The sequence below is a fragment of the Thermus sp. NEB1569 genome (assembly GCF_022385295.1).
GTDB classification, from domain to species: Bacteria; Deinococcota; Deinococci; order Deinococcales; family Thermaceae; genus Thermus; species Thermus scotoductus.
Genome location: NZ_CP092445.1, coordinates 490175 through 544085 on the forward strand (window position 1 = coordinate 490175; position 53911 = coordinate 544085).

A 53911-nucleotide genomic window follows, 5' to 3' on the forward strand; every position below is an offset into this window, starting at 1 on the left:
GCCCTGGGAGGGTTCGGGATGATCTCTGTGCTCATCAACGCCAACACCCTGGTGCAGCTATCCGTGCCCGACCGGATTCGGGGCCGGGTGATGGCGGTGTACAGCCTGGTGATGCTGGGCACCGGGCCCCTTGGGGCCTACCTCACCGGGCTTCTCTTTGAACTTCTCGGGGGCCGCTTGGCCGCCTTGGTCCTCGGAGGGGCGGTGCTGGTGGTGGGGCTTTATCAGCTACGCTCCTGGCCTACGGAACCCAGTCCTCCGGCCTAGGCCCCAGGCCGAGCCGCCAGGCCACTCCCTGGGCCACCCGAATCCCCGCCTTCCCATCCCCGTAGGGGTTCTTGGCCTGGCGCATGCGCTCAAGTTCCTCGGGGTTTTCCAGTAGCGCCTTCACCGTGCGGTAAACCCTTTCGGGCTCGGTGCCCGCCAGCCTCAGGATGCCCGCCTCGAGGCCTTCTGGCCTTTCCGTAACGTTCCTGAGCACCACCACGGGAACCCCCAGGGCCGCTCCTTCCTCCTGGAGCCCCCCGGAATCGGTGACGAGGAGGAGGCTTTCCCGCATCAAGGCGGCCATGGGCCCGTAGTCCAAGGGGTCCAGGAGGAGAAAGTTCTTCATCCCTTTGAGCACGGGGAAGACCGCCTCCCGCACCACGGGGTTCAGGTGCACGGGGTAGACGAAGGTGAGGTGGGGGAAGGCCTCGGCCACCCGTTTGAGGGCCCGGGCCAGCTCCGGCAGGATGGGCCAGTTTTCCCGCCGGTGCATGGTAACGGTCACGTAGGGGCCAGGGGGAAGCCCCTCAGGAAGCCGGCCTAGCCGGGCGGCCAGGAGCACGGCATCCACCCCCGTCTGGCCGGTGACCAGGATGGTTTCCTCCTTCTTGCCCTCCCTTAGCAGGTTCTCCTTGGCCAGGGGGGTGGGGGCAAAGTCCAGGTCGGTGAGCGCATCGGTGAGACGGCGGTTGGCCTCCTCGGGGAAGGGTTCTTTGAGGTTACCGCTTCTTAGGCCTGCCTCCACGTGCCCCACAGGAAGCCCCACCAGAAAGGCGGCCCAGGCCACGGCGAAGGTGGTGAGGGTGTCCCCGTGGACCAGCACGTAGTCCGCCCGCATCTCCTCGAGGGCCCTGGCCGCCTGGGGCAGGATGCGGGCCGCCAGGTCCGGCAGGGCCTGGCGCTCTTGCATCACGTCCAGGTTCCGGTCCTCTTGGATGCCGAAAAGCCCCAGGGCCTGCCTTAGTTGTTCCCGATGCTGGCCAGTGAGGAGGATGAGGGGCTTGATATGGGGATGCTCCTTCAAAGCCAGGTAGACCGGGGCCATCTTGGTGGCCTCGGGCCGGGTTCCGAAGGCTAAGACTACCCGCTTCATGCTATTCCACCCCCCTCCAAAGGGCCCTGAGCCGGCGGTAGGTCACCCACCCCAGGCCGGAAACCGTGGCGAAAAGGCTTGCCAGGATGGCTTCCTTCGGCATGCCCAGGTAGGCCATGGCCAGAAGGTTGAAGAGGAGGGCGAGCCCCCACAGGAGGAAGGCCACCCGCCTTTGGGAAAGTCCCCGGGCGAGAAGGCGGTGGTGGATGTGGTCCTTGCCGGGGGTGGAAAGGGGGTTTTGCCCCCGCAATAGCCTTCGCACCACCACCTGGGTGGTGTCCAGGATGGGGAGAAGAAGAAAAAGGGCCGGGGGCAGGAGGCCCAAAAAGGTGGTGAGCTTCAGATTGCCAAGAAGGGAGGTGGCCGCCAGGGTGAAGCCCAGGAAGTAAGCCCCCGCATCCCCCAGGATGATGCGGCTTGGGTGAAGGTTGTGCCGCAGGAAGCCCAGGGCTGCCCCGGCCAGGGCCGCCAGGACCAGGGTGCCTGCCGCCCAGTAGGGAAACTGGGCGCTCACGAAGAGGAGGCTCATGGCGCTGATGTACGCCACCCCGCCCGCCAGCCCATCCAGGCCGTCCATGAGGTTCAGGGCGTTGGTGATTCCCACCACCCAGAGCCAGGTGAGGAAAAACCCCAAGACGGGATCCAGGGGGGTGCCGAAGGCGGCTTCGAACCGCACCCCCACCGCCATGAGGAGGAGGGCGGCCAGGGTTTGCACGAAGAGGCGGAAGAGGGGGGGGAGGCCGAACTGATCGTCGATGAAGCCCACCAGCACCAGCCAAGCTCCTCCCAAGAGGATGGCGAGGATTTGGATAAGCACGTGTTCCACCAGGATGGGCCTTAGGAAGGCGGCCACCACCAGGGCCAGCACCACCCCGGCGTACACCGCCAGGCCCCCGGCGTTGGGCAGGGGCTCCCGGTTGAGGCGCCTTTCGTTGGGCATGTCCGCCCAGCCCACCTTGAGGGCGAAGCGGCGCACATGGGGCAGGAAGCGCCAGGTGAAGAAAAGGGCCACCAGGAAGGCGAAGGCCACGGTAAGCCAGCCTGTGCCCGTGGGTTCAGCGATGCCTATCTTCTTCAGAAGTTCAGTCATTTGGTCCCGTAGATCCGGTCCCCGGCGTCCCCCAGGCCGGGAACGATGTAACCGTGGTCGTTCAGGCGCTCGTCGATGGCCGCCACCACCACCTCGGTGTCGGGATGGTCCTGGGCGATGCGCTCCAGGCCCTCGGGGGCGGCGATGAGGCACATGAGCTTGATCCCCGTGGCCCCCTTCTCCCTAAGAAGGGTAAGGGCGTGGCTGGCGCTCCCGCCCGTGGCCAGCATGGGGTCCAGGAGGAAGACCCGGCGCTCGTGGATATCCGGGGGTAGCTTGGCGTAGTACTGAACGGGCTTTAGGGACTCGGGGTCCCGGTAGAGGCCGATGTGCCCCACGCGAGCATGGGGCACCAGCTTGAGGATGCCCTCCACCATGACCAATCCAGCCCGCAAGATAGCCACCAGGGCCAGCTTCTTGCCGGAAAGCACCTTGACCCGGGCGGGGGCCACGGGGGTTTCCACGGTGGTTTCCGTAAGTTCCAGGTCCCTCATGGCTTCGTAAGCCATGAGGAGGGATACCTCCTCCGCCAGCTCGCGAAAGTCCTTGGCGCCCGTGCGTTTATCCCGGAGGTGGGCCAGCTTGTGCTGGACCAAGGGATGGTCCACCAGGGTGATCCTCATCCCCCAAAGCCTAACACGCCCGGTTTCTCAGGGGAAAGCAGTCTTGGAAGAAGCTCAGAGCTCGGGGGAGCTTGTCCGCCAGGGCCTCGAGGAAGCCCTCGGGCTTCTTCGTGCGGAACCAGTGGAGGTCGTGGAGATAGGTGAGGGGCACGTAAAAGGCCAGGCGCTCCCGCACCTCTTTGGGGTAGAACTGCACCAGGCGGAAAAGGGCCTCCCGGGCCCTTTTTTCCCCCAAGAGGTCCAGGCTTCCCGTCTTGAGGAGGGCAAGGTCCCGGGCGGGATCGTCGCCTCCGGAACGGACCCAGTCCACCAGGAGCACCTCGGGGTCGTCGTGGGAGGGGTTTTCCTGGGTTTTAAGCAGGAGGTTCCCCGCCCAGGCGTCCCGATGGCAGAAGCGCTTCTCCACCCCCGCCACCCAGGCGACCTCCCGCATAAGGGCCTTGATGAGGCTTAAGGCCTCGGGCACGGAGCCCAGGCTTTCAGCGAAGCGCTCTAGCCTCTCCGAAAGCTCTTCCCGCTCCACATACCCCGGCTCGGGGAGGCGGTGGAAGGAGAGGAAGAGGTGGGAGAGGGCGGCGAGGGCCTTGGAGGTGAAGGCTTCGGGGCTGAAGGGTTTTCCGGGAAAATGGCGGATGACCAGGACCCCTTGTCCCTCCACCTGGGCCACCCCCAGGACGAAGCTTCCCAAGCCGGCGCGGGCCATCCTCTCGGCCTCGAGGGCCGCCAGGTGGGCCTCGCCAGGCCGGTATACCTTGTAGACCCTTTCCCCATCCGTGTACACTCGGGCTTCAAAGCCGCCCAGGGGGGTAAGGCGAGAGAGGGTATCGGGGGAGAGGAGGCCCTTCAGGGCCGAGAGCACCACGGGGCTTATTCTAAGGGCCTCGAGGGGGGATGAAATGCCCCGTTGAGTATGGCTTTGTATAGGTCGTCCTCAACCCCATCCCCGGCAGCGCGTAACCTAAGGGCGTGGAGCTTTTGCGGCCGGAGGCCACGGTTCTCTCCCTGGGGGACAGGGTCCTCTCCTTCGACCGGGAGGGACGGCCTTACCACTACTTCCGCCAGGGGCTCACCTACAAGAGGGCCTTGGACGGAAGCCTGCACCTGCGCTACCGGGAGGGGGAGAGGAGGAGGCGACGCCTAGAGAAGGCGGAGGCCCTGGAGGTCTACCGCGAGATCCTGGGCATAGCGGAGGCCCATCTCAAGGATCCTGGACGCCGGGAAGAGGTGCTTCGCTGGACCCCGGAGGCCCTTTCCGACCCCACTCCTTATCGCCGGGCCTACGCCTGGCCCGTGAGCATTCTCCCTCCGGATGCCTACCTTTCCGTGGTCCTTCAGGCCACCACGGGATGCACCTGGAACCGGTGCGCCTTCTGCTCCTTCTACCAGGACCGCCCCTTTCAGAAGCGCAGTCCCGATGCCTTCCGGGAGCATGTGGAACGGGTTTTGGAGCTTTTGGGAAGGGGAAGGCTTTTAAGGAGGGGGGTTTTTCTGGGAGATGGCAACGCCTTGGCCCTGGGCGAGCCCCTTCTTCCCCTACTGGAAGAGGTTCGGCGGGCCTTTCCCGAGGAGCCCATCCTGGGCTTTTTGGACCTCTTTACCGGGTTGAAGAAGGAGGCTACTTGGTGGGAAAGGCTTAGGGCCTTGGGGCTTAGACGGGTTTACATTGGCCTCGAGACCGGGCATCCCCCGTTGCTTGCCCTCCTAAACAAGCCCGGGCACCCCCGGGAGGCCTTACCCCTGGTGAACGCTTTGAAGGAAGCGGGGCTTTCCTTGGGGGTAATCCTCATGGTGGGGGCTGGGGGCCTAGCCTACGCTGAGGCCCACCGCCGGGAGAGCCTGGCCCTTTTGGCCGAGCTCCCCTTGGGGAAAGAGGATGTGGTTTACCTATCCCCTTTCCAGGAGGAGCCGGGTACCCCCTACGCCCTCCTGGGCCTAAAGCCTCTTCCCGATGTGGAGGCGGAGCTTGCTGCTTGGGCCAGGGAACTCCGCCGCTTGGGCCTGCGGGTGGCCCGGTACGACATCCGGGAGTTCCTCTATTAGGGCCAGCGCACCCTGGCCTCTTGGTATACTCGGGCCATGAGCGCCTCGCATGAACGGGAACTCTATGAGGCCTGGGTGGAGCTCCTTTCCTGGATGCGGGAATATGCCAGAGAGAAGGGGGTCCGGTTCGAGAAGGAGGCGGACTTCCCCGATTTCATCTACCGCATGGAGCGCCCTTATGACCTTCCTACCACCATCATGACCGCTTCCCTTTCCGATGCCTTGGGGGAGCCCTTCCTTCTTGCGGACGTCTCTCCCCGGCACGCCAAGTTGAAACGCATCGGCATCCGCCTTCCCCGGGCCCACATCCATCTGCACGCCCACTACGAGCCAGGGAAGGGCTTGGTGACGGGGAAAATCCCCCTTACCAAGGAGCGCTTCTTCGCTCTGGCCGACCGGGCGCGGGAGGCCTTGGCCTTCGCCTAGCCCTCGAGGGCCTCCCATAACTTCAGGACCACCGGATGGAGGAGGGGAAAAGCCCGGCGGGTGGGCTTGAGGCGGAGGCCTTCCACTTCCAAAAAGCCCGCTTCCGCCAGGGATATAGCGGCAGGCTTTAGGCTAGGCCAAAGGCTTAGGCCCGTTCTCCTCTCCACGGCCTCCACATCCACCCCCTCCTTCAGGCGCAGGCCCAGCATCAGGCTTTCCTTGGCGTGTTCTAAGGGGGAGATGGCCTCCTCCTGAGGGGGTTCCCCCAGGAGCCAGCGGGGAAGGGGAGGGTTGGTACGGCGGAAGGCGTAAACCGGCCCCGTGCCCGGGTACTGGCCTGCGGCACTGGGACCCAGGGCCAGCCAAAAACCATTCCGCCAGTAGGCCAGGTTGTGGCGGGCCTCCTCGCCGGGCCTTGCGAAGTTGGATATCTCGTAGCGCACAAGACCGGCACCCTCCAGGATTTCCTCCGCCTTCCCCATGGCCCAGGCTTCCCGTTCCGGATCCTCCTTCAGGCCCGAAAGGGCGAAGGGGGTACCCTTTTCCACCTGCAGGGTGTAGGCGGATACGTGCCCCACTCCTAGGGAGGCGGCCTCCTTTAGATCCTTCTCCACCTCCTGCATGGGCAGGCCCAGGATGAGATCCAGGGAAACCCGGAAGCCCCCTTCCAAGGCCATCTCCACGGCTTTCAAGGCGCCCCTTCGTCCATGGGCCCGGCCCAGGAACCGCAGCACCGCTTCCTGGAAGCTCTGGACCCCTAAGGAGAGGCGGTTCACCCCGAGGTCCTTGAGAAGGGCCATCCGTTCCCGGTTCAAGGTGCCGGGGTTGGCCTCGAGGGTCACCTCCGCATCCGCTTCCAGCCTCCAGGGAAGGGCCTGGAAGAGGGCGATGAGTTCCCGGTCCCGGAGAAAGCTCGGGGTACCCCCGCCCAGGTAGAGGGTCTTTAGGGGCTCAGGGTGGATCTCGTAAAGCCTCTGGGCTTCCTCCTTAAGGCGTTTCAGGTAGGCTTCCACCCACCCTGGGCCCCGGCGTACCACGTGGAAGTCGCAGTAGGGGCAGAGGGTGGGGCAGAAGGGGACGTGGAGGTAGAGGCTGGCCATTCAATCCTGCGTTAAGACCCTTTCTGCCCAGGCCACGGCTTGCTCGGCCAGCAGAAGAGCCTCTTTCCAGTCCTCTTCTGTGGCCTCGGGGAGGTCCCCCGGGTAGCGGCCCGCCACGGCGAAGGGGTTAAGCCGAACCAGGTCTTCTAGCCCTGGAGGCACGGGGAGGTGGGGGCGGATCAGCTCCAGAAGGCGTGCCAGGTCGTGGGTTTTGGGAAAAGGGATGCCAAGGGCGATGAGGAGGGCCTTGAGGGCCTTTTCCGCAGCCTGCTGGGCGTCAAAGCAAGGGTCATCCCAGACCACCTCGGGGCTGGTCCTTCCTACGCGGGCCCGGGCCAGGTTGCTCTTGGCGCGGGCCAGCCAGACTCCTGGGTCTGAGGCGTCATGCGGCATAGAGCACCCGCCCTTCCCGGAGGACATGGGGATAAACCGTTGTCCAGGTTTCCCGGTACCGGGTCAAGTCCTCTTCGGTGGCCAGGAGGAGGTCCAGACTGAAGCCTTGCTGGACCTTGCTGGCAGCCTGATAGAGGTCTTTCCAAACCCGCATGGTCTTGTACTCCGGTGGCACCACCACGAGGAGGTCGTAATCGCTTTCTGGGCGGGCCTCCCCCCGGGCCCGGCTGCCAAAGAGGATGATCTTTTTCGCCGGGACGGTTTTGAGGATGGCCGAAAGGACCGGAGCCAGCTCCGGGTACTCCACCTTTTCAGTCTACAAAGAGGAGGCGGAAGTCGTTGAGGTTGGTGCCGGTAGGCCCGGTTTTTAGGAGGGTTCCCGCCTGTTCAAAGAAGCCGTAGCTGTCGTTGGCTTCCAGGAAGGGCCTTGGGTCCAGCCCCAGGTTCCAGACCTCCGGAGTGAGGAGGGCTCCCGCCGCTTCTGAGGGTCCATCCAGCCCGTCGGAATCCGCGGCCAAGGCGTAAAGGGGGGCTTGGAGGTGGGCGTAGAGGGCGAGAAGGAACTCCAGGTTCCGGCCCCCCCTACCCTTCCCCCTCACCTGTACCTGGGCTTCCCCCCCGGAGAGGAGGAAAAGGGGCTTTTTGAAGGGAAGGCCATGGGCGCGGAGGGTTTCCACCAGCTCCGCATGGAAGCGGGCCAGGGCCCGGGCCTCGCCGCCGAAGCGGTCCGAGAGGATCACCGCCCGGTAGCCTTGCCGCCTTAAGAACCCTTGGGCGGCCTTTAGGAGGTCCAGGTTGCGCCCGACGATCCGGTAGGACAGCCGTTTTAGGGCGGGGTCTTGGGGCTTCAGGGTTTCGGGGAACCGGCCCCTTAGTCCTTCTTCCAACACCCGCCTGGCTTCGGGAAAGGCCAGGCCATACCGGTCCAGGACGGCCAGGGCCTCGAGGTAGGTGCTGGAATCCGGATGGAAGGGTCCCGAGGCGATAACCCCGGGGTCATCCCCTGGCACGTCGGAGAGAAGAAGCACGTGAAGCCGGGCTTGGGTGGCCTTTAGAAGCCTTCCCCCCTTCACCTGAGAGAGATGCTTGCGCACGGCGTTGATTTCCCTAATGCTGGCCCCGCTTTTCAGGAGGGCCTCCGTGAGGGCCCGCTTCGCCTCCAGGGAGATCCCCAGGGGCAGGCACCAAAGGGCGCTTCCCCCGCCCGAAACCAGGGTTAAAACCCGCGCCTTGGGGGAAAGCCCCTTGAGGAGTTCCAGGACCTCCTGGGCCGCCCTTAGGCTTTCCCAATCGGGCAAGGGATGGCCGGCGAAGACCGCTCGTAGCCCCAGGGCATCCTGCCCCTTGGGCAGGGTGAGGTGGTAGGGTACCTCCCCGTAGCGATCCAAGGCTGCCTTTAGCATCCAGGAGGCTCCCTTGCCCACCGCCAGGATCAGGTGGGGCCTGGCCTTGGGAAGGGCCCTAAGGGTGAGGCGGTAGGGGTGGGCTTCCTCGAGGGCCTGGCGGATGGTGGTTAAAAGGAGGTCTTTCATTCTAGTCGAGGGGGGACCTTCCTTCGTAGAGTAAGTCTAAGAGTTCCGCCGTGTGCAGGATGGGGATGCCCTTGTCCAAATAGGCCTGGATCTGGGTGAGGCAGCCGATGTTGCCCGTGACCACCAGTTCGGGCTGGATGGCCTGAAGGTTTTCCGCCTTTCTCCTGCCCAAAACCTCGGCGATCTCGGGCTGGAAGAGGTTGTAGGTGCCGGCGCTGCCGCAGCAGATTTCCCACTCCTTGGGCTCCAGCACCTCCACCCCAGAGGCCTTAAGGATCCTCCTTGGGGCTTCCCTCACCCCCTGGGCGTGGGCCAGGTGGCAGGCGTCGTGGTAGGCCACCCTGAGGGGCCTTGGGGGCGGGGGAGGGGGGATGAAGCCCAGCTCGTCCAGGATGACGGTGAGGTCCTTCACCTTGGCGGCCAGGGCCCTCGCCTCCTCCTCCTCGGGTTCCCCCAGGAAGAGAAGAGGGTATTCCCTCATCCCCGAGCCGCAACCGGCGGCGTTGGTGACCACGTAGTCCACCTCCCGGAAAGCCCTCAGGTTGGTGCGGGCCAAGGCCCTGGCTCCCTCCTTGTCCCCGGCGTGGAGGTTTAGGGCCCCGCAGCAGACCTGTTCCTTGGCGGCTATCACCTCCACCCCGTTTTCCTGGAGGACCCGGATGGTGGCCCGGTTGATGGAAGGCCTCAGGACCTGCTGGGCGCAGCCCAGGAGGATGCCCACCCTGGCCCGCCTTTGGCCCTTGGCGGGGTAGACCTCCTGGTAGGATTCCCTGTCCGGCAGGCGGTCCGGGAGCAGGGCGATGGGAGCCTTAAGAGCCTTGGGCAGGGGAAGGGGCTTGAGGAGGGGTTTTAGCCGGCTTCCCAGCTCGGCCAGGGGCCGAAAGCGCTCGGGGTAGGGGAGGATGCGGAGGAGGGACTGGCGAAAGACCTGTTCCAGGGGGTAGCGGTGACGCTTGCTCTCGGTGTGCAGGCGGAAGGTGGCGATGAGCTCGCCGTAGGGGACGCCGCTTGGGCAGGCGGTAACGCAGGCTTGGCAGGCCAGGCAACGATCCAGATAGGGAAGGGCTTCCTCCAGGGAGAGGTTCCCTTCGAGGACCTCCTTCATCAAGAAGATCCGACCCCGGGGGGAGTCCATCTCCTCCTGCAGGACCAGGTAGGTGGGGCAGGTGGGAAGGCAGAAGCCGCAATGGACGCAGGCTTCTATGGCGTGGGCCATCACCTCCCCTTCCTTGCCCAGGGTTTCCACGGGTATGCGGTGCTGCATGTTCTCACCTTAAGGGAAAACGGCTCCTGGGGTCCAGGGCCAGCTTAAGCTTGCGGAAAAAGGCCTCGGGCGGGTGGGGGAAGAGGGCATCCTCGGCGCCCTTTAGGACCAGGTGGGGAATCCCTGCCTGCCTAAGGGATGCCAGTCCCTTGGCCTCCATCCCGGCGTAGAGGAGTTCCCCTCCCGCCAGGTACCGCCTGGGCCCTAGGGGCAGGTTTTCCAGCTTGGGCACCCAGGCGGGGGTGGAGGGAACCTTGACCCAGATGGGGGCCTCCTCCAGGAAGCGGAGGTTCCGCACCCCTTCCCAGTGGGTTTCGTCCTCCGCCAGCACCTCGCCTTCCTTTTGCAGGATTTCCTGTAGTCGTTTTAGTCTTTTCCCCAGGCTTTCGAGGAACCCCCCTAGCCGAATCTCCAGGGTGGCCGGGGGAATGAGGTCCAGGGCCAGAAGATCCAGGGGAAGCACCCGGAGGCGTTCCATGGCGGCAAGGGCCTCCGCTAGGCTCCCATAGGTGAGCCGCAGGGTTTGGGTGGCCCTGGGGGAGGGGAAGACCTTGAAGGAAAGCTCCACCATGACCCCGAAGGCTCCCAGGGAACCCACCATGAGCCGGTGAAAGGGAAAGCCGGCGGCGTTTTTCACCACCTTGCCTCCGCCCCGCACCACCCTTCCTTCCCCGTCCACGAAGCGCACGCCCAGGATGAAGTCCCTCAGGCCCCCAAACCGTTCCCGCATGGGGCCGGAAAGCCCGGCTGCCACCGTGCCCCCAAGGGTGGCCCCCTGCTCCACCAGGGGTGGGTGGAAGGGCAGGTACTGGCCGTGGGCCCGTAGGGTTTCCTCTATCTCCTTAAGGGGTGTGCCGGCATAGGCGGTGAAGACGAACTCCTCAGGGGCATACTCCAGGATGCCCCTGAGGCCCGAAAGATCCAGGAGGGTCTCCCCGTCCTTGGGGGTGGAGAGGGCTGGCTTGCTCCCACCCCCCTTGGGGCGCAGGCGGGGATAGGTGCGGACCGCTTCCTGGATTTCCTCCAAGGTGCTTGCCCGAACCTCAACCATAAAGGCCCTCCGGCAACACCTTGCCCCGGTTGGCGAGGCCCTTAGGGTCCAGGGCCTCCTTGACCCGTTCCATGGCCAGGAGGTCTTCCGGGGCGAACATCGTTGGCATGTACTCCTTCTTCTCCACCCCGATGCCGTGTTCCCCGGTCAAGGACCCTCCTAGGCGCACGCAAAGCTTGAGGATTTCTCCCGCCAGCTCCTCGGCCCGCTTAAGCTCCCCGGGTTTTTTGCCGTCGTAGAGGACCAGGGGGTGAAGGTTTCCGTCCCCGGCGTGGAAGACGTTGGCCACCCTAAGGCCGTATTCCTGGGAAAGCCTTCCGATCTCCTTCAGGGCTTCCCCCAGGCGGCTTCGGGGCACTACCCCATCCTGGACGAGGTAATCAGGGGAAAGCCTTCCCACGGCGCTGAAGGCAGCCTTGCGCCCCTTCCAGATGGCCTGGCGTTCCGCCTCGCTTTGGGCGACGCGCACCTCCAAGGCCCCGCTTTCTTTAATCACCTGGGCCAGGAGTTTGGCTTCCTCCTCCACCTCCTCCTTGGGGCCTTCCAGCTCCACGATGAGGAGGGCCTCCACCCGGGGATAGCCGGCCTTCACCGCTGCCTCGGCGGCCTCTATGCTCAAGCGGTCCATGATCTCCATGGCCCCGGGGAGGAGCCCGCTTCGGATCACCTGGCTCACGGCGTTGCCGGCGGCCTCGAGGCTCCCGTAGGCGGCCAGCAGGGTGTGGTAGGCCTCGGGCTTGGGAAGAAGCCTCAGGGTGATCTCCAGGGCTACTCCCAAAAGCCCCTCGGTGCCCACGAAAAAGCCGTGGAGGTCGGGACCTACGCTCTCAAGGCCTTCCCCGCCCAGGCGCACCACCTCCCCTTCAGGGGTGACCACCTCGAGGGCCAGCACGTGGCCCGCCGTCATCCCGTACTTCAGGCAGTGGGCCCCGCCGGAGTTGAAGGCCACGTTCCCGCCGATGGTGGAGATGGGCTGGCTGGAGGGATCGGGGGCGTAATAGAGGCCAAAAGGGGCCGCCTGCCGGGAAACCTCCAGGTTCACCACCCCGGGCTCCACCACCGCAATCCGGGCCTTGGGGTCCAGGCGCAGAATGCGGTTCATGCGGTTGAGGACGATGACCAGGCCCCCCTCCACGGGCAAGGAGCCTCCCGAGAGGCTGGTGCCGCTTCCCCGGGCCACAAAGGGCACCCCGTGGCGGTAGCACAGGCGCACCGCTTCCACCACCTCCTCCTTCCGCTCGGGAAGCACCACAGCCAGGGGACGCTTGCGGTAGGCGGTGAGGGCGTCGGACTCGTAAGGGGCAAGCTCCGCCTCCTTGGTCAGCAGCCTCCCCGGGGGAAAGAGGGCCCTAAGCTCTTCCAGGAACCCCATTGCCACCTCCTATCCCACTTTACCGGAAGGGGTGGGTGGCCTGCCCCACCCCTTCCTAGCCCGGACCTGTGTGGTCTTAGTCCAGGTAATCGTAGGCCACCAGGGTCAGGAACTCGATGAAATCCTCTGAGAGGACCAGCTTGTCCAGGATCTCCTCGGCCTCCTTGTAGCGGCCAACCTCCCGTCCTCCCAGCTTGGCGAGCTCCTCTTCCTTGATCTTTTGGTAAAGCTCAGGGGTGACCGGGCGGCCGTCCTCCAAGGTGGCCTGCCGGTGCACCCATTGCCAGAGCTGCGCCCTGCTGATCTCGGCGGTGGCGGCATCCTCCATGAGGTTGAAGATGGCGGCGGCCCCGTTGCCGAGAAGCCACTGGTTCAGGTACTGGAGGGCCACGGAGATGTTGTTGCGAAGGCCTGCTTCCGTCACCTTGCCTCCCGGGACCTCAAAGTTCAGCAGGTCCTCCGCCTTTACCTGGACGTCCTCCCGCTTCACGTGCTTCTGGTGGGGCTTGTCCCCCAGGTACCGGTCGAAGACCTCCTGGGCCACGGGCACCAGATCGGGGTGGGCCACCCAGGTGCCGTCAAATCCCTGGGAGGCTTCCCGCTCCTTGTCAGCCCGCACCTGCTGGAAAGCCCTTTCGTTCACCTCGGGGTCCTTGCGGCTGGGGATGAAGGCGGCCATGCCCCCGATGGCGTGGGCCCCGTGAATATGGCAGGACTTCACCAGAAGCTCGGTGTAGGCCTTCATGAAGGGCACGGTCATGGTGACCTGGGCCCGGTCGGGGAAGATGGGGGCGGTGGTGGCGAACTTCTTGATGCAGCTGAAGATGTAGTCCCAGCGGCCGGCGTTGAGCCCGGCGGCGTGCTCCTTAAGCTCGTAGAGGATCTCCTCCATCTCGAAGGCCGCCAGGATGGTTTCGATGAGCACCGTGGCCCGGATGGTGCCCCGGGGGATGCCCAGGTAGTCCTGGGCGAAGTTGAAGACCTGGTTCCAAAGCCGGGCCTCCAGGTGGCTTTCCATCTTGGGCAGGTAGAAGTAGGGGCCGCTTCCCCGCCTTAGGAGCTCGTGGGCGTTGTGGAAGAAGTAAAGGCCAAAGTCAAAGAGGCTTGCGGAAATGGGCTCCCCGTCCACCCGCACGTGCTTTTCCACCAGGTGCCAGCCCCGGGGCCGGACCACCAGGGTGGCCACCTTTTCCTTCAGCTTGTACTCCTTCCCCTCGGGGCTTACAAAGTCAATCTGGCGGCGGACGGCGTCATAGAGGTTCTTCTGCCCCTGGATCACGTTGTCCCAGGTGGGGGAGAGGGCGTCTTCAAAATCCGCCATGAAGACCTTGGCCCCGGAGTTCAGGGCGTTGATGATCATCTTGCGGTCCACAGGGCCGGTGATCTCCACCCGGCGGTCCAAAAGGTCGGGTGGAGCCTCCGCCACCTGCCAGGACCCGCCCCGCACGAAGGCGGTTTCCTCGGGAAAGTCCGGTTTTTCCCCGGCCTTGTACCTTTCCCAGAGGGTTTTCCTGCGCTCCAGAAGCGCCTTGCGCACGGGGTTGAACTCCCGGTGCAGGGCCACCACGAACCCCAGGGCCTCTTCCGTGAGCACCTCTCCTAAGAGGGGATGGTCTTTGAGGATTTCCACGCCCTTCATGGTGGTTTGAGCCTAAGGGAAGGGCTGGGGATTTGTCAAGAAACAAAATGGTTTTTTGTTACTTGAAAAACAACCCAGCGGGTGCTAGCCTGAGGCCCATGCCACGACCCAGGAGGAAAGGAGCCGAGGAGGTGAAGACCTTGGAGCGGGGCCTGAGCGTGCTTCAGGCCCTGGCGGAGCTTAAGGAGGCCGGGCTTTCCTCCCTGGCAGAGCGGACGGGGCTTACCAAGAGCACCCTTTACCGTCTCCTCCAGACCCTGGTCCGCCATGGCTTCGTGGAGGAGGAAAGGGGCGTTTACCGGGTGGGGGCCAAGGCCTTTGCCGTGGGCCAGGTTTATCCCAGGCAGAACCTGCTTCTTGCGGCGCATCCGGAGATGGAGGCCCTGGCGGCGGAAACGGGGGAGAGCGTGAACCTGGCGGTGCTGGCGGGAAGGGAGGCCCTTTACCTGGACCAGGCGGAGGGGGCCAGATTGGTCCGGCTCTTCACCGCTCCCGGAAGCCGGGCTCCCCTGCACGCCACGGGGGTGGGGAAGGTGCTTCTCGCCTTCCGGGGCATCCCCGAGGGGCTTTCCCTCACCCCGTACACTCCTTACACCCTCACCCGCCTCGAGGACCTGAAGCGGGAGCTGGAAACCGTGCGCCGGAAGGGCTACGCCCTGGACAACGAGGAGAGGGAGCTGGGGGTGCGCTGTGTGGCCGCTCCCGTTTTCGGCCCCGGGGGGGAGGTGGTGGCCGCCCTGTCCCTCTCCGCTCCCGCCAGCCGCCTCTCCCTGGAGGAGGCCCACCGCCTGGCCCCCCGGGTAGTGGAGGCGGCCAGGAAAGCTTCCTTGCGCCTGGGTTTTGTGCCCGCTTTATAATAGCATTGGTTAGGAGGGTTTAGCGGAGGGAGCTAAAGGCCATGGACAAGGACCGTCCCGTGTACGTGATCTCGGTGGCGGCGGAGCTGTTGGAGATGCACCCGCAGACCCTGAGGCTTTATGAGCGGAAGGGTTTGATCAAGCCGAAGCGGTCGGGTGGGAAGACCCGGCTTTACTCGGAGCGGGACATTGAGAAGCTTAGGGAGATCCGCCGCCTGACGCAGGAGCTTGGGGTGAACCTGGCGGGGGTGGAGGAGATCATGCGGCTTCGCTCGGAGCTGGAGGCCCTGCAGGCCCGCTTTGAGGCCGAGGTGGCCCGGCTGAAGGAGGAGATCGGGGCCCGCTTTGAGGAGCTGGAACGCCCGGCCCTTCCCCCTCCCGGGGCCACGGCCAAGCCCTCCCCCAAGGACCGTCCCGTGTACGTGATCTCGGTGGCGGCGGAGCTGTTGGAGATGCACCCGCAGACCCTGAGGCTTTACGAGCGGAAGGGTTTGATCAAGCCAAAGCGGTCGGGTGGGAAGACCCGGCTTTACTCGGAGCGGGACATTGAGAAGCTTAGGGAGATCCGCCGCCTGACGCAGGAGCTTGGGGTGAACTTGGCGGGGGTGGAGGAGATCATGCGGCTTCGCTCGGAGCTGGAGGCCCTGCAGGCCCGCTTTGAGGCCGAGGTGGCCCGGCTGAAGCTCCTTCTCTTGGAAGAGGGCAAGACCCTTCCCGAAGGGAGTAGCATGGGGGCGTGAGTGCGCTAGAGCCCCTTTTGGAGTTCTTGTCCATCCCCTCCGTATCCACCGACCCGGCCCACAAGGAAGACGTTCGCAAGGCGGCCCTCTGGCTTGCGGAAAGGCTTAGGGAGCGGGGTTTCCGCACGGAGCTTCACGAGACCCCGCTACACCCCATCCTCTACGCGGAGCGCCTCCTAGATCCCAAGGCCCCCACGGTCCTGGTCTACGGGCACTACGACGTCCAGCCCCCGGATCCCTTGGAGCTTTGGGAAAGCCCCCCCTTCGTGCCCACGGTGCGGGAGGGAAGGGTCTACGCCCGGGGAGCCTCCGACGACAAGGGGCAGCTTTGGGCGCATGTGGCGGCCCTCGAGGGCCTGCCCGCCCGGGTGAACGTGAAGTTCCTGGTGGAGGGAGAAGAGGAGATCGGAAGCCCGAGCCTTCTGCCCTTCGTGCGGGAGCACCGGGAGAAGCTCCAAGCCGACGTGGTTCTCATCTCCGATGGAGCCATGTTCGCCCCCCTCACCCCCACCCTCACCTATGGCCTAAGGGGCCTAGCCTATTTGGAGGTGCGCCTGAAGGGGGCCCGGCGGGACCTCCACTCCGGAAGCTTCGGTGGCGTGGCTCCGAATCCCATCCAGGCCATGGGGTGGATCCTCTCCAAGCTAAAGGACGAGAAAACCGGGAGGATCCTGGTTCCCGGCCTTTACGACCGGGTGCGGCCGGTTTCGGAGGAGGAGAAAAGGCTCTGGCCCCCCTTGGACGAGGAGGCCTTGAGGCGGGAGCTCGGGGTGGAGGTGCTGCCCGGGGAGGAGGGCTATAGCCCCCTGGAGAGGCTTTGGACCCGGCCCACCCTGGACCCGAACGGGATCTGGGGAGGGTACCAGGGGGAGGGCTCCAAGACGGTGATCCCCGCCGAGGCGGGCTTCAAGGTTTCCTTGCGCCTGGTGCCGGACCAGGACCCCGAGGAGGTGGCCAGCCAGGTGGAGGCCTACCTGCGGGAGATCTGCCCACCCGGCTACACCATGGAGATCCTCCGCCTCCACGGAGGCAGGCCGGTCCTCACCGATCCCTTCAGCCCCCCCATGCACCTCATGGCCAAGGCCCTGGAGGAGGTCTGGGGCAGGCCCCCCGTGTACACCCGGGAGGGAGGGACCATCCCGGTGGTGGCGGAGCTCCAGGATGCCCTTCGTGCGCCCGTGGTCCTTCTGGGTCTGGGGCTTCCCGACGACAACCTCCACGCTCCCAACGAGAAGTTTGACCTGATTAACCTGGAGAAGGGCATCGCTACCCTGAGGCGCTTCTACGAGCTTTTGGCCCAAGGGGGCTAGGCGGGAAGGGAGGCTGGCCTTAGCCTGCCCCTGTTCCGGGGATGGCCCGCTTGGTGAGCCCTGGGGGAGCTGTTTTGAAGATGAGGGCCTCCCCCACCCGGCCCGTGAGGATGGGGACCACGGCGCTTTTGGCCACCTGGGCACAGAAGGGCACATCGGCCTCGAGGCCCACCCCCTTCAGGGCGGTGGCGGCGGCGGAGAGGGAGAGGGCCTCCAGGGGGTCCTGGTAGTTCCGCTTCACCGCCAAAGCGATCCTGGCCCCATCCTCGGGCTCCACCTCCCCCAGGAGGCCCAGGTACTCCGCCAGGACCCCGGCGGTGTAGAGGTCGTCCAGGCCCACCCGCCCCTCCTTGCCGGCGGCCAGAATGGCCACCTCCTCCGTGGCCAGCTCCCGGGCCAGGCGGGCTGCGGCGTGGGCGTTGAAGAGGGAGGCCAGGAGCACGTGCTTGGCGGTCCTGGCGGCCACGTGGGCGGCCTTGGTGCCGTTGGTGGTGCTCATCACCACGGTCTTGCCTCCCACGGGGGCCTCGAGGGCCTCCCGGGGGGAGTTCCCCAGGTCAAACCCCGGGGGCTTTAACCCCCCCACCTCCCCCGCCAGGAGGACGTCGGCATCCTTGAAGGCCCGGGCGGCCTCGAGGCTTGGGACCCAGTACAGGGCCTCTGCCCCCGCCTCCAGGAAGACGACGGCCGTGGTGGTGGAGCGGATCACGTCCACCACCAACACCACATCGGGGTAGACCAGCTCCTCCGCAGGGAGGACATCCACCTTCAAGCGCATGGAAGGCCCTCCGACTCGGTTTCTTCAGACCAGGCCAAAGGCCACCTCCTCCAAAAGCCCGGGGTCCACCACCTCCACCACCCCTGAAAAAAGGCGGAGGACGCCTTGGTCTTTGAGCTCGTGGAGGACCCGGGTGGTGGTTTCCCGGCTCACCCCGGCCAGGGCCGCCAGGTCCTGGTGGCGGAGCTGGAGGTAGGGCCCGTACCCTTGGCGAAGAAGCTTTAAAAGGGCGTAGGCCACGCGGCTTCTTGCCTCCTCGAAGGCCAGAAGATCCAGCTCCAGGTTGAGTTCCCGCAGGCGGTGGGCCAGGATGCGGGCCAGGTTGTGGGCGAAGAGGGGCAGGCGGCGGATGAGCCCGAGGTAGGCTTCCCGGTAGAGGGCGAGAAGCAGGGTTTCCTCCTCCGCCAAGGCGCTGGCGCTACGTTCGCCGCCGTCCAGAAGGCTCATCTCCCCGAAGACCTCCCCTGGCCCCAGGAAGCCCAGGATCTTCTCTTGCCCTCCCAGGTGGGTGCGGTAGAGGCGCACCCGGCCTTCCTCCACCAGGTAAAGGGCCTGGCCCAGATCCCCTTGCTGGAAGATAGCCTTGCCCTTGGGGTAGGCCATGGGCTGGAAAAAGGAGCGGGCCAGGCGTGTATCCTCAGGATCCATATCCTGGAAAAGGGGGGATGCGGGCATCGGCTATACTCTAACCGAGACTTCATCTTTTGCCTAGAGGATGAGAGGGTGAACCCGGTCTTGGAGGCCATAGACCTGGGATTCTCCTACGGGAACGGCTATCTTTTCCGGGGGGTTTCCTTAAGGCTCTGCCCCGGGGAGGCCCTGACCATCCTGGGGCCCTCGGGAAGCGGTAAGACCACCCTCCTCCACCTCCTGGCGGGCCTTCTTTCCTTGCAGGAGGGCGAGGTGTACTGGGAGGGAACCCCCATCCGGGGCCTGCCCGAGGGGGTTTTGGCCAGGAGGCGGCTTCGCTTTATGGGTCTTGTGTTCCAGCACCACTTTCTTTTCCCCGAACTCACCGCCTTGGAAAACGTCCTGGCCCCCGGCTACCTGGCAGGCCGGGTGGACCGGGCCCTTGCCCTTGGGCTCCTTGCCCGGCTGGGCCTTGGGGAAAGGGCGGACTTCCTGCCCCAGAGGCTTTCGGGTGGGGAGCGGCAGCGGGTGGCGGTGGCCCGGGCCCTGTACCTTCGCCCCAGGCTTCTTTTGGCCGATGAGCCCACGGCTAGCCTGGACCGCACCCAGGCCAAGGAGGTGCTCAGGCTCATGCGGGAGTTGGCCAGGGAGGTGGGGGCGGCCCTTCTTTTCTCCACTCACGACGAGGCCTTGGTGGAAGGGCTTCCCACCTTACGGCTTTAAAATGGGGCGGTATGAGCCCCATCCACGTGCGGGGAAACAGGGGAGATGTGGCAGAAAGGGTGCTCCTGCCCGGGGATCCGGGCCGGGCGGAGTGGATTGCCCAAACCTTTCTAGAGGAACCCCGGCTTTACACTTCCCACCGGGGCCTTCTGGGCTTCACCGGCCGGTACCGGGGGGTGCCGGTTTCCGTGCAGACCACGGGCATGGGGGCCCCTTCGGCCAGCATCGTGGCGGAGGAGCTGGTGAGCTTGGGGGCCAGGGTGCTTCTCCGGGTGGGCACCTGTGGGGCGGTGGACGAGGGCCTCTCCCCCGGGGACCTGGTGATCGCCCAGGGGGCGGTGCCCCTGGACGGGGCCACCCGGCAGTATCTGGAAGGCCGTCCCTATGCTCCCGTGCCCGACGCCGAGCTCTTCCGTGCCCTCTGGAAGCAGGCGGAGCAAAGAGGCTACCCCCACCATGTGGGCCTGGTGGCCACCGAGGATGCCTTCTACGCCACCACCCCCGAGGGAGCGAAGGCCTGGGCCCAGTTTGGCCTGCTGGCCTTTGAGATGGAGGCCAGCGCCCTCTTCCTCCTGGGTAAGATGCGGAAGGTGCGGGCGGGGGCCATCCTCACGGTTTCCAACCGCATCGGTGACCCGGAGCTGGCTCCCCCTGAGGTCTTGCAAGAAGGCGTAAGGCGTATGGTGGAGGTGGCCCTCGAGGCCCTTTTGGAGGTGTAGCATGGCCCACGAGCACGAACACGAGCACGAGTTCATCCTGGAGATCCCCGAGTTTGAGCACCTCTCCTACGAGGTGGAGGAGGGCATCGCCCTGGTTACCTTAAGGCGTCCTGAGGCCTTAAACGCCCTTTCCCAGGACCTCCTCAGGGAGCTGGCCGAGGTGGCCGAGGTCATCCATCAGGATCCCGAGGTCCGGGTGGCCATCTTCACCGGGGAGGGCAAGGCCTTCGCCGCTGGGGCGGACCTCAAGGAGATCGCCGCCCTGAAGGATCCCTTCATGGCCCGGGAGTACGCCCTTTTGGGGCAGCAGGTCTTCGCCGAGATCGCCGCCTTGCCCCTTCCCACCATCGCCGCCATCAACGGGTATGCCCTGGGGGGAGGGCTGGAGCTGGCCCTGGCCTGCGATCTAAGGGTGGCCTCCAAGGAGGCCAAGCTGGGCCTGCCCGAGGTGGGGCTGGGCTTGATCCCGGGCTTTGGCGGCACCCAAAGGCTTCCCCGCCTCATCGGGCGGGGCCGGGCCTTGGACCTCATCTTCACCGGGCGGCATGTGTCCGCCGAAGAGGCCTTAAGCCTGGGTCTGGTGAACCGGGTGGGGGAGGATGCCCTGGAGGAGGCCAAGAAGCTGGCCCAGAAGATCATGAAAAATGCGCCCATCGCCCTGGCCCTGGCCAAGGAAAGCGTGGTGCGGGGCGAGGGGCTGGACCTGGCGGAGGCCCTGGAGATCGAGGCCGACCTTTTCGGCTATGCCTCCGCCACGGAGGACATGAAGGAGGGGGTGCGGGCCTTCCTGGAAAAGCGGGCACCTAACTTCAAGGGAGAGTAAGGGTAAGCCCTTTCCCTTGGGGAGGGGCTTTGGCTTCACCCTCTGGCTTCTTTTGGGCGCATGAAGGTGTTGGGTAGGTATGGCCATTCGCAGTGTGGTGTAATGTGGAGTTGCCCATGACGGGAGAGCGCATCGTCCACGTAGCCAGCCCCAAGGCCAAGCTTTACGCCGAGGCCGACCAGTCCATCCGCGAGCGCTTAAAGGCCTTTCCCAAGGCCCTTAAGGCCTACGAGCTCCTCATCCAAGACCCCGAGGCCAGGGCCGGGTGGAACATGGCCAACTACATCACCATGCGCAAGCTGGGCTACAACGACCACGGCCGGGTTCACGCCCTCCTCACGGGGGCGGCCAGCGTGGCCATCCTTTCGTTGCTGGCCGAGGCTGGGGTGCGCTTGGACACGGTGGAGTCGGGGGCCGGGGAGCTGGAGGATGCCTACGTGGTGGTCCTCCTTGCCACCATGCTCCACGACCTGGGCAACCAGGTGCACCGGGACCATCACGAGGCCTTTGGTGTCACCCTGTCCCTGCCCATCCTGAACCGGATCCTGGAGAAGATCTACCCCGACCCCGAGCAACGCACGGCCCTGAGGGCCCTCATCCTTCACGGCATCTATAGCCATGACCTCTCCCCTGAGCCCTTAACCATTGAGGCAGGGGTCACCGCCGTGGCCGACGGCACCGACATCACCAAGGGCCGGGGGCGGAAGGCCTTCGCCCTCGGGAGCATCGATATCCACTCCATCAGCGCCCTGGCGGTGGACGAGGTGCGTATCCTCAAAGGGGAGAAGGTGCCCGTGGAGATCCAGGTGACCATGAACAACTCCGCTGGCATCTTCCAGGTGGAGGAAACCCTCACCAAGAAGGTGCTCCGTAGCCCCTTAAGGCCCTACGTGAGCGTGGTGGCCATGACCGAGGGGAACGGGGGCCAGGACCAGCGCATCGTCCACCGGGTGCGCCTTCACGAGAGCGAGGACCGCTTCGTGCTGGACTGAGGCTTCCGACCCGGTCAGCCCTGGGGCTAGCGTTTGGCCGCCATCTCCTTGGTCAGCTCGCGCTTGAGGATTTTCCCCACGCTGGTTTTGGGCAGGCTGTCCCGGAACTCGATGATGCGGGGAACCTTGTAGGCGGCGAGGTTTTGCCGGCAGAAGGCCTCGAGGTCCTTTTCTGTGACCTTCCCCTTGTACTCCTCCTTGAGGACGATGAAGGCGGCCACGGTTTCCCCGCGGTAGGGGTCGGGTACGCCCACCACGGCGGCTTCCTGGACGGCTTCGTGCTGGTAGAGGACCTCTTCCACCTCGCGGGGGTAGATGTTGTAGCCGCCGGCGATGATCATGTCCTTTTTGCGGTCCACGATGTAGAAGTAGCCATCCTGGTCCATTCGGGCCATATCCCCGGTGAAGAGCCAGCCGTCCTGGAGGGCCTTTTGGGTTTCCTCGGGGCGGTTCCAGTAGCCCTTCATGATGTTGGGGCCTTTGACGACGAGTTCGCCCACCTCTCCCGTGGGGACTTCCTGACCCTCCTCGTCCACCACCTTGGCCTCTACCCCGGGGAAGGGTAGACCCACGCTCCCCAGCTTGCGGACGCCATGGAGGGGGTTGCAGTGGGTCACGGGGCTTGCCTCGGTGAGGCCGTAGCCCTCCACCAGCTTGGCCCCCGTGAGCTGTTCAAAGCGATCGGCCACCTCCAGGGGCAAGGGAGCGGAGCCCGAGATGCAGGCCCGTATGCTCCTTAGGTTCCGTTTCTCGATTCCCGGGAAGTTGTTGAAGGCCACGTAGAGGGTGGGCACCCCGGGGAAAAGGGTCACCCGGTGCTTCTCTATGGCCTCCACGATGGGCTTGATCTCCGGCCGGGGCAGAAGAACCAGCTTGGCCGCTCCCAAGAGGGCCAGGTTCATGGCCACGGTCATGCCGTAGACGTGGAAGAAGGGGATGGCCCCCAGCACCACCTCCTCTCCCTCCTGGAAATCGGGGATCCAGGAGCGGACCTGGAGGGCGTTGCTGGAGAGATTCCGGTGGGTGAGCATGGCCCCCTTGGCCACACCCGTGGTCCCTCCCGTGTACTGCAAAAGGGCGAGGTCGTCCAGGTCTAAAGGGACGGGCTGGGGATTACCCGGCTTGAGGAAGGCACGCCAGGGGGTGCCCTCGAGGCTCCTCGGGGCTTGGCCTTTCCGCTTGAGCATCAAGGGGTAGAGGAGATTCTTGGGGAAGGGCAGGTAGTCCTGAATGCCTGTGCGCACCAGGACCTCCACCGGGGCCTCTGCCTTCACCTCCTGGTAGCGGGGAAGAAGAAGGTCCAGGATGACCAGGACCCTGGCCCCCGAGTCCCTGAGCTGGTGCCCGAGTTCCCGGGGGGTGTACATGGGGTTGGTGTTCACCGCCACGCCCCCCGCCAGAAGGGTGCCGTAGAAGGCGATGACGAACTGGGGGGAGTTAGGGAGCATGATGGCCACCCGGTCCCCGGGTTTCAGGCCGGCCTCCTGAAGGCCTTTGGCGAAGGCCTCCACCTGCTGCCACAGGTTTCGGTAGCTAAGACTTCGCCCCAGGAATTCCAGGGCCTCCTTGTGGGGATAGCGGCGGGCGTTTTCCCTTAGAAGGTCGGTGAGCAGCCAGGGCCTGGGGGCCTCCTTGGGGACCCCGGGATCGTAGTGAGTGTACCAGGGATGCATGGCACCTCCTTGAACTGGGTCAAAGTTTACCTCCACCTGCGGCTTAGGGCAAGGGCTTTAAGCCCGGAAGTACCGGTAGGGGGGGCCTTCCCGCTTTACGTGCCCCTCGAGGCGCAGGTACTCCAGGTGGGCCAGGGTTTCCGCAAAGGCGAAGCGCCTGCCGGGAGCGTCCAGCTCCTGGGGGAAAAGCCTTAGGGAAAGCTCCCAGGCGGTCATGGGGGCTTGAAGAAAGCCGAGCAGGGCCTCCAGGCGCTCCTGGTGGTGGGCGATGAGCTCTTGGGCCCGCTTCTTCACCTCGAGGATGGGGCCGAAATGCCCCGCATACGCCACCTTGGCTGGAAGCTCCATAAGGCGCTCTAAGGACGCCAGAAAGTCCTTTAGGGGGTTCTCCCGGGTGTAGGCCCAAAGGCCCACGTTGGGGGAGACCCGTTCCAAGAGGGCGTCCCCTACCAGGAGGATTCCTTCCTCCTCCAGATAGAAGGCCGCGTGCCCATCGGCGTGGCCTGGAGTCCAGATGACCCTGAGCTTTTTGCCGGCTACCTCCAGCACCTCCCCGTCCTTCAGGGGCGTGGGGTTTTGGGGAGGATGGACCCGCTCCCGGGTTTTGGCCATGGTTTCCCGGATGCCCATAAGGGCTTCCTCCGGGGTGCCGTGGTCCAGGAAAAGCCGCCAGCTGGCCTCCTCAAAGGCTTCGGGTTGAAGCCAGAAGAGGTGGCCCCGCCCTACCTCCTCCTCGTGCAGCCATACCCGGGCCCCAAGCCCTTCAAAAAAGCCCGCCAGGCCGTAGTGGTCCGGGTGGTGGTGGGTGAGGAGGATGGTCTTGATGTCGGTAAAGCAAAGGCCGAGCTCCGCCAGGCTGAGCTCCAGGGTGCCCCGGGCCGTCTTGGTGCCCAGGGCGGTGTCCAGGAGGGCCACCTCCCCGTTGCCCCTAAAAAGGTAGAGGTTTACCGTCTTCAAGGGGTAGGGGATGGGCACGGGGATCTGGTAGAGCCCTGGGAGGACCTCCTTCATAGGAGCTTCCCCATAAGGAGCAGGGCCGCCAGGAAGGGGTCCGGCTCGGGAAGGTACCAGGGGAAAAGGTATCTTCCTTGGCCATCCCCCTGGACCTCCTTCCCCTTAAGGGCCTCCTCGAGGGCCTTTAGGACCCGGTCTGGAGGCATAACCTCCCCCCCGGGAAGGACCACGCTCAGGCGGTCCGCATCCCCATCCAGGGCAAAGCCCACCGCCGGGGGTTCCACCGCCTTCATGAGGACAAGGAGGGTGGGGAGGTTTTCCGGCTTGGGGTCGGGGTCCACCCCGTAGAAGAGGGGGTGGGGAAGGGGGTGGAGTTCCCTAAGTTCCGCCTCGAGGCCCAGGAGCTTGAAGACCCCGGGCAGCACCCCTCCCCCTGCTCCTCCCAGGGTGTCCAGGTAAACCACCCCCTTTTTTCCCTGGGCTCCCTGGCCGGCGTTTTGGGCCAGGTGCTCCAGGTAGGCCTTCTTCCGGTCCAGGACCTGGAAGCTTCCCCGCTTCTGCGGGGCCTCCTGGGGAAGGGCCATCCCTTCCGGGGAAAGGGGTTTCCCGGGGCCCAGGCGGAGCTTCACCCCCTGGAAGCGGGCGGGCTTGCGGCTGGCGGTGAGGTAAAACCCGGCTGCTTCCAGTTCCTTTAGGGCAAAGCCGAAAAGGGGCAAAGGGGAAGGGCCTTTCAGGAGGAAGGTTTCCAGGCCCATTCCCCCCAGGATCCCCGCCGCTTCCTCCGCCATTTCCTTGGCCAGGAAGCGGGTGTCGTGGGCCACCACCACCCGGCGGATCCCTTCCGCCTCGAGCCTGGCTCCAAACCCCGCTGCCACCCGGGCCTGGTGGGCGAAGGTGAACCCCTTGGCGATCTCTCCTAGGAAGCCGTCTTGGGTGGAATAGAGCTCCATGCCTTAAAGTCTACCCCGTGGTACACTCTCCCCCGTGGAGCTAGAGGGTCAGCGTGGTTCCTCGGGGATGCAGGGGCCCCAAAGCAGCCATCCTGGAGACGAGCTCCTTCGCTCCCTGAACGAAGCCCAGCGCCAGGCGGTCTTGCACTTTGAGGGACCGGCCCTGGTGGTGGCGGGGGCGGGAAGCGGCAAGACCCGCACCGTGGTCCACCGGGTGGCCTACCTCATCGCCAAGAGGGGCGTCTTCCCCTCGGAGATCCTGGCGGTCACCTTCACCAACAAGGCCGCCCTCGAGATGCGGGAGCGCCTTAAGCGCATGGTGAAGGGTGCGGGGGAGCTTTGGGTTTCCACTTTCCACTCCGCCGCCTTGCGGATCCTGAGGGTCTATGGGGAAAGGGTGGGGTTGAAGCCGGGGTTCGTGGTCTACGACGAGGACGACCAGACTGCCCTCATCAAGGAGGTGTTGAAGGAGCTCGGCCTTGCCGCCAGGCCCGGGCCCCTCAAGGCCCTTCTGGACCGCGCCAAGAACCGGGGGGAGGCCCCCGAGTCCCTGCTTTCGGAGCTTCCCGACTACTACGCCGGGCTCAGCCGGGGGAGGCTTCTGGACGTGCTGAAGCGCTACGAGGAGGCCCTCAAGGCCCAGGGGGCCCTGGACTTCGGGGACATCCTCCTCTATGCCCTCCGCCTCCTGGAGGAGGACCCTGAGGTCTTGAAGCGGGTCAGGAGGCGGGCCCGCTTCATCCACGTGGACGAGTACCAGGACACCAACCCCGTGCAGTACCGCTTCACCAAGCTGTTGGCGGGGGAGGAGGCCAACCTCATGGCCGTGGGGGACCCGGACCAGGGCATCTACTCCTTCCGCGCCGCGGACATCAAGAACATCCTGGACTTTACCCGGGACTTCCCTGGGGCCAAAGTGTACCGCCTCGAGGAGAACTACCGCTCCACCGAGGCCATCCTGCGTTTCGCCAACGCCCTCATCGTCAACAATGCCCTGCGCCTGGAGAAGACCTTGAGGCCCGTGAAGCCCGGGGGGGAGCCTGTGCGCCTCTACCGGGCCCGGGATGCCCGGGACGAGGCCCGCTTCGTGGCCGAAGAGATCCTGCGGCTGGGGCCTCCCTTCGACCGGGTGGCGGTCCTCTACCGCACCAACGCCCAAAGCCGCCTCCTGGAGCAGGCCCTGGCCTCCCGGGGGGTTCCAGCCCGGGTGGTGGGGGGGGTGGGGTTCTTTGAACGGGCGGAGGTGAAGGACCTTCTGGCCTACGCCCGCCTGAGCCTGAACCCCCTGGATGGGGTGAGCCTGAAGCGGGTGCTGAACACCCCTCCCCGGGGCATCGGCCCCGCTACGGTGGAGAAGGTGGAGGCCCTCGCCAGGGAGAAGGGGCTTCCCCTCTTCGAGGCCCTCAGGGTGGCGGCAGAGGTTCTGCCCCGCCCTGCTCCCTTGCGCCACTTCCTGGCCCTGATGGAGGAGCTACAGGAACTGGCCTTTGGACCGGCGGAGGGATTTTTCCGCCACCTCCTCGAGGCCACGGACTACCCCGCTTACCTGCGGGAGGCTTACCTTGAGGATTACGAGGACCGCCTGGAGAACGTGGAGGAACTTCTCCGGGCGGCCAAGGAGGCGGAGGGTCTTATGGAGTTTCTGGACAAGGTGGCCCTCACCGCCCGGGCGGAGGAACCCGCGGATCCTGCGGGCAAGGTGGCCCTCATGACCCTGCACAACGCCAAGGGGCTGGAGTTTCCCGTGGTCTTCGTGGTGGGGGTGGAGGAAGGGCTTTTGCCCCACCGCTCCTCCTTAAGTACCCTGGAGGGCCTCGAGGAGGAGCGCCGCCTCTTCTACGTGGGGGTGACCCGGGCCCAGGAAAGGCTTTACCTCTCCTATGCGGAGGAAAGGGAGGTTTACGGGCGCACCGAAGCCACCCGGCCAAGCCGTTTCCTGGAGGAGGTGGAAGAGGGGCTCTACCAGGAGTACGATCCCTACCGGACGCCCACCAAGGCTCCTCCAGCCCACCGGCCCAAGCCCGGGGCCTTCAAGGGTGGGGAACGGGTGGTCCACCCCCGCTTTGGCCAAGGTACGGTGGTGGCGGCCATGGGGGACGAGGTGACGGTGCACTTCGAGGGGGTGGGCTTGAAGCGGCTTTCCCTCAAGTACGCCGACCTAAGGCCTGTGGGGTGAGGCCATGCGCCCGGAGTATCAGAAAGTCCGCCCCCTGGCCTTTCTCCACCGGGTGCCTTCTCCCCTGTTTGACCGCCTGGTGGCCGAGGTGGCCACGGCCAGGCTTCCCCTTTTCCCTTATCCCGTGGAGGCCCAGGATCCCTTTGCCCTCTTCCCCTGCCTGGCCCCTTTGGGCCTGGCCGGGGCGGTGCTGGCGGAGGCCCTGCCGCCTCCCAAGGACCTGGCCCCAAGCCTTTCCCTGGAGGCGGAGGCCCTGGAGGCAGGGCTTTTGGACCTGGTGGTCCCCCGGGTGGGGGGGCTGATGGGGCAGTACACGGAAGGGGTGGCCCTGGAGCGGTTCCTTTCCACCCACTTCCCCGGGGCCAGGGGGCTATGGCTTGGGCCTTTGAGGCCTTCTTTGGCTCCTTTCCTGAGGCCTTTGGCCCAGGTTTCCGTGGTGGCCTCAAGCTTCGCCGAAGGGGATAGCTTTTTGGCCCGCCTGCCGGAGCGGGCCCGGGGGCACGTGGCCTTGAGGCCGGAGGAGGCCAGGGCCCTGTCCCTCAAGACGGACCTGATCCTCTACGCGGGTGGGCGGCTTAGCCTGGACGTACTCCACCCCTTCCACGCCCTGGTGGCTTTTTCCCCCCTGGACCGGGGGGTCTGGGAGAGGGTGCAGATAGTTCACCCCCCGGAGGACCTTCTGGGCTTTAGGGTAAGGGCGGTCCTCGAGGGCCTCGGCTACCCCCTTTGACGGGCCTCTCGGGCCAAAAGCCCCATGCTGAGGGCGATGAGGAGGAAGGCGATCAGGGCCTGCAAGGGGATGGGGAACTGGGGGATGTACTCCACGGAGCAGGGCACCGGGGGTTTGCAGGCCAGGGTGAAGAGGTCGGGGAAGCGCTGCTCCAAAAGGTGCAGGGTGCTGATGCTTCCTCCGATGAGGGAAAGGGTGAGGGCGTAGGGCCAGATGGAAAGGTCCTGTCGCCAAAGGGCCAGGCCCAAGAGGACCGCCTGCGGGTACATGAAGATCCTTTGGTACCAGCAGAGTTCGCAGGGCAAAAAAAGCCGCACCTCGGAGTAGTAGAGGCTTCCTAAGGTGGCCACCAGGGCCACCACCCAGGCGAAGGCGAGAACGAGGGGTGCAAGCGGAGCGCGGTTCATGGGGAGAGCATACCCCCTACGGCGGGGTTTGGGATTCGGCTAAGCCACTGTAGCCAGTTTTGAACTTTGGACTGTGTGACGAGAGGATGGCAATGTGCCTGGTTGGCATATGTCAACCTAGCTTGTTGACTTGAAGGAACTCTTCTGGTGTGCTAAAGGCGTTGAAGAATAAAGGTGTTCCCGCGAAGGACAAAGGAGAAACTGGGCCGATAGTCATGAAGGAATACTCCCTGCTCGCAATGTCAAAAGATGAGTGAGGATCGCGGAACAATTGGTAGAGGTCAAGCGCTTTACTGCGACCGCCTACCAGCTCGCTTAACGCCTTGAACTCAGCGCCCATTCCTAGACCAAAGCCAAAGAAGAAAATGCGCAACTGCTCCAATATCTCCCGATGCAGGCTGGATAAGGTTTGGCTAATGAACAGCCAACCAACCCCATATTTGCGCGTAGTTCGCGCCGCATCAATCAGAATGCTCCGAATCGCCTTCTTCTCCTCGCTCTCAGGCTCCTCGCGAGGCGCAAGACGGTGTGCTTCATCAATTAGCACGAGCGTGTTGAGGCTGCGGTTCTGTTTGTAGGAATATTCTGCTGCTGTGCGAATGGGTCGTGTAAGGATTTATGTGTAAGGGTCCGTGTTTAATAGGGGGGCACACCTTAGCACGAGGAGGTGCCCCGTGGACCAGGATACCTTGCGGATCTTGCTGAGGGAAGCGGTGCGGGAGACAGTAGCCGAGGTTCTGCAGACGGTTCTGGAGCTGGACCGGACGGCCTTCTTGCAGGTGCACGGAGGCCGCAGGAACGGCTACTACCCCCGCAAGCTGGAGACCACCTTCGGCCAGGTGGACCTGAAGGTCCCTAGGGATCGGGAATCTCGGTATTACCCGGCTTTCCTTAAGCCCTACGTCCGCCGCCTGGTGGACGTGGGGGAAGTGGCGGTAGCCCTTTACGCCGCCGGGGTCAGTCAGCGCAAGGCGGCCGAGATACTGAGCCTGCTCTTAGGCCACCGCTACTCCCACGAGACCCTGAGCGCCCTGACGGACGAGGTCCTGGAGGCGGCAGGAGCCTTCCGCACCCGGCCTTTGCCCGAGGAGATGGCCTTCGTCTACCTGGACGGGCTTTCCCTAAAGGTCTTCAGGGAAGGAGAAGGGATCGTACGGGAAAGCGTGTATGTGGCCCTGGGCATCGCCCCTAATGGGGAGAGGCGGGTCCTGGGGTTTTGGCTGTTGCCCACGGAGAGCGCCCTGGGATGGGAGGGGGTCCTGGGGGAGCTTTGGCAGCGGGGCCTGCGGCGGGTATTGCTCTTCATCACCGACGGGCTGCCCGGGCTTCCCGAGGCGATCCGCAGGGTCTACCCTCAGGCGGAGTGGCAGCGGTGCGTGGTGCACGGGGTGCGGTGGAGCCTGTCCCAGGTGCGCTCCCGGGACCGGGCCCTGCTGGCGGAGGACCTGAGGCGGGTGTACGGGGCGGAGAGCCGGGAAGAAGCTCTTGGGGCCTTGGAGGAGGTGAAGGCCGCCTGGGGTTCGCGGTACCCGGGGGTGGTGGGGCTTTGGGTACAGGATTCGGGGGCCTTCCTGCGGTTCTACGGGTACCCCAAGGTGCTTTGGCCGTACCTGCGGAGCACCAACCTGATGGAGCGGTTTATCCGGGAGCTACGGCGGGGGACGAAGGTGCGGGACCACAAGTTTCCTAAGGAAGAGGCGGTGTACAAGCTTCTTTACCTGGAGTCGGAGAGGCAGGAAGGGAGGTGGGCAGAACGGAAACTAAAGGGGTTCTCGGAGGTGAAGGAGGTGCTGGAGAAGATGCTTCAGGAGCGGTATGCCCCCCGTACACAGACTCTTACACATAACTCTTGACACGACCTGATTGTCAGTTGCTTTAACACCAACTCTCTGGAAGAATCCGGATTCCAACAGTACCTGTTCAAACAAGCCCCAGCGGTCTAATACCAAATCCTTTACACCATACGTTTGGATAGGTTTGCCTAACTTATTGACAACATGCTTTATCGGCAAGTGAAATTCGCCGGGTACCACTTCTCCCCTGGCCCCCTTGGCAAACTCCCCCTGAGGATCGATAACTAAGATAGCCATGTTAGGGTAACGGGCATAGGCCAGCAGGATCATCTTGGCCAGAACAGATTTCCCGGAACCCGTTTTGCCGAAGATGCCCAGGTGATAAGCCTCACCGGCGCCCTGAGGGCCAGTGTCGAAATGCTTGAACCAAAGGGGCAGAAGGGGCGTTGAGCCATAGACACGCCCCAAGTAGAACAACTGATCACGGTAGGGAGAGAGGAGCTCGGACAGGACGACGTCATCGACAAGATGAATGGGCGTACCTGTGGCTGGGACAGTGCCTAGGATGCTAGGGCGATAGCCATTAGAACTGGCGGAGAAGACGGCGCTGATGGTCATCTCTCCCAGATGGGTATCCTGGCGCTCGCTGACGGCATCCACCCGCCCGCGCTGACGGATCAGGCTCCGCATTGTGGGGTCTTCATGCCAGACGTTGCGTAATTGCACCTCGGTGATCTGTCCCAGTGCATAATGGGAAAGGCCATCCTGGTTATACCGGAACAGAGCAAGCTCGCCCACAAGTTTTTTGTTGACAGCACTGGCCAAAATATCCAGCGCTATTTCGCTGGTGGAGGATGGAGATCCGATTACACCTATCCGCTCGGTTTTGTCTATTAATTGATCGAGCTTCGTCGACATAGGCTTACGCTCCCGATTCTGTGCGATAGCCATGGAGGCCTAGAAAAATCTCGTCTATGTTTCCATGGTAGGTCTCGGCAATCTGCTGACTGGTTACCTGTCGAAAGGTAGGAATAGCCCTAGATAAGTGCTTAACCATTCGATCCGCCATATAGAGCGGATAGGGCTCCATTACTGCGGGCGCGCCGCACTGATGGCGAATGCCATGCAGGGCCGTGGCTAAGCGTGCTGGGTTTTCGGCTACTGCCCGGCTCATTTCTATCCGAAGGGCTGGAAGCCACGAAAAGGGCCGGTAATAAACAACCCGAATTTCGCCTAATAGCGAAATGATTTGCTTGACCATTCGATCAGCTTTTTCCTTCCCAGCAGCCTTCAATGGTTCCAGATTCAAGTGCCAGGGTTCAGCTGGCTGCTGCAAGGCCATGGGCCGGGTGTATTCACCCGGCTCCAACAGAAAGGTCAGGAGAGCACGGTCATCGTACATTTCAGGCCATCCCATCTGTTGGCCGATTTCACGCCTCGTTGTGTACTTAGGAATTGCCAGCCAACAGCGATCGTTTCGAGTAGCAGCCAGTATTGTTAGGTACGCTTGTAAATAATCGAGTATTTTCTCAAGAAAATAGGTCGTGGTCTCAGTACACGTCAAAACGTGGGACCACCCCTTTAGGATGGACCTGCGCCCACGTGGATGGGCAGGTACCCATAGGAGGTGGTCCCCATGGAACAGCTTACCCCACTCATCAACGCCTTGAAGCGATACTGGAAGGCCGACCTCAGGCGCCTCACCTTCCTGGCCGCCCTGGTGATGGCTCTGGTCACCGCCCGCACCACAAGCGGCCCCAGACTCGCTCTTTCCCTCGGCTCCATAGCCAGCCCTGACCCCCGCTCCGCCTACCGAAGGTTCCAGCGGTTCTTGGCCTGGCCGGGGCTGGACGGGGAGGGCTATGCCCGCTTCATCTTCGCCCTCCTCCGACCCCAAGGGCTCCTCCTGGTCATGGACCGGACCGAGTGGGAGCTGGGGAAGAGCAAGGTCAACCTCCTGATGCTGGCCTTCCTGTACCAAGGCCTGGCCGTCCCCCTGTTCTGGAGCTTCCTTCCCCACGACGGCAACTCCTCCACCCCCGAACGCATCGCCCTGATGGAGAGGGCCTTGGCTTTCCTGAGGGCCCACTTCCCCCACCTCCGGGTGGAGGGGTTCCTGGCGGATCGGGAGTTCATAGGGGAGGCGTGGTTCCGGTACCTGGAGGAGAAGGGCATCCCCCGGTGCATCCGAATCAAGGCCAACACCCGGATGTGGCGGTTGGGCTCGGGCCCTCGGGCCTGGGAGCTCTTTGCCTCCCTGAAGGTGGGAGAGAGCCGGGTGCCCAGGCGGCGGTACTGGGTCTACGGGCGGCGCATGTGGGTGGTGGGGTTGCGCCTTGGGGTCCGGGAGTGGCTGATTGTGGCTACGGACCTGGACCCTCACCGGGTGCTGGAGGTGTACGGGCTCAGGTGGGGGATAGAGCGGCTCTTTGGGGCCCTGAAGGGGCGGGGATTTGACCTGGAGGCCACGCACGTGACGCGGGGGGAGAGGCTTTCGCGGCTTTTGGTCCCCTTGAGCCTGGCCTTCGTGTGGGCGTTTCGGACGGGGCTTGTGCTGCACCGGGTGCGTCCGGTGAGGCCCAAGAAGCACGGGAGGCTGGGACAGAGCCTCTTCCGGGCGGGGCTGGACCTGCTCACCCTTTGGGCGCTTGCCCTCTGGGGTGCAGGGGGAGGAAGGCGCGGAAGTCCCTTGGGGTTATGCCCTATGGAGGTTTTGACGTGTACATAGGGTCGTGGTTTTCAATTGCGGAACAGCGGAGCTCTTGTTCAGCGCCTGGTTAAAGTAAATCAGAGGGGTGGTAAGAGAACCGTCCAACAAGACAACCTCGTGGGGCGCTTGCGAGGCCAGAATTAACTCCATACCGATCATCAAAGCGCGTAAAATGGTGCCGGTTTCAGCTTCGTGGGGTTCGGTTTCGACCCAAACATCGTGCCGAGGTTCTGGCCAATGGCGCGTTTCTGTGGGGGGCGTTAAGCCCTCCACTGCGACAGCTGCTGCGGCGACCAAATCGTTGGCTAACAGTCGCTCCACAGCGTAAGAACCATCTACACCACAACTCGTCGGGATGGGCGGGTATGGAAGCGTGGCGTCCCGGCTGAGCAAACCGGCCTGTTCCAGGTTTTCCCGCCATGCCGGGCGGCGAGTGTGCGCTTCTTGAAAGTTGGCAAGCAGCTTCTGGCTTAGATCCTCTGTGCGTTTGAGGACGTCATTAACTAAGGCAACGGGCAACTCTCCAAAGGGGGAGTTGGGTGTTTCTCCCATAGCGCTCTTATAACATTATATCACAAATTTTGGGTTGTGAAAGCTTGCAAGAGAGTATCGGCTATTTTAGTGTTAGTCCAACATTTCCAAGAATCAGTGCGCTTTGCCCTTGGTATTAGCCAACGCTCCCGCCACCATTTGGCAAGTTCAGAAAATGGTAGGTCCCGGTACACCGGTTCCAAATCGCGGCCTTCCATATATGCGTCTAGGTTGTCAATAAGTCGGAACAAATACACTTCTCTTTTAACGCCATGACGGAGGAAATCCTTTGGCAAGCCTAATCTTTCAAGGGCACGGACCATTGTTTGCCATTTCCTCCGCGGTCCAGTCCCAAAGCCACCCCTTGTGGATATACCCTGTCCTTCCAAGATGCTGCGAAAAATGGGGTAAAAAAGCTCTAGGTGAAAGGTGCCGTAACCCTCGGTATAACCGATGGGCTCAGCAATCAGCAGTTTGCGGTAGCGCAAGCGATTATATAGGCTGCTGCGCCCAAATGCGCTTGTGGTGGTTAAGGCCACTAAATGGGGGGGCAAGAGTTTCCCATCCATCTGTGTTAAGCGACCAGTGTATTTGCGCGTATAGGCCATTCGAACCTCGTTTGAGGCGGCAGCCAGGGCAACTAGTTTTCCCCCCAATAGGAAGCTATAAGGAGGCACTGCGCCCAGAATATGGACATCCATCGTTTGATTTACCAGTTCAACCTTGCGTCCTGGGGGGTAGGAAAATAGACGGTCTCTTGCTGGGAAGGTGAGGGGAGGGGATTGGAACGAGAGGATGCCTATCAGTTTGCCGTTTGCGCGGTCCTTTACCAAAAATTGCATCCGGCGGCCAAATCCCTTGGAAACGGGAATTGACCAGAGTAGTTTAGCTATGCGGAAGAGGATTCGATCTTCTTCTGTTTTCACTTCAAGGAGCACGGGATCTACTCGTGCGGGATCGACTTCGTCGCCGCTTGCGAAGGAGGAAAGATACTTTGGCAGAACCCCCTCAAGCCATTTGCGTTGCTTACTAAGTTCCTTTTCTACTGCGAAACGGTGAACTGTTCGCAAAAAGTCCTTTTCCCTCGAAGCGTAATCCGGGTTGGCTCTTTCTTCCAAAACCAACTTCAGTAACTGCATGTGTTCGAGGACAGAACTTCTTAACTTTTCTACGTCTTGAATCTCGCTGTTATTGACGTCTTCAACAACGGTTCGTAGCATGGTTAGGTTAATGCTATCACCCTGGCAGAGAGGTTTACCCCTCCAATAACGCCTCCACAAAGGCCTCGGCGTCGAAGGGTTGGAGGTCGTCGGGGCCTTCCCCCACGCCGATGAACCGGATGGGCACCTTAAGGGTGCGCACGATGGGGATGAGGACCCCGCCCTTGGCGGTGCCGTCCAGTTTGGTGACGATGACCCCGGTGAGCCCCACCGCCTCGTGGAAGCGTTTGGCCTGCTCGAGGCCGTTTTGCCCGGTGACGGCATCCAGCACCAGCCAGACCTCCTTAGGCTCCTCGGGGTCCGCTTTGGCGATGGCCCGCTTCACCTTCTTGAGTTCCTCCATGAGGTTGTGCTTGGTGTGCAGGCGGCCCGCGGTGTCCACCAAGAGGAGGTCGTAGCCCCGGGCCCTGCGGGCGCTGGCGGCATCAAAGGCTAAGGCGGCGGGGTCGGCTCCTTCCGGCCCCTGGATGACGGGGATGCCAAGCCGCTTGCCCCACTCGGCCAGCTGAGCCCCGCCCGCGGCCCGGAAGGTGTCCCCGGCGCAGAACATGACCTTCCTGCCCAGGTTTTGGTAGTAGCGGCCCAGCTTGGCGATGGTGGTGGTCTTGCCCACCCCGTTCACCCCCACCATGAGGACCACGTGCCCCTTAAGCTCTACGGGCTTGGGGGTTTGCGGACGGAAGCCCAGTTTTCTTAAAGTAGCCCGGCGCTCGTCCGGTTCTAGCATCTGGACGAGCTTTTCCTTGACCGCCTCCTTCAGGTCCTTCCGCCCCGAGGCCCTTACCTCGGCGATGAGCTCCTCGGTGGCCGGAAGGCCCACATCGGCGGCAAGGAGGGCCATTTCCAGTTCCTCTAGGACCTCCTCAGGATCCCCACCCCAGGGGATGGCCCTGAGAAGGGTTTCCCGGGTCTTGGCTAGGCCGGCTTTCAGTCGGTCAAAAAAGCCCATGCGTTTCCTATTCTTTTCCCGGATGGACGTTTAGCGGAAGTTCACCCCAAAGGCGAGGTGCCAGGTCTTGGGGAACTGGGCGAAGCCGTACACGTAGGTAGCCTCGAGGAAGAGGCCCGTGTAGGGATCTATAAGGCCCTCCATCCCTCCCGTGAAGCTCACCCCCGCGGTGAGGCTGCTTCCCACCACAGCGCTAAGCCCGCCGCCAAAGTAGGGAAGAAGCCCTGCCAGGCTGGGGTCGTACTGGCCCAGGTCGGGCTTGAAAAGGAGGGCCGCCTCGAGGGCCACACCCGGGGTTGCCGGGGCCAGCATGGCGGCAAGCCGACCCGAGAGGTTCTGCCGCAGGCGGTTTTCCAGCCCCGCCCCGAAGGTGAGCCCAAGGCTTTCCCCATAGCCAAATCGCATCTGAGTGGCGCTCTGGGCGCTGGCCACTCCCAAAACGAGAAGGAGAGCAAGGAGAACCCGCCTCATGGCTCCAGTATACCCTGGCTTGTGGGGTGTTTCACGAAGTTCCTCCTGCCAGGGCCCGGGCCAGCCGGGCGAGGACCCGCTCCTTGCCGAGGAGGGCCATGATCTCGAAAAGCCCTGGGGTTTCCAGGCTCCCCGTGAGGGCGGCCCTTAGGGGCTGGGCCACCTGGGAGAGCTTCAGGCCCCGGTCCTGGGCGAAGCTCCGGAGAAGGGCGTCCAAGGCAGCCTCGCTCCAGTCCTCCTGGGCCCGGAGGAGGGGCTCCACCTCGCGAAGCACAGGAAGGCCTTCCCTCATCTTCTCCAGGGCTTTTTCCGTGAAAGGGTAGTCCTCGCTGAACAGGTAAGGGGCCTTTTCCGGAAGCTCCTTGAGGGTGTCAAACCGGGGGCGCATGAGCTCCACCGCCCGCCTCAGGTAGGCCTCGCTGGGCCAGGAAAGCCCGGCCGCCTGCAAAAAGGGCTTCACCCTTTCCGCCACCTCCTCCAGGGGGAGGACCTCGCGGATGTACTTGCCGTTCAGCCAGCGGAGCTTCTCCAGGTCAAAGACCGGCCCCCCTAGGGAGACCCGCTCCCAGGTGAAGGCCTCGATGAGCTCCTCCAGGGTGAAGATCTCCCGCCCGTCGGGCATGGAGAAGCCCATGAGGGCCAGGTAGTTCCGTAAGGCCTCGGGCAAAAAGCCTTCAGCCCGGTACCACTCCAAGGAGGTGTGGCTCTTCCGCTTGCTGATCTTGGTCTTGTCGGGGTTTCTAAGGAGGGGCATGTGGTAGAACTTGGGCACCTCCCAGCCGAAGGCCCGGTAGAGGAGAACGTGGATGGGGGTGGAAACCAGCCACTCCTCGGCCCGGATCACGTCCGTCACCCCCATGAGGTGGTCGTCCACCACGTTGGCCAGGTGGTAGGTGGGGTAGCCGTCGGACTTGAGGAGGACCACGTCGGGGATCTCCTGGTTGTCGTAGACCACCAGCCCCCGAAGCTCGTCCTTCACCTCGGTGGTGCCGGGCCTCGGCACCTTCAGGCGGATCACGTGGGGCTCGCCCCTTTTTGCCCTTTCCTCGGCTTCCTCGGGGGGGATGTTGCGGGCGCGGCCGTCGTACCCTCCCTTTTCCTTCCGGATCCGTTCCAGCTCCTCCGGGGTTTCAAAAGCCCGGTAGGCCCACCCCCGCCTGAGGAGTTCCTCGGCGTGCTTTTGGTAGAGGGGTAGCCGTTCCGACTGCCGGTAGGGGGCGTGGGGCCCGCCGATATCCGGCCCCTCGTCGTAGGAGATGCCGAGCCACTTCAAAGCGGCCAGGATGCGCTCCTCCGCCCCCGGCACATAGCGGGTGCGGTCGGTGTCCTCTATGCGCACCAGGAAGCGCCCCCCGTTTTTCCTGGCCCAGACGTAGTTGAAAAGGGCGATATACGCTGTTCCCACGTGGGGGTCCCCCGTGGGGCTTGGGGCGATGCGGGTCACCACCATACCTCGCCCATTATCTCACCCGGGACTAAAGGTTGGGGCTTAGGCTTTAGGGTAATGGACGGGGAGCTTCTGGCCCAGGGTTTGCGCAAACGCTACGGCCCCAGGGAGGTGGTGCGGGGGGTGGACCTGAGCCTCAAGCGCGGGGAGATCGTGGCCCTCTTCGGCCCCAACGGGGCGGGGAAGACCACCACCTTCTACATGATGGTGGGCTTCATCCGTCCCACGGGTGGGCGGATCTTCCTTAAGGGACGGGAAATAAGCCAGCTTCCCATGTACCGCCGGGCCCGGCTGGGTTTGGGTTACCTGCCCCAGGAGCCTTCCGCCTTCCGCCGGATGACGGTGCTGGAAAACCTCCTGGCCGTCTTGGAGTTCCAGCCCCTTTCCCGGGAGGAGCGCCTGGAGAAGGCCAAGGCCCTTTTGGAGGAACTGGCCATCTACCACCTCAAGGACCGGATGGCCTATGCCCTCTCCGGGGGGGAAAGGAGGCGGCTGGAGATGGCCCGGGCCCTTTGCACCGACCCCGATTTCATCCTTCTGGACGAGCCCTTCACCGGGGTGGACCCCAAGAACGTGAAGGAGATCCAAAAGGTCATCGCCGAGCTCCGGGAGAGGCGGGGGGTGGGGGTTTTCATCACCGACCATGCGGTGCGGGAAACCCTGGCCATCACCGACCGGGTCTACGTGATGTATGACGGCCAGATCCTCTTCCACGGGGATCCCGACACCTTTGCCCGGGACCAGGGGGTAAGGCGGCACTACCTGGGAGAGGACTACGAGCTTTAAACCATGACCTTCTGGGCCCTCCTCATCCTGATCCTCCTCCTGGCCGCCTTGGTGGCCTATCTGGGGGATAGGGTGGCCAAGTGGGCGGGGAAGCGGCACTACCGCCTTTTTGGCCTCAGGCCCAGGCAGACGGCCACCCTGGTGGCGGTCCTCGCCGGGGTGGGGATCGCCCTTCTCAGCTACCTGGGGTTCCTCCTGGTGTTCCGGGAGGCCAGGGAGGTGATCCTCGAGGCCCAGGCCATCCGGGCTGAGCGGGACCAGCTTAGAAGGGAGAGGCAGGTTCTCCTGGAGGCCAAGGCGGCCATGGAGGCCGAGGCCAGCAGGACCCTGGCGGAGCTCAATGTCCTGCGGGAGGAGCGAAAAGATCTTTCCCGGGCCCTGGAGCAGGCCAACCAGGTGAGGAAACGCCTGGAGGAAGAGGCCAAGGCCCTGGCCTCCCAGGTGCAGGCCCTGGGAAGGGAGCGGGCTACCCTCGAGGCGGAGCGGCAGGTTTTGGCCCGGCTTCTTGTGGAAAGGAACCAGGAGCTGGCCTGGAAGACGGCGGAACTGGCGGAGAAGAGCGAGGAGCTTAAGGCCCTGGAGAAGCGCCTTGCCACCCTCCAGGAGGCGGTAAAGCGGGCGGAGGCGGAAAGGGCCCGGTTTGCCGAGGAAAGAAAGCGCCTGCAGGAGGATGTGCTTAGGGCCCTTTCCCGCCTGGAGGAAACCCGGCGGGAGCGCCAGGTCCTTGCCCAGGAGGTGGAGGCCTTGAAGGCCAGCCTCGCCAGGGCCCGGGAGGAGCTTCTAAAGACGGAGGAAAGGGTGAGGAATCTCCTGGTGCAGGCGGAGGTGCTTCAGGGGGAGCGGGGCCAGCTGGCCCAAAGCCTGGTCCGGCTCAGCCAGGGCCTCTACCTGGGGGAGGTGCGCCTTTTGGCGGAGGAGGGGCGGGAAACCCTGGCGCGGGTGGCCGAGCGCCGGGCCCTTTTGCAGGGTTTCCGGGGAGTGGAGCTTTTGGACGCTCCCCAAGGCCCGGGGCTTGCGGTGCTGGAGGGGGCGGGGTACCAAGAGGGGAGGCTTTTGGTGCGCGTGCGCCTTTATCCCGAGCGCAAGGTCTTCGCCGCCGGGGAGGTTCTGGCCGCCCGCACCTTCCGCCTTTCCACCCAGGCCCGCAACCAGGAGGCCCTCGAGGGCCTGGGGGAGGCCGTGCGGCAACGGCTTCTGCAGGCAGGGTATGCCCCGGAGTACGCCACCTTTCCCTCTCCCGAGGAGCTGGCCCGCGGCCTCGCCCTTCTTCAAGGGAAACGGGGAGTGGTGCGGGTGGGGGTGGTGGCGTCCAAGGACCTATGGACCACGGAAAGGCCCCTTCTCTCTTTCCAGCTCCTGGGAGGGCCTCCGGGCCCGGAGGTACCGGTCCCGACCCGTCAAATCCCTTAGCACCTCTACTCCTTCCCAGCCCATGGCCTTTAGTTCCTGGGCCAGAAGCCCCACGTTTTCCGGCGCCAGCTCCAGGAGGAGGAACCTACCGGGCTTGAGGGCCCTCCCGGCCTCCTGGACTAGGGGGCGGGCCACATCCAACCCTTCCCTTCCCGCATAGAGGGCCTGGGGGTTTTCAAAGGCCAGCTCCTTCGGAGCCTGGGACCGGTAGGCCTCGGGGAGGTAGGGGGGGTTGGAAACGACCAGGTCCAGATCCTTCACCCCGCCGGTGAGGGGAGCCTGAAGAAAGGTTACCTCTAGCCCCAGCCTGCGGGCGTTCTCCCGGGCCAAGGCCACGGCCTTGGGGTCGGTATCCGTGGCCCACACCTGGGCTTCCGGGAGATGTGTTTTTAGGGCCAGGGCGATGGCTCCCGTGCCCGTGCCCACGTCCAGAATACGGGGAGCTTCGGGCAGGGGAAGCCCTAGGGCGAGCTCCACCAGGCCCTCCGTCTCGGGCCTGGGGATGAGGATGCCCTCTTGCACCTTTAGGGGGAGGCCGAAGAACTCCACCTCCCCCAGCAGGTACTGTAGGGGATAACCCCCAAGGCGCTTTTCCAGGAGGGCCAGGGCCCTGGCTTCGGTCCCTGGGGGCGGGGTCCGGGATAGGCCAAGGAGGAGGTCCTTACGGGAAAGGCCCGAGGCCAAGGCCAGGAGGTCCCAGGCCTCCTTTTCCGGGAGCCCTTTAGCCTTAAGCCTCCTCTCCAGTTCCCGAAGGAGCCTGACCACGGGGGTAGACCACCACGTGCCGCTCCTCTCCTTCCCCCTGGCTTTCCGTGGTCACCTGGGGGTGGTTTTTTAGGAGCATGTGCACGATCCGCCTTTCCGAGGGGCGCATGGGGGGAAGGTGCAGGGGCTCCTGGGTCATGGCCACGGTGAGGGCGGCATCCTCGGCGATCTTGCGGATCTTGTCCTCCTGCCGCTTGCGGTAACCGGCGGCATCCAGGATCACCCGGTAGGCGCTGCCGAAGTGCTTGGCCAGCACCACCCCGGCCAGGTACTCCACGGCCTTTAAGGTGCGCCCCTCCTTGCCGATAAAGCGCCCCAGGTCCCCACCCTTGACCTCCGCCTTGAGGAGGTTCCCCTCCTGGCGGATCTCCACGTAGTGGGCGGGGTCCAGGCGCAGCAAAAGGCCCACCAGGAAGCTCTCCAGCACCTCTTTGGGCCCTTTTTGCGTGGGGCTGGCTTTCCCCGCCTCTTTTAACTCCACCCCCACCGGGGCCTCTTCCAGCACCCCCAGGTCGGAGAGGAGGTCGTCGATGCTCTTTTTCTTCTCGTCCATGCCCTCAGTTTACGCCGCTAAGGGCTTGAGGCTTTTGTTGATCAGCCACTGCTGCACCAGGCCGATGAGGTTGGAGAGCACCCAGTAGAGGGTCACCCCTGCGGGGAACTGCAGGACCAGGAAGATGAAGATCAGGTTCATGAAGAGGCTTTGCCGGATGAGGTCCTTGTTCCCGTGGGCGGAAAGCCAGGTGGAGAGGAAGGTGGAGGCCACGTAGAGGGCGGGGAGGATGTAGAAGGGGTCGGGGAGGGCCAGGTCGGGGATCCAGAGGAGGCCCTGGCCGAACTCGTAGTTGGCGATCACCTTCCAGAGGATGAAGAGGATGGGCATCTGGATGAAAAGGGGGAGGCAGCCTGCGGCGGGGTTCACCTTGTGCTCCTGGTAGAGCTTTATGGTGGCCTCCGCCCGCTTGTTGGGGTCGTCCTTGTACTTCTCGTTGATCTTTTGGATCAGGGGCTGGAGGCGTTGTATCTCCGCCATGCTCTTGAACTGCTGGTGCATGAGGGGCCAAAGGAGGAGGCGCACCACCAGGGTCAGGAAGAGGATGGCCAGGCCCCAGCTACCCGTGTAGCGGAAGGCCACCTCCATGAGCCAGAGAAGCCCCAGGGAAAGCTGCCCCCAGATGTTGGGGGAAAAGAGGCCGGGAAGGAAGAGAAGGCCCTCCACGTGGAAGCGCACCAGCTCGTTCTGGCCCCCGTAGACCTTGAGGGTCTCCCCGGGAGTCAGGGTAAGGGTGGCCTCCTTGCCCACCAGCTTCCCCGAAAAGGGCCTTTGGGCGAAGGCCACCAGGGCATAGCCCGCCTTGGGCTTGGTCTGCCAGGCCAGGTAAACCAGCTGGCCCTCCCCGCTCGGGGTGGGTTCCGTTTGCCCTTGTAGGAGCACCTTGGGGCTTCCCTGGGCGGAAAGCCTCAGGGTGAGGGGGAAGTCGGCGCTGATCTGGACGGTGTACCGCCCCTTTTCGATGCGGTAGGTGAGGGTGCCCTCTTGGCCCTGGAAACGGGCCAGAAGGCGGCCATCCTCCACCTGGTACTCCGCTTTCTCCGGGGTGAAGCCCACCGGGGCCACCACGGGGCCGTTGCCGCTCAGGTTGGGGGCGCGGGTGTAGTCGTTGAAGGCCGTGCCCTTGTAGGTCTTCACGTACCAGCCCACCACCTGGCCCTTCTGGTCAAAGGCCAGGTCCATGAGGTTGGTGACGGCGATCTTCTCCGGTACCCCGTCCCCGTTTACGTCCTGGTCCTTGAAGCCCGCCTCGAGGGCCAGGGCGCTAAAGCCCAGCAGGAAAAGGAGGGGTAAAAGCCTTTTCATCGTGCCTCCTTGTGGGTCTTAACGGTTCTCCTGGGTGGGAAGACCAGGGGCACCGGGTCCAGTCCCCCGGGGTGCAGGGGATGGCATTTCAGGATGCGCCTGGCCGCCAGGTAGGTACCCCATAGGGCCCCGTGGCGCTCCAGGGCCTCGAGGGCGTAAGCGGAACAGGTGGGGTGGAAGCGGCAGGTCTTGGGTTTTAGGGGGGAGATGAACCTGCGGTATGCCTTGACCAGAAGGATCAGTAAGCCACGCACGCCGCCTATTGTATCAGCCCGCTCTTCTTGAGGGCGCGGATGAGGTCCTGGAAGAGCTCGGCGTAGGTGGCCTCCCGGGCCTCGGGGCTTGCGATCACCAGGAGGTGGGCCTTGGGGAGGTGGAGGCGGCGGAGGATCTCCCTTAGGCGGCGCTTGATGCGGTTGCGCACCACCGCCTTGCCCACCTTCTTGGACACCACGATCCCCACCCTGAGCTCGGGGGCGGGGAGCCACTTCACGTTCAAAAAACGGCCCCGCCCCATGCGTCCTTGGCGGAGCCTTTGGAATGCCCGGTCGCCCTTTAGGGAAAGGAGTTTACCCCCCGCTGCAGGGGGGGGTTGGCTCAGGCGTTCACCCTGGGGGTGAGGCGCCAGCGGCCCTTCTGCCTTCTCCGCTTCAACACCTTCCTGCCGCCTGGGGTCCTCATGCGGGCCCGGAAGCCGTGGGTCTTGGCCCGCTTCCTCCGGTTGGGTTGCCAGGTCCTTTTCATCCATTTCCCTCCCTGGGGCCTTGGCCCCCAATACCTTAAAGAGTGTAGCATAAGAAGGGCTATACAGGGTCTAACGGTTTTTTACACCCTGGCAAGAGAGCGTTGACATCCGTTTTGCCTTCCCCTTATACTTCTCCCCAAACAGCTGTTAGGGAGGAGGTCCGTGGCCCAGCTTTTGGTGGAGAACATCACCCTAACCTTTGGCGGCGTGGCTGCTCTTTCGTCGGTTTCCCTGGCGGTGGAGGAGGGGGAGCTGGTCTCCGTCATCGGCCCCAACGGGGCGGGGAAGACCAGCCTTTTAAACTGCATATCGGGCTTCTACCATCCCCAGCGAGGTCGCATCCTCTTTGGGGGGCACGAGATCACCCGCGCAAGCCCCCACGAGGTGACCCGTCTGGGCATCGCCCGCGCCTTCCAGAACATAGAGCTATTCTCTGGCCTCACGGTGCTGGAAAACCTCATGCTGGCCCGGCACACCCACCTGGGCTACAACCTTGCCCAGGCCGGGGTCTTTTACGGCAAAGCTTTGGCCAAGGAGGTGGAGAACCGCCGGGTGGTGGAGGAGGTCATCGACTTCATGGAGCTGGAACCCTACCGCAAGGCCTTGGTGGGAAATCTCCCCTATGGGGTCAGGAAGCGGGTGGAGGTGGCGCGGGCTCTTTCCCTTTCCCCCAGGCTCCTCCTTCTGGACGAGCCCATGGCGGGGATGACCCTGGAGGAGAAGGAGGACATGGTGCGCTTCATCCTGGAGATCCGGGCCCAAGGCACCACGGTGATCCTCATCGAGCACGACCTGGGGGTGGTCATGGACATCTCCGACCGGGTGTATGTGCTGGACTTCGGCCAGGTGATCGCCGAGGGGGCGCCGGAGGAGGTGGCCAGGAGTCCCAGGGTTCAGGAGGCCTACCTGGGGGTGGAGGCATGAAGGCCCTAAGGCCCTCCTACGAGATGAAGCGCTACACCCTGCCCCAGCTTCTGCGCCTTAGGGCGGAGCAGGAGGGGGACAGGGTGGCTTTGAGGGAAAAGGACTACGGCATCTGGAACGAGATCACCTACGCGGAATATTACGAGAAGGTCCTCCTCTTCGCCCATGGCCTCCTCTCCTTGGGCTTTGAACCGGGGGAGAGACTGGCCATCATCGCCGACAACATCCCGGAGTGGCTCTATGCGGAACTCGGCACCCAGGCGGTCCGGGGGATCAGCGTGGGGGTTTACCAAAGTAGCCTGCCCGCTGAGATCGCCTACATGCTGGGCTACACCGGGGCCAGCATCGTGCTGGCCGAGGACCAGGAGCAGGTGGACAAGCTCTACGAGATCCGAAGCGAGATCCCGAAGGTCCGCCACGTGATCTACGAGGATCCCAAGGGCATGCGGAGCTACCGGGACCCCTGGCTCCTTTCCTTTGAGGAGGTCCTGGAGCGGGGCCGGGAGCACCGGAGGAAATATCCCGACGCCGTGGAAAGACTCCTCCTCGAGGCGAGCCCCGAGGAGGTCTGCCACCTTTCCTCCACCTCGGGCACCACGGGAAGGCCCAAGGCGGCCATGCTCCGCCACCGCAACCTCATCCACATGGGGGTGGCCCTGCAGGAGGTGGATCCCCTTTTGCCCACCGACGACTACCTCTCCTTCCTGCCTTTGGCCTGGATTGGGGAGCAGATGATGTCCGTGGCCATGGCCCTCACAGGGGGCTTCGCCGTCAACTTTCCCGAGGCGGTGGAAACCGCCATGCAGGACCTTAAGGAGATCGGCCCCCACGTGATGTTCAGCCCCCCCAGGGTTTGGGAGAGCATCCAGAGCAACATTTGGGTGCGCATGTCGGAGAGCTACGCCTTCAACCGCTTCGTCTACGAGAAGCTCTTGAGAATAGGCTACCGAGCGGCGGAGTACCGCATGCGGGGGAAGCCCATGCCCCCGGGGCTCCGTTTGGCCTACTGGTTGGCTGACCAAGTGCTTTTCAGGCCCTTGCGGGACCAGTTGGGTTTCTTGCGCCTCAGGCGGGCCTATACAGGGGGTGCCGCCTTGGGCCCCGATGTCTTCCGCTTCTTCCACGCCATCGGGGTCAACCTGAAGCAGATCTACGGCCAGACGGAGATCATCGGCATCGCCTTCGTCCACCGGGATGGGGACGTGCGCCACGATACCGTGGGCCTTCCCATCCCCGGCACCGAGGTGCGGATCAGCGAGGAGGGGGAGATCCTTTGCCGCTCCGATGCCGTCTGTGCCGGCTATTGGGAGCGCCCCGAGGCCACGGCGGAAACCTTCCGGGATGGCTGGCTCCACACGGGGGATGCCGGCTACCTCACCGAGGATGGGCACCTGGTGGTGATCGACCGGCTTTCCGATGTGATGCGCACGGAAAAAGGCACGGTCTTTAGCCCGCAGTTCGTGGAGAACAAGCTGAAGTTCTCCCCCTATATCAAGGAGGCGGTGGTCTTCGGTGACCGCAAGCCTTATCTGGCGGCCTTCGTTAACATAGATCCCCAGACGGTGGGCAAATGGGCGGAGGACCGAGGCCTGGCCTACACCACCTACCTAGACCTCTCCTTAAAGCCCGAGGTGGCCGGGCTCATCCGTAAGGAGGTGGAGAAAGTGAACCGGGAGCTACCTGAGGACCTAAAAATCCGCCGTTTTGTCCTGCTTTACAAGCTCCTGGACGCCGATGACGAGGAGCTCACCCGCACCGGTAAGGTGCGCCGGGGGCTCATCGCCAAGAAGTACGCGCCCTTGGTGGAGGCCCTGTATTCCCAGGTCGAGGCGGTGGAGGTGGAGGCGGAGTACCGCTACCAGGACGGAACCGTCCAGCGGGTGCGGGCCCGGGTGCCGGTTTTGGACCTCTGGGAGGAGGTGATGGTGTGAGCTTCTTCTTGCAGCTTATCTTTTCCGGTATTGTCCTGGGCTTGGTCTACGCCCTGGCCGCCTTGGGTTTCGTTCTCATCTATAAGGCCAGCCGGGTGGTGAACTTTTCCCAGGGGCAGTTCATCGCCGTGGGGGCCTTTGTGGCCTACTGGGCCATGGTGTCTTTGGGAGCCCCTTTCCTGCTGGCCGCGGCTTTGGCCTTGGCCTTGACCGCCCTTTTGGGTTTTGGGGTGGAGCGGGTGTTTCTGAAGCGCCTGGTGGGCCAGCCCATCATCTCGGTCATCATGGCCACCATTGGTTTGGCCTCCTTGCTGGATGGCTTGATCCACCTGACCCCTTATGGGGCGGGGAACTTTAGCTATCCCAGTTTCCTGCCCGCAGGGGGGGTCACCCTCTTGGGGGTGCAGATCTCCTATGCCCAGCTTCTGGCCGTGGGCTTCACCCTGCTTTTCCTCCTGGCCTTCACCTGGTTTTTCCAGCGTTCCACCCTGGGCGTGGCCATGCGCAGCGTGGCCGACGACCAGATGGCGGCCATGAGCCTGGGGGTTTCCGTGGAACGGGTCTTCGCCTTGGCCTGGGCGGCGGCGGGGCTTACGGCGGCGGCGGCGGGCCTGGTGGTGGGAACCATCTCCGGGCTCAACCTGGATGGCCTGGTGCACATCGGCCTGCGGGTCTTCCCGGTGGTGATCCTGGGGGGTCTGGATTCCATCCCGGGGGCGGTGGTGGCCGGTATCCTCATCGGGGTTTTGGAGAACCTGGCTGCGGGGTTCTTGGACCCTTTTATCCCCGGAGGAGGCACCCGGGATGTCTTCCCCTTCCTGGTTCTCCTTTTGGTCCTTTGGTTCAAGCCCCATGGCCTTTTTGGCACGGAGGAGATTGAGCGCGTATGAGAAACCCCTGGGCCCAGACTGGAAACTACCGCACCTCGTACCAACAGGACACCAGCATCTTTGCCACCCACCGGGAGCTGGTCTCCCTTCTTCTCTTCCTGGGCTTCCTCCTGGTTCTGCCCCAGTTCCTCTCCCGCACCCAGGTTTTCATCCTGGACCTGATCCTGGTCTACAGCATCGCCGTTTTGGGGCTGAACATCACCACCGGTTACGCCGGCCTCATCAACATCGGCCAGGCGGCCTTCATGGGGGTGGGGGCCTACACGGCGGCCCTTCTCGCCCCCCAGGGACTTCCCTTTTGGCTCGTGGTTCCCTTGGGCGGGTTGGTGGCGGCCTTTTTCGGCTTCCTGGTGGGCATCCCCAGCCTTCGGGTGAAGCACCTCTACCTGGCCCTGGCCACCTTGGCCTTCCAGGTGGTGTTTGAGTGGACCGTCGGGCACATGCCTCTTCTAAAGCAGGGTGGGGCCATGGACATGCCCCGGGCCAGCTTTTTGGGATACGAGGCGGGCTTTCGCAACCACTTCCACTTCTGGTACTACGTTTCCCTGGTGGTTTTGGTCCTTCTTGCGGTCTTCTTCCGCAACCTCCTGCGCACCCGTTACGGGAGGGCTTTGATGGCGGTGAGGGACAATGACCGGGCGGCAGACGCCATGGGCATGGACCCTGGCCGCACCAAGCTCTTCGCCTTTGCCCTGGGGGCTTTTTACGCCGGGGTGGCGGGGGTGCTTTACGCCTACCTTTCCCGGGCCGTGGTCATAGAGGACTACACCTTTGCGGTTTCTATCAAGCTTTTAGCCATGGCCATCGTGGGGGGATTGGGTACCTTGGTGGGGAGCTTCCTGGGGCCGGCCTTCCTGGAACTCTTGGACGTGAACATGGAGGCTCTCTCCAACTTCATCAAGGCCTTGGGCTTCAGCGTGGCCGGGGTGGATGTGGCCAGCGCCTTAAGGCCCTTGGCCTTTGGTCTCATCATCGTGCTCTTCCTGATGTTTGAGCCCAGGGGGCTTTACAACTGGTGGCGGATCGTGCGAAGCTACTTCCGCACCTGGCCCTTTAAGTACTAGGCAACCCCCCTTATGGGGTTGGCAATGGGAGGTGAGCGAGATGCGAAAACTCTGGTTCGGTCTTTTGGCGATGGCGGGGCTGGCCTTGGGCCAGCAGCAGGTCACCATCCTGTGGTCGGGGGCCATCACCGGTCCCACCTCGGATGCCGGGGCTCCTTACGGGGCGGCGGTGGAGGACTACTGCAAGTACGCCAACGAAAGAAAGCTTATCCCCGGGGTGGTCTTGAACTGCCTGGTGCGGGACGACCAGTACAACAACGCCAACACCCAGCGCTTTTTTGAGGAGGCCTTGGACCGGTTCAAGATCCCCGTTTTCCTCTCCTACGCCACCGGAGCCAACCTGCAGCTCAAGTCCCTGATCCAGGAGGTGAAGGTACCCACGATCCCCGCCTCCATGCACGTGGAGCTTATTGATCCCCCCAACAACGACTACTTCTTCATCCCCACCACCACCTACTCCGAGCAGGTGGTGGCCCTCTTGGAGTACATCGCCAAGCAGAAGAAGGGGGCTAAGGTGGCCTTGGTGGTGCATCCTTCTCCCTTCGGCCGGGCCCCGGTGGCCGATGCCCGGAAGGCGGCAGCCCAGCTGGGCCTGCAGATCGTGGATGTGCAGGAGGTGGGGGCGGGGAACCTGGATAACACCGCCCTCCTCAAGCGCTTTGAGGCGGCCGGGGTGGAGTACGTGGTTCACCAGAACGTGGCCGGCCCCGTGGCCAACATCCTTAAGGATGCCAAGCGCTTGGGGCTGGACAAGAAGATCCGGCAGTTTGGGGCCCACTACACGGGTGGTCCCGATCTCATCAAGCTGGCGGGGGATGCGGCGGAGGGGTTCCTCTGGGCCACCAGCTTCTACATGTTCCACGAGGATGCCCCGGGCATCCGCCTGCAGAAGGAGCTTGGGCAGAAGTATGGGCGGCCCCAGGCCATCGTGGGAAGCGTGAACTACACCAACGGCATGCTGGCCACGGCCATTGCCGTGGAGGCCATGCGCCGGGCCCAGGAGCGCTTCAAGCGCATCACCGGGGAGACCGTCTACCAGGCCCTCGTGGGCATGAACGGCCCCAATGCCTTCAAGCCAGGCTTTGCCGTTTCCACCAAGCAGGGGATTGAGATCGACTTCACCAAGAGCGAGCGCACCGGGGCCGAGGGCTTGAGGATCCTCGAGGCCAAGGGGGGCCGCTTCGTCCCCGTGACCGAGCCCTTCACCTCGGCCCTCTTCCGCAAGGTGCACTACGGCAAGTAAGACGTTCGGCCCGGGGGAACTCCCCCGGGCATTCCTTACGCCATGAGCCTGAACCCCACGCGCCCCGAAGACTTAGGCCCCATCCTCCTTTTGGTCAACAACATCGAGGTGGTCTACCACGACATCATCCAGGTCCTGCGCGGGGTTTCCCTGAAGGTCCCCGAGGGGCGCATCACCGCCCTCTTAGGCCCGAACGGGGCCGGGAAGACCACCACGCTCCGGGCCATCTCCGGCCTTTTGATCCCCGAGGACGGGGAGGTGGTGAGGGGAGAGATCCTCTACCAGGGAAAGCCCATCCATAATCGCCCCCCCGAGGAGATCGTGAGGATGGGCATCGTCCAGGTGCTGGAAGGCCGGCGGGTTTTCAAACACCTCACGGTGGAGGAGAACCTGCGGGTGGGCACCTTGACCCGTAAGGACAGCCGTCTTAAGGAGGATCTGGAGCGCATCTACCATTACTTCCCCCGCCTGGCCGAGCTCAGGAACCGCCTGGCCGGGTACTGCTCGGGGGGAGAGCAGCAGATGATCGCCATCGGCCGGGCCCTCCTGGCCAAACCCCGGCTTCTCCTCCTGGACGAGCCCTCCTTGGGCCTGGCTCCCCTTTTGGTGCGGGAGATCTTTGACATCGTGGCCCGGGTGAACGCCGAGGAGGGGGTCACGGTCCTGGTGGTGGAGCAGAACGCCAGGGTGGCGCTTTCCATCGCCCATTACGGGTACATCATGGAAACGGGGCGGATCGTCCTGGAGGGGGATCGGGACTACCTGTTGGAAAACCCTGACGTGCAGGAGTTCTACCTGGGGGTGGCCAAAGGGGGCGGACGCAAGAGCTTCAAGGAGGTAAAGGCCTACAAGAGGCGGAAGCGGTTCATGTAGCCTGCCGCAGGACCCCGGCGTGGCGAGGCCCACGCTGGGGTTCGTATCATGGAGAGCGTGGTGCGCTTTCGCATGGAAGGGGTGCGCCTGGACCAGGCGGTGGCCGAGGCCTGCGGGGTAAGCCGCAGCCGGGCCCAGGAATGGATCGCCCAGGGCCGGGTCCAGGTGGGGGAAAAGGTGGTGGAAAAGCCCTCCTACCGCCTTAAGGGGGAAGAGGTGCTGGTGGTTCCCCCGGAGGAAAAGCCCTTCGTGGCCCCTCAGGACCTGGCCATCCCGGTGCTCTACGAGGACGAGGACCTCCTGGTCCTCAACAAGCCTGCGGGGCTTCTTACCCATCCGGCTCCCGGGGTATACACGGGCACCGTGGTCAACGCCCTGTTGGGGCGGTACTTTCCTCTCCAGGAGGCCGAGCGGCCCGAGGAGGTGCGTCCCGGCATCGTGCACCGCCTGGACAAGGACACCAGCGGGGTCCTGGTGGTGGCCAAGCATGGAGGGGCCCTCGAGGCCCTGGCCCGGGCCTTCCGCGACAGGCTGGTGATGAAGCGCTACCTGGCCATCACCGAGGGGCACCCCAAGGAGGGCACCCTCATCGCCCCCATAGGCCGGCATCCCGTGGAGCGGCACAAGATGCACGTGGGGGGGATTGCGCCCCGGTATGCGGAAACCGAGTTCCGCATTCTCGCCACCGCCGGACCCTACGCCCTGGTGGAGGCCCGGCCCCACACCGGCCGTACCCACCAGATCCGGGTCCACCTCAAGCACCTGAAGGCCCCCATCCTAGGGGATGGGGTTTATGGGCGGGAAAGCCCCCTGATCTCCCGCCAGGCCCTCCATGCCTACGAGCTTCGCCTTCCCCATCCCCGCACCGGGCGCATCCTGGAGTTCCAGGCACCCGTACCCCGGGATATGGTGGAGGCCTGGCGCGCCCTCGGGGGGGAGTGGCCTGAGGGGATCCTGTTGGAAGACCCCGTATAATCGCCCTTGATGAAGCGTTTTTCGGTTTCCCCGGAGGAGGGTTTGGACGGCGCTCAACCCCGAGGGGATTACCTCGAAGCCCGTACCGGGGAAGGAGCCTATGTGCTCCGTGTGGGGGATGCTCGGAAAGTGCTTGCCAACTTTCCTGAGGCCTCCGTTCATCTGGTCTTAACTTCTCCTCCCTATTGGACGCTGAAGCAGTACGAGGACGTGCCCGGCCAGCTAGGGCATATCGCGGACTACGAGGCTTTTCTGGACGAGTTGGACCGGGTATGGCGGGAGGTTTTCCGCCTCCTCGTGCCTGGGGGCAGGCTGGTGATCGTGGTGGGGGACGTGGCCGTGGCAAGAAGGCGCTTCGGGCGGCACCTGGTCTTTCCCCTCCACGCCGATATCCAAGTGCGCTGCCGCAAAATCGGGTTCGATAACCTGAACCCCATCCTTTGGCGCAAGCACACCAATGCGAGCCTCGAGGTGGAAGGACGGGGGGTCTTCCTAGGCAAGCCCTATGAGCCTGGGGCTATCATCAAAACGGAGGTCGAATACATCCTCATGCAGCGGAAGCCCGGAGGCTACCGCAGGCCTAGCCCCGAGCAAAGGGAGAAAAGCCGCCTTTCCAAGGAGGACTTCCACCGCTTCTTCCGGCAAATCTGGGAGGACATCCCCGGGGAGAGCACCCGCCTCCATCCAGCCCCCTTTCCCCTGGAGCTCGCCGAGAGGCTGGTGCGCATGTTCAGCTTCGTGGGGGATACCGTCCTAGACCCCTTCGCCGGGACCGGGACCACCCTGGTGGCCGCCGCCAAGTGGGGGAGGAGGGCCCTGGGGGTGGAGCTGGTGCCGGGCTACGCCGCCCTCGCCCGGGAGCGCTTCGCCCGGGAGGTGCCCGGGGAGGTGCTGGAGGTCGTGGGGGACTAGATGGAGCTAGGGCAGGCCCTAGAGGCTGCGGTTTGGGACGGGCTGGAAAAGCCAGCCCAGAGCAAGAGGCGTTGGGATCTTTTGGCGGACTACTGTATGGCTCGGCTGGAGGCCCGGGGCCTTAGGGGCCTTTTGGGAGGAAGCCGGGGTGAAGTGAGCGTCCGGGGTTTTGCCCGGGCGAAGGACTGGGATGTGGTCCTGCTCGCCCCCCTCCTCGCCGGCGGGGGAGGGGGACGTATCCAGCACCCAGGGGAGAAGCCTCGCCTCCTTCTTTCCCTCAAGTCGGTCCTCCGCAATCCCCTGGGTTCCCTCCCCAACCGATTGGACGACCTCCTCGGCGAGGTTTCCTCTGTCCAGATGCTCTACCCGGAGGTGGTCATCGGCTACATTGTGGTTTTAGACCACGGGGCCTTTGGCAAAAGCGCGGGGGGGAAGGCCGCCAAGGCAGGAGGAGAGGAGTGGGAAGAGGGCTACAACCGCTTTAAGGAGCGGCTGGCCCATTTGACCCAGCGGCGGCCTCCCTTGTGGGCCCAGGGCCTCATTGAGGGGCACTGGGTCATTGAGGTGGACAGCCGAACCCCTGGCCTTTTCCTGGACCTCGAGGCCACCCTGGAGGCGGGGGAGGCCTTCTTTGACGCCCTTGTAGGGGCCCTGAGGGAGCGGGAACCCCTCCTCTTCCTAGACCACGGCCAAAAGCCCCTTTAGCGCCTGACCCAAGCGCCGCACGCCTTCTTGGATTCTCTCCCGGTCCAGGGTGGCGTAGGAAAGCCTCAGGGTGTTCTCCCCGCCTCCATTGGCGAAGAAGGGCCCTCCGGGCACGAAGGCTACGTTTTCCTCTATGGCCCGTTGGAAAAGGACCTCGGCGGAGAGCCCCTCGGGGAGGGTCATCCAGACGAACATCCCTCCCTTGGGCCGGGTATAGGCCACCTCCTTGGGCATCTCCCGGTCCAGGGCCTCCAGCATGGCCTGGGCCTTGGCCTTGTAGGTGGTGCGGATCCTCTCCAGGCGTTCCGGGAAGCCTTCCTTCACCAGCTCGTGCACCAGGATCTGGTTGAGGACCGGGGTGTGCAGGTCCACCCCTTGCTTGGCTTGGGTGAGCTTGAGGATGGCCTCGGGCCGGGCCACCACGAAGGCCACCCTCAGGCCCGGGGCCAGCACCTTGGAGAAGCTACTCAGGTAGATCACACCGGGGTAGCCCGCCTCCCGGGCCAGCTCAAAAAGGCTTGGCAGGCGGCTTTCCCCAAAGTAGAGCTCCCGGTAGGCGTCATCCTCCACCACCACCAACCCCCGTTCCATGGCCATTTCCAGGAGGCGCCTGCGGGCTTCCAGGGGCATGAGCCCCCCGGAGGGGTTCTGGAAGGAGGGGATGAGGTAGAGGAAGCGGGGGCGCTCCTGGTCTAGGGCTTCTTCCAGGGCACTGAGGTCCGGCCCCTCTTCCCCGGCCGGCACCGTGAGGAAACGGGGGCCGTAGGCCCGGAAGACCTGGATGGCCCCCATGTAGCTGGGGGCCTCCAAGAGAACCGGGCTTCCCTCGTCCAAAAAGACCTTCCCCAGAAGGTCCAGGGCCTGCTGGCTTCCCGTGGTGATGAGGACCTCCTCCGGGCTCACCCCAAGCCGCTCCGCCACCCAGGCCCTTAAGGGGAAGTAGCCCTCCGTGGGCCCGTACTGCAGGGCCACCTCGCCCTTTTCCCTTAGGATCTCGGCTGCCTTGGCCGCCGCCTCCTCCTTGGGGAAGAGCTCGGGGGCGGGAAGGCCCCCGGCGAAGCTGAGGACGCCGGGGCGCTGGGTGAGCTTTAAAAGCTCGCGGATGGTGGAGGCCTGGATGCGCCTGGCCCGCTCGCCAAAAAGGGTATTCCAGTCCAGGGTTTTCACCTACCCATTTTATCCCTCGCCCCCCCGGGGTTTCAGGGGAAGAGTTTCCGATAGGCCTCGAGGGCGTACCGGTCGGTCATCCCGGCGATGTAGTCGCACACCGCCCGCTCAAGCCCCTCCAGGGGGATCCGGGCCTGGACCTCCTTGGGCAGGATCGCAGGGTACTGGGTGTAGGTGTGGAAAAGATTCT

General features: G+C 64.1%; 59 protein-coding genes (2 of these 59 cut by a window edge). 25 read left to right on the forward strand and 34 right to left on the reverse strand.

The window, feature by feature from the left end; all coding sequences use genetic code 11:
• Positions 1–267, forward strand: the 3' end of a protein-coding gene (locus MI302_RS03185) for an MFS transporter (RefSeq protein ID WP_239726184.1). The gene continues 930 nt to the left of window position 1, outside the view; the window shows 267 of its 1197 coding nt (coding positions 931–1197); its start codon lies off the left edge, out of view; the stop codon is at positions 265–267.
• Here the strand turns inward: MI302_RS03185 and wecB are convergent.
• From wecB to MI302_RS03205, 4 genes are read right to left on the reverse strand one after another with little or no spacing between them, the layout of a single operon-like run.
• On the reverse strand, positions 242–1360 hold the full coding sequence (gene wecB / locus MI302_RS03190; RefSeq protein WP_019551025.1) for a non-hydrolyzing UDP-N-acetylglucosamine 2-epimerase: 1119 nt from the start codon (positions 1358–1360) through the stop codon (positions 242–244). The two genes, MI302_RS03185 and wecB, sit on opposite strands and share 26 nt — an antisense overlap.
• Before the next feature lies 1 nt (position 1361).
• Entirely contained in the window at positions 1362–2450 is a 1089-nt protein-coding gene (locus tag MI302_RS03195; RefSeq protein ID WP_028494197.1) for an MraY family glycosyltransferase, read from the reverse strand.
• A complete protein-coding gene (gene upp / locus MI302_RS03200; RefSeq protein WP_239726185.1) occupies positions 2447–3073 on the reverse strand; it encodes a uracil phosphoribosyltransferase in 627 nt (208 codons plus the stop codon). Before upp ends, MI302_RS03195 begins: the two co-directional genes overlap by 4 nt.
• 10 nt (positions 3074–3083) lie before the next feature.
• On the reverse strand, positions 3084–3935 hold the full coding sequence (locus tag MI302_RS03205; protein WP_239726186.1) for a phosphotransferase: 852 nt from the start codon (positions 3933–3935) through the stop codon (positions 3084–3086).
• A 104-nt stretch (positions 3936–4039) separates the two neighbouring features.
• Between MI302_RS03205 and MI302_RS03210 the strand changes: the two genes are divergently transcribed.
• Positions 4040–5113: a radical SAM protein gene (locus MI302_RS03210; protein ID WP_239726187.1), complete on the forward strand. Its 1074-nt coding sequence runs from the start codon at positions 4040–4042 to the stop codon at positions 5111–5113.
• Positions 5114–5149: 36 nt separating this feature from the next.
• A complete protein-coding gene (locus tag MI302_RS03215) occupies positions 5150–5539 on the forward strand; it encodes an NADH-quinone oxidoreductase subunit 15 (RefSeq protein ID WP_019551701.1) in 390 nt (129 codons plus the stop codon).
• Here the strand turns inward: MI302_RS03215 and hemW are convergent.
• From hemW to aceB, 8 genes are all read right to left on the reverse strand, one after another.
• Positions 5536–6639, reverse strand: a complete 1104-nt coding sequence (gene hemW, locus MI302_RS03220) for a radical SAM family heme chaperone HemW (protein ID WP_028494194.1) — start codon at positions 6637–6639, stop codon at positions 5536–5538. The two genes, MI302_RS03215 and hemW, sit on opposite strands and share 4 nt — an antisense overlap.
• Positions 6640–7032, reverse strand: coding sequence for a HEPN domain-containing protein (locus MI302_RS03225; RefSeq protein WP_019551703.1), 393 nt, complete (start codon positions 7030–7032; stop codon positions 6640–6642).
• Positions 7022–7339 (reverse strand): nucleotidyltransferase domain-containing protein, encoded by a 318-nt coding sequence (locus tag MI302_RS03230; protein WP_019551704.1) that lies wholly within the window; start codon positions 7337–7339, stop codon positions 7022–7024. The genes MI302_RS03225 and MI302_RS03230 overlap by 11 nt, the downstream gene beginning before the upstream one ends.
• A gap of 4 nt (positions 7340–7343) precedes the next feature.
• Positions 7344–8564, reverse strand: a complete 1221-nt coding sequence (locus MI302_RS03235; RefSeq protein ID WP_239726188.1) for a glycerate kinase — start codon at positions 8562–8564, stop codon at positions 7344–7346.
• 1 nt (position 8565) lies between these two features.
• On the reverse strand, positions 8566–9828 hold the full coding sequence (gene glcF / locus MI302_RS03240) for a glycolate oxidase subunit GlcF (protein WP_239726189.1): 1263 nt from the start codon (positions 9826–9828) through the stop codon (positions 8566–8568).
• 4 nt (positions 9829–9832) lie between these two features.
• A complete protein-coding gene (locus tag MI302_RS03245; RefSeq protein ID WP_239726190.1) occupies positions 9833–10879 on the reverse strand; it encodes an FAD-binding protein in 1047 nt (348 codons plus the stop codon).
• A complete protein-coding gene (locus MI302_RS03250; protein ID WP_239726191.1) occupies positions 10872–12251 on the reverse strand; it encodes an FAD-linked oxidase C-terminal domain-containing protein in 1380 nt (459 codons plus the stop codon). The genes MI302_RS03245 and MI302_RS03250 overlap by 8 nt, the downstream gene beginning before the upstream one ends.
• Before the next feature lie 76 nt (positions 12252–12327).
• On the reverse strand, positions 12328–13890 hold the full coding sequence (gene aceB, locus MI302_RS03255; protein ID WP_239726192.1) for a malate synthase A: 1563 nt from the start codon (positions 13888–13890) through the stop codon (positions 12328–12330).
• Positions 13891–13988: 98 nt separating this feature from the next.
• Here aceB and MI302_RS03260 point away from each other — a divergent pair, with 98 nt between their 5' ends.
• From MI302_RS03260 to MI302_RS03270, 3 genes are read left to right on the forward strand one after another with little or no spacing between them, the layout of a single operon-like run.
• Positions 13989–14747, forward strand: a complete 759-nt coding sequence (locus tag MI302_RS03260; protein ID WP_239726193.1) for an IclR family transcriptional regulator — start codon at positions 13989–13991, stop codon at positions 14745–14747.
• A 41-nt stretch (positions 14748–14788) separates the two neighbouring features.
• A complete protein-coding gene (gene hspR / locus MI302_RS03265; RefSeq protein ID WP_239726194.1) occupies positions 14789–15487 on the forward strand; it encodes a heat shock protein transcriptional repressor HspR, fused homodimer type in 699 nt (232 codons plus the stop codon).
• Positions 15484–16797 carry a dipeptidase gene (locus MI302_RS03270; protein ID WP_239726195.1) on the forward strand — a complete coding sequence of 438 codons (1314 nt, stop codon included), beginning with the start codon at positions 15484–15486 and terminating at the stop codon, positions 16795–16797. Before hspR ends, MI302_RS03270 begins: the two co-directional genes overlap by 4 nt.
• A gap of 19 nt (positions 16798–16816) precedes the next feature.
• Here the strand turns inward: MI302_RS03270 and MI302_RS03275 are convergent, their stop codons facing one another.
• Together MI302_RS03275 and MI302_RS03280 are read right to left on the reverse strand one after the other, a co-directional pair.
• Entirely contained in the window at positions 16817–17575 is a 759-nt protein-coding gene (locus MI302_RS03275) for a 2-phosphosulfolactate phosphatase (protein WP_126177951.1), read from the reverse strand.
• A gap of 24 nt (positions 17576–17599) precedes the next feature.
• Complete coding sequence (locus MI302_RS03280) at positions 17600–18250, reverse strand: Crp/Fnr family transcriptional regulator (RefSeq protein ID WP_239726196.1); 651 nt, start codon at positions 18248–18250, stop codon at positions 17600–17602.
• A gap of 48 nt (positions 18251–18298) precedes the next feature.
• On the opposite strand from MI302_RS03280, the gene MI302_RS03285 reads away from it, so the two are divergent.
• The 4 genes from MI302_RS03285 (at position 18299) to MI302_RS03300 (ending at position 21462) form a co-directional block, all read left to right on the forward strand.
• Positions 18299–18928: an ABC transporter ATP-binding protein gene (locus MI302_RS03285; protein WP_019550250.1), complete on the forward strand. Its 630-nt coding sequence runs from the start codon at positions 18299–18301 to the stop codon at positions 18926–18928.
• A gap of 11 nt (positions 18929–18939) precedes the next feature.
• Entirely contained in the window at positions 18940–19647 is a 708-nt protein-coding gene (locus tag MI302_RS03290; protein ID WP_239726197.1) for a purine-nucleoside phosphorylase, read from the forward strand.
• A gap of 1 nt (position 19648) precedes the next feature.
• Complete coding sequence (locus MI302_RS03295) at positions 19649–20470, forward strand: enoyl-CoA hydratase/isomerase family protein (RefSeq protein ID WP_105316890.1); 822 nt, start codon at positions 19649–19651, stop codon at positions 20468–20470.
• 116 nt (positions 20471–20586) lie between these two features.
• The gene (locus MI302_RS03300; RefSeq protein WP_126170426.1) at positions 20587–21462 is read left to right on the forward strand and encodes an HD domain-containing protein; all 876 of its coding nucleotides are present in this window, start codon (positions 20587–20589) and stop codon (positions 21460–21462) included.
• A gap of 26 nt (positions 21463–21488) precedes the next feature.
• Here the strand turns inward: MI302_RS03300 and MI302_RS03305 are convergent, their stop codons facing one another.
• Genes MI302_RS03305 through MI302_RS03315 form a run of 3 tightly spaced genes read right to left on the reverse strand, consistent with a single transcriptional unit; the run spans position 21489 to position 25039 of the window.
• Positions 21489–23135, reverse strand: a complete 1647-nt coding sequence (locus MI302_RS03305) for a long-chain fatty acid--CoA ligase (RefSeq protein ID WP_239726198.1) — start codon at positions 23133–23135, stop codon at positions 21489–21491.
• A gap of 57 nt (positions 23136–23192) precedes the next feature.
• The gene (locus MI302_RS03310; RefSeq protein WP_239726199.1) at positions 23193–24146 is read right to left on the reverse strand and encodes an MBL fold metallo-hydrolase; all 954 of its coding nucleotides are present in this window, start codon (positions 24144–24146) and stop codon (positions 23193–23195) included.
• Positions 24143–25039, reverse strand: coding sequence for a phosphoglucomutase (locus MI302_RS03315; protein ID WP_304653894.1), 897 nt, complete (start codon positions 25037–25039; stop codon positions 24143–24145). Before MI302_RS03315 ends, MI302_RS03310 begins: the two co-directional genes overlap by 4 nt.
• A 67-nt stretch (positions 25040–25106) precedes the next feature.
• Here MI302_RS03315 and MI302_RS03320 point away from each other — a divergent pair, with 67 nt between their 5' ends.
• Positions 25107–27215 (forward strand): ATP-dependent helicase, encoded by a 2109-nt coding sequence (locus MI302_RS03320; RefSeq protein ID WP_239726497.1) that lies wholly within the window; start codon positions 25107–25109, stop codon positions 27213–27215.
• A 4-nt stretch (positions 27216–27219) separates the two neighbouring features.
• Complete coding sequence (locus MI302_RS03325) at positions 27220–27945, forward strand: hypothetical protein (protein WP_239726200.1); 726 nt, start codon at positions 27220–27222, stop codon at positions 27943–27945.
• Here MI302_RS03325 and MI302_RS03330 read toward each other — a convergent pair.
• Positions 27933–28352, reverse strand: coding sequence for a disulfide bond formation protein B (locus MI302_RS03330; protein WP_015716474.1), 420 nt, complete (start codon positions 28350–28352; stop codon positions 27933–27935). The two genes, MI302_RS03325 and MI302_RS03330, sit on opposite strands and share 13 nt — an antisense overlap.
• A gap of 112 nt (positions 28353–28464) precedes the next feature.
• On the reverse strand, positions 28465–28899 hold the full coding sequence (locus tag MI302_RS03335; protein WP_239726201.1) for a hypothetical protein: 435 nt from the start codon (positions 28897–28899) through the stop codon (positions 28465–28467).
• An 85-nt stretch (positions 28900–28984) separates the two neighbouring features.
• Between MI302_RS03335 and MI302_RS03340 the strand changes: the two genes are divergently transcribed.
• Positions 28985–30205: an IS256-like element ISTth4 family transposase gene (locus tag MI302_RS03340; protein WP_054391492.1), complete on the forward strand. Its 1221-nt coding sequence runs from the start codon at positions 28985–28987 to the stop codon at positions 30203–30205.
• Here the strand turns inward: MI302_RS03340 and MI302_RS03345 are convergent.
• Positions 30113–31063, reverse strand: coding sequence for a helicase HerA domain-containing protein (locus MI302_RS03345; RefSeq protein WP_239726202.1), 951 nt, complete (start codon positions 31061–31063; stop codon positions 30113–30115). The two genes, MI302_RS03340 and MI302_RS03345, sit on opposite strands and share 93 nt — an antisense overlap.
• A gap of 4 nt (positions 31064–31067) precedes the next feature.
• Complete coding sequence (locus tag MI302_RS03350; RefSeq protein ID WP_239726203.1) at positions 31068–31547, reverse strand: DNA double-strand break repair nuclease NurA; 480 nt, start codon at positions 31545–31547, stop codon at positions 31068–31070.
• A 234-nt stretch (positions 31548–31781) separates the two neighbouring features.
• Here MI302_RS03350 and MI302_RS03355 point away from each other — a divergent pair, with 234 nt between their 5' ends.
• Positions 31782–32873 (forward strand): IS4 family transposase, encoded by a 1092-nt coding sequence (locus tag MI302_RS03355; RefSeq protein WP_014514485.1) that lies wholly within the window; start codon positions 31782–31784, stop codon positions 32871–32873.
• On the opposite strand, the gene MI302_RS03360 is transcribed toward MI302_RS03355, so the two are convergent.
• The 5 genes from MI302_RS03360 to gltX are packed head-to-tail and all read right to left on the reverse strand — an operon-like array spanning position 32841 to position 37476.
• Positions 32841–33407 carry a hypothetical protein gene (locus tag MI302_RS03360; protein WP_239726204.1) on the reverse strand — a complete coding sequence of 189 codons (567 nt, stop codon included), beginning with the start codon at positions 33405–33407 and terminating at the stop codon, positions 32841–32843. The genes MI302_RS03355 and MI302_RS03360 overlap by 33 nt on opposite strands.
• A 20-nt stretch (positions 33408–33427) precedes the next feature.
• Positions 33428–34606 carry a Druantia anti-phage system protein DruA gene (locus MI302_RS03365; RefSeq protein ID WP_200855933.1) on the reverse strand — a complete coding sequence of 393 codons (1179 nt, stop codon included), beginning with the start codon at positions 34604–34606 and terminating at the stop codon, positions 33428–33430.
• A gap of 34 nt (positions 34607–34640) precedes the next feature.
• The gene (gene ftsY, locus MI302_RS03370) at positions 34641–35555 is read right to left on the reverse strand and encodes a signal recognition particle-docking protein FtsY (RefSeq protein ID WP_239726205.1); all 915 of its coding nucleotides are present in this window, start codon (positions 35553–35555) and stop codon (positions 34641–34643) included.
• A 30-nt stretch (positions 35556–35585) separates the two neighbouring features.
• A complete protein-coding gene (locus tag MI302_RS03375) occupies positions 35586–36026 on the reverse strand; it encodes a hypothetical protein (RefSeq protein WP_239726206.1) in 441 nt (146 codons plus the stop codon).
• A 31-nt stretch (positions 36027–36057) separates the two neighbouring features.
• Positions 36058–37476 carry a glutamate--tRNA ligase gene (gene gltX, locus MI302_RS03380; protein ID WP_239726207.1) on the reverse strand — a complete coding sequence of 473 codons (1419 nt, stop codon included), beginning with the start codon at positions 37474–37476 and terminating at the stop codon, positions 36058–36060.
• A 54-nt stretch (positions 37477–37530) separates the two neighbouring features.
• On the opposite strand from gltX, the gene lptB reads away from it, so the two are divergent.
• Positions 37531–38259, forward strand: a complete 729-nt coding sequence (lptB, locus tag MI302_RS03385; RefSeq protein ID WP_239726208.1) for an LPS export ABC transporter ATP-binding protein — start codon at positions 37531–37533, stop codon at positions 38257–38259.
• A gap of 3 nt (positions 38260–38262) precedes the next feature.
• Entirely contained in the window at positions 38263–39669 is a 1407-nt protein-coding gene (locus MI302_RS03390) for a DUF3084 domain-containing protein (RefSeq protein WP_239726209.1), read from the forward strand.
• Here MI302_RS03390 and prmC read toward each other — a convergent pair.
• The 6 genes from prmC to rpmH all read right to left on the reverse strand — a co-directional run bounded on the left by prmC (position 39577) and on the right by rpmH (position 43036).
• Complete coding sequence (gene prmC / locus MI302_RS03395) at positions 39577–40434, reverse strand: peptide chain release factor N(5)-glutamine methyltransferase (RefSeq protein WP_126165429.1); 858 nt, start codon at positions 40432–40434, stop codon at positions 39577–39579. The two genes, MI302_RS03390 and prmC, sit on opposite strands and share 93 nt — an antisense overlap.
• Positions 40397–40987, reverse strand: coding sequence for a R3H domain-containing nucleic acid-binding protein (locus MI302_RS03400; protein WP_015716481.1), 591 nt, complete (start codon positions 40985–40987; stop codon positions 40397–40399). The genes prmC and MI302_RS03400 overlap by 38 nt, the downstream gene beginning before the upstream one ends.
• A gap of 9 nt (positions 40988–40996) precedes the next feature.
• A complete protein-coding gene (locus MI302_RS03405) occupies positions 40997–42292 on the reverse strand; it encodes a YidC/Oxa1 family membrane protein insertase (protein WP_239726210.1) in 1296 nt (431 codons plus the stop codon).
• Complete coding sequence (gene yidD, locus MI302_RS03410) at positions 42289–42546, reverse strand: membrane protein insertion efficiency factor YidD (RefSeq protein ID WP_239726211.1); 258 nt, start codon at positions 42544–42546, stop codon at positions 42289–42291. Before yidD ends, MI302_RS03405 begins: the two co-directional genes overlap by 4 nt.
• Positions 42547–42551: 5 nt before the next feature.
• Entirely contained in the window at positions 42552–42809 is a 258-nt protein-coding gene (gene rnpA / locus MI302_RS03415; RefSeq protein WP_239726212.1) for a ribonuclease P protein component, read from the reverse strand.
• 80 nt (positions 42810–42889) lie between these two features.
• Positions 42890–43036, reverse strand: coding sequence for a 50S ribosomal protein L34 (rpmH, locus tag MI302_RS03420; protein ID WP_015716485.1), 147 nt, complete (start codon positions 43034–43036; stop codon positions 42890–42892).
• A 163-nt stretch (positions 43037–43199) separates the two neighbouring features.
• On the opposite strand from rpmH, the gene MI302_RS03425 reads away from it, so the two are divergent.
• The 9 genes from MI302_RS03425 to MI302_RS03465 are packed head-to-tail and all read left to right on the forward strand — an operon-like array spanning position 43200 to position 52554.
• On the forward strand, positions 43200–43961 hold the full coding sequence (locus MI302_RS03425) for an ABC transporter ATP-binding protein (protein WP_038031422.1): 762 nt from the start codon (positions 43200–43202) through the stop codon (positions 43959–43961).
• Positions 43958–45892, forward strand: a complete 1935-nt coding sequence (locus MI302_RS03430; protein ID WP_239726213.1) for a long-chain fatty acid--CoA ligase — start codon at positions 43958–43960, stop codon at positions 45890–45892. Before MI302_RS03425 ends, MI302_RS03430 begins: the two co-directional genes overlap by 4 nt.
• Positions 45889–46782: a branched-chain amino acid ABC transporter permease gene (locus MI302_RS03435; RefSeq protein WP_239726214.1), complete on the forward strand. Its 894-nt coding sequence runs from the start codon at positions 45889–45891 to the stop codon at positions 46780–46782. The genes MI302_RS03430 and MI302_RS03435 overlap by 4 nt, the downstream gene beginning before the upstream one ends.
• Complete coding sequence (locus MI302_RS03440; RefSeq protein WP_239726215.1) at positions 46779–47846, forward strand: branched-chain amino acid ABC transporter permease; 1068 nt, start codon at positions 46779–46781, stop codon at positions 47844–47846. Before MI302_RS03435 ends, MI302_RS03440 begins: the two co-directional genes overlap by 4 nt.
• Positions 47847–47886: 40 nt before the next feature.
• Positions 47887–49089 carry an ABC transporter substrate-binding protein gene (locus MI302_RS03445; RefSeq protein ID WP_239726216.1) on the forward strand — a complete coding sequence of 401 codons (1203 nt, stop codon included), beginning with the start codon at positions 47887–47889 and terminating at the stop codon, positions 49087–49089.
• Between the two features lie 42 nt (positions 49090–49131).
• Positions 49132–49962 (forward strand): ABC transporter ATP-binding protein, encoded by an 831-nt coding sequence (locus MI302_RS03450; RefSeq protein ID WP_015716491.1) that lies wholly within the window; start codon positions 49132–49134, stop codon positions 49960–49962.
• A gap of 48 nt (positions 49963–50010) precedes the next feature.
• A complete protein-coding gene (locus MI302_RS03455) occupies positions 50011–50937 on the forward strand; it encodes an RluA family pseudouridine synthase (protein WP_239726217.1) in 927 nt (308 codons plus the stop codon).
• A gap of 9 nt (positions 50938–50946) precedes the next feature.
• Positions 50947–51849, forward strand: a complete 903-nt coding sequence (locus tag MI302_RS03460) for a site-specific DNA-methyltransferase (protein WP_239726218.1) — start codon at positions 50947–50949, stop codon at positions 51847–51849.
• On the forward strand, positions 51850–52554 hold the full coding sequence (locus tag MI302_RS03465) for a hypothetical protein (RefSeq protein WP_239726219.1): 705 nt from the start codon (positions 51850–51852) through the stop codon (positions 52552–52554).
• On the opposite strand, the gene lysN is transcribed toward MI302_RS03465, so the two are convergent.
• Both lysN and MI302_RS03475 read right to left on the reverse strand, forming a co-directional pair.
• Positions 52528–53721 carry a 2-aminoadipate transaminase gene (gene lysN / locus MI302_RS03470; protein ID WP_239726220.1) on the reverse strand — a complete coding sequence of 398 codons (1194 nt, stop codon included), beginning with the start codon at positions 53719–53721 and terminating at the stop codon, positions 52528–52530. The two genes, MI302_RS03465 and lysN, sit on opposite strands and share 27 nt — an antisense overlap.
• Before the next feature lie 32 nt (positions 53722–53753).
• Positions 53754–53911: the final stretch of a deoxyguanosinetriphosphate triphosphohydrolase gene (locus MI302_RS03475; RefSeq protein ID WP_239726221.1), read on the reverse strand. It continues 973 nt past the right edge of the window; only the last 158 of its 1131 coding nucleotides appear in the window; its start codon lies beyond the right edge, outside the window; it ends in the stop codon at positions 53754–53756.

Coding starts and splice junctions, on each gene's coding strand:
- wecB (WP_019551025.1), bottom strand. CDS start 1,360: ATGAAGCGGGTAGTCTTAGCCTTCGGAACCCGGCCCGAGGCCACCAAG.
- MI302_RS03195 (WP_028494197.1), bottom strand. CDS start 2,450: ATGACTGAACTTCTGAAGAAGATAGGCATCGCTGAACCCACGGGCACA.
- upp (WP_239726185.1), bottom strand. CDS start 3,073: ATGAGGATCACCCTGGTGGACCATCCCTTGGTCCAGCACAAGCTGGCC.
- MI302_RS03215 (WP_019551701.1), top strand. CDS start 5,150: ATGAGCGCCTCGCATGAACGGGAACTCTATGAGGCCTGGGTGGAGCTC.
- hemW (WP_028494194.1), bottom strand. CDS start 6,639: ATGGCCAGCCTCTACCTCCACGTCCCCTTCTGCCCCACCCTCTGCCCC.
- MI302_RS03225 (WP_019551703.1), bottom strand. CDS start 7,032: ATGCCGCATGACGCCTCAGACCCAGGAGTCTGGCTGGCCCGCGCCAAG.
- MI302_RS03235 (WP_239726188.1), bottom strand. CDS start 8,564: ATGAAAGACCTCCTTTTAACCACCATCCGCCAGGCCCTCGAGGAAGCC.
- glcF (WP_239726189.1), bottom strand. CDS start 9,828: ATGCAGCACCGCATACCCGTGGAAACCCTGGGCAAGGAAGGGGAGGTG.
- MI302_RS03245 (WP_239726190.1), bottom strand. CDS start 10,879: ATGGTTGAGGTTCGGGCAAGCACCTTGGAGGAAATCCAGGAAGCGGTC.
- MI302_RS03250 (WP_239726191.1), bottom strand. CDS start 12,251: ATGGGGTTCCTGGAAGAGCTTAGGGCCCTCTTTCCCCCGGGGAGGCTG.
- aceB (WP_239726192.1), bottom strand. CDS start 13,890: ATGAAGGGCGTGGAAATCCTCAAAGACCATCCCCTCTTAGGAGAGGTG.
- MI302_RS03260 (WP_239726193.1), top strand. CDS start 13,989: ATGCCACGACCCAGGAGGAAAGGAGCCGAGGAGGTGAAGACCTTGGAG.
- hspR (WP_239726194.1), top strand. CDS start 14,789: ATGGACAAGGACCGTCCCGTGTACGTGATCTCGGTGGCGGCGGAGCTG.
- MI302_RS03275 (WP_126177951.1), bottom strand. CDS start 17,575: ATGCGCTTGAAGGTGGATGTCCTCCCTGCGGAGGAGCTGGTCTACCCC.
- MI302_RS03280 (WP_239726196.1), bottom strand. CDS start 18,250: ATGCCCGCATCCCCCCTTTTCCAGGATATGGATCCTGAGGATACACGC.
- MI302_RS03290 (WP_239726197.1), top strand. CDS start 18,940: ATGAGCCCCATCCACGTGCGGGGAAACAGGGGAGATGTGGCAGAAAGG.
- MI302_RS03295 (WP_105316890.1), top strand. CDS start 19,649: ATGGCCCACGAGCACGAACACGAGCACGAGTTCATCCTGGAGATCCCC.
- MI302_RS03300 (WP_126170426.1), top strand. CDS start 20,587: ATGACGGGAGAGCGCATCGTCCACGTAGCCAGCCCCAAGGCCAAGCTT.
- MI302_RS03305 (WP_239726198.1), bottom strand. CDS start 23,135: ATGCATCCCTGGTACACTCACTACGATCCCGGGGTCCCCAAGGAGGCC.
- MI302_RS03310 (WP_239726199.1), bottom strand. CDS start 24,146: ATGAAGGAGGTCCTCCCAGGGCTCTACCAGATCCCCGTGCCCATCCCC.
- MI302_RS03315 (WP_304653894.1), bottom strand. CDS start 25,039: ATGGAGCTCTATTCCACCCAAGACGGCTTCCTAGGAGAGATCGCCAAG.
- MI302_RS03320 (WP_239726497.1), top strand. CDS start 25,107: ATGCAGGGGCCCCAAAGCAGCCATCCTGGAGACGAGCTCCTTCGCTCC.
- MI302_RS03325 (WP_239726200.1), top strand. CDS start 27,220: ATGCGCCCGGAGTATCAGAAAGTCCGCCCCCTGGCCTTTCTCCACCGG.
- MI302_RS03330 (WP_015716474.1), bottom strand. CDS start 28,352: ATGAACCGCGCTCCGCTTGCACCCCTCGTTCTCGCCTTCGCCTGGGTG.
- MI302_RS03345 (WP_239726202.1), bottom strand. CDS start 31,063: ATGTCGACGAAGCTCGATCAATTAATAGACAAAACCGAGCGGATAGGT.
- MI302_RS03350 (WP_239726203.1), bottom strand. CDS start 31,547: ATGTACGATGACCGTGCTCTCCTGACCTTTCTGTTGGAGCCGGGTGAA.
- MI302_RS03355 (WP_014514485.1), top strand. CDS start 31,782: ATGGAACAGCTTACCCCACTCATCAACGCCTTGAAGCGATACTGGAAG.
- MI302_RS03360 (WP_239726204.1), bottom strand. CDS start 33,407: ATGGGAGAAACACCCAACTCCCCCTTTGGAGAGTTGCCCGTTGCCTTA.
- MI302_RS03365 (WP_200855933.1), bottom strand. CDS start 34,606: ATGCTACGAACCGTTGTTGAAGACGTCAATAACAGCGAGATTCAAGAC.
- ftsY (WP_239726205.1), bottom strand. CDS start 35,555: ATGGGCTTTTTTGACCGACTGAAAGCCGGCCTAGCCAAGACCCGGGAA.
- MI302_RS03375 (WP_239726206.1), bottom strand. CDS start 36,026: ATGAGGCGGGTTCTCCTTGCTCTCCTTCTCGTTTTGGGAGTGGCCAGC.
- gltX (WP_239726207.1), bottom strand. CDS start 37,476: ATGGTGGTGACCCGCATCGCCCCAAGCCCCACGGGGGACCCCCACGTG.
- lptB (WP_239726208.1), top strand. CDS start 37,531: ATGGACGGGGAGCTTCTGGCCCAGGGTTTGCGCAAACGCTACGGCCCC.
- MI302_RS03390 (WP_239726209.1), top strand. CDS start 38,263: ATGACCTTCTGGGCCCTCCTCATCCTGATCCTCCTCCTGGCCGCCTTG.
- MI302_RS03400 (WP_015716481.1), bottom strand. CDS start 40,987: ATGGACGAGAAGAAAAAGAGCATCGACGACCTCCTCTCCGACCTGGGG.
- MI302_RS03405 (WP_239726210.1), bottom strand. CDS start 42,292: ATGAAAAGGCTTTTACCCCTCCTTTTCCTGCTGGGCTTTAGCGCCCTG.
- rnpA (WP_239726212.1), bottom strand. CDS start 42,809: ATGGGGCGGGGCCGTTTTTTGAACGTGAAGTGGCTCCCCGCCCCCGAG.
- rpmH (WP_015716485.1), bottom strand. CDS start 43,036: ATGAAAAGGACCTGGCAACCCAACCGGAGGAAGCGGGCCAAGACCCAC.
- MI302_RS03430 (WP_239726213.1), top strand. CDS start 43,958: ATGAAGGCCCTAAGGCCCTCCTACGAGATGAAGCGCTACACCCTGCCC.
- MI302_RS03440 (WP_239726215.1), top strand. CDS start 46,779: ATGAGAAACCCCTGGGCCCAGACTGGAAACTACCGCACCTCGTACCAA.
- MI302_RS03445 (WP_239726216.1), top strand. CDS start 47,887: ATGCGAAAACTCTGGTTCGGTCTTTTGGCGATGGCGGGGCTGGCCTTG.
- MI302_RS03450 (WP_015716491.1), top strand. CDS start 49,132: ATGAGCCTGAACCCCACGCGCCCCGAAGACTTAGGCCCCATCCTCCTT.
- MI302_RS03455 (WP_239726217.1), top strand. CDS start 50,011: ATGGAGAGCGTGGTGCGCTTTCGCATGGAAGGGGTGCGCCTGGACCAG.
- MI302_RS03460 (WP_239726218.1), top strand. CDS start 50,947: ATGAAGCGTTTTTCGGTTTCCCCGGAGGAGGGTTTGGACGGCGCTCAA.
- MI302_RS03465 (WP_239726219.1), top strand. CDS start 51,850: ATGGAGCTAGGGCAGGCCCTAGAGGCTGCGGTTTGGGACGGGCTGGAA.